This window comes from Pseudoalteromonas rubra (assembly GCF_005886805.2).
Classification (GTDB): domain Bacteria; phylum Pseudomonadota; class Gammaproteobacteria; order Enterobacterales; family Alteromonadaceae; genus Pseudoalteromonas; species Pseudoalteromonas rubra_D.
In genome coordinates, this window is sequence record NZ_CP045429.1 from 3,110,735 (window position 1) to 3,168,405 (window position 57,671).

Annotated in this window: 54 protein-coding genes (1 of these 54 cut by a window edge); 22 read left to right on the top strand and 32 right to left on the bottom strand. The window is 47.7% G+C overall.

The window, feature by feature from the left end; genetic code table 11:
• The first annotated feature begins 123 nt into the window (after positions 1 to 123).
• Complete coding sequence (locus tag CWC22_RS13575; RefSeq protein WP_125560080.1) at positions 124 to 453, top strand: stress response translation initiation inhibitor YciH; 330 nt, start codon at positions 124 to 126, stop codon at positions 451 to 453.
• 50 nt (positions 454 to 503) lie between these two features.
• On the opposite strand, the gene CWC22_RS13580 is transcribed toward CWC22_RS13575, so the two are convergent.
• A complete protein-coding gene (locus CWC22_RS13580; RefSeq protein WP_138537589.1) occupies positions 504 to 3,497 on the bottom strand; it encodes an EAL domain-containing protein in 2,994 nt (997 codons plus the stop codon).
• Positions 3,498 to 3,812: 315 nt separating this feature from the next.
• On the opposite strand from CWC22_RS13580, the gene CWC22_RS13585 reads away from it, so the two are divergent.
• Entirely contained in the window at positions 3,813 to 4,967 is a 1,155-nt protein-coding gene (locus tag CWC22_RS13585) for a chorismate mutase (RefSeq protein WP_125560076.1), read from the top strand.
• Positions 4,968 to 5,229: 262 nt separating this feature from the next.
• Here the strand turns inward: CWC22_RS13585 and tyrA are convergent, their stop codons facing one another.
• From tyrA to CWC22_RS13615, 6 genes are all read right to left on the bottom strand, one after another.
• The gene (gene tyrA / locus CWC22_RS13590) at positions 5,230 to 6,363 is read right to left on the bottom strand and encodes a bifunctional chorismate mutase/prephenate dehydrogenase (protein WP_138537591.1); all 1,134 of its coding nucleotides are present in this window, start codon (positions 6,361 to 6,363) and stop codon (positions 5,230 to 5,232) included.
• Positions 6,364 to 6,524: 161 nt separating this feature from the next.
• Positions 6,525 to 6,884 (bottom strand): 50S ribosomal protein L19, encoded by a 360-nt coding sequence (gene rplS / locus CWC22_RS13595; protein ID WP_125560072.1) that lies wholly within the window; start codon positions 6,882 to 6,884, stop codon positions 6,525 to 6,527.
• 33 nt (positions 6,885 to 6,917) lie between these two features.
• Entirely contained in the window at positions 6,918 to 7,682 is a 765-nt protein-coding gene (gene trmD, locus CWC22_RS13600) for a tRNA (guanosine(37)-N1)-methyltransferase TrmD (RefSeq protein WP_010382409.1), read from the bottom strand.
• Positions 7,682 to 8,215, bottom strand: coding sequence for a ribosome maturation factor RimM (gene rimM / locus CWC22_RS13605; RefSeq protein ID WP_046006658.1), 534 nt, complete (start codon positions 8,213 to 8,215; stop codon positions 7,682 to 7,684). The genes trmD and rimM overlap by 1 nt, the downstream gene beginning before the upstream one ends.
• Before the next feature lie 17 nt (positions 8,216 to 8,232).
• A complete protein-coding gene (gene rpsP / locus CWC22_RS13610; protein ID WP_010382415.1) occupies positions 8,233 to 8,481 on the bottom strand; it encodes a 30S ribosomal protein S16 in 249 nt (82 codons plus the stop codon).
• 282 nt (positions 8,482 to 8,763) lie between these two features.
• Entirely contained in the window at positions 8,764 to 10,854 is a 2,091-nt protein-coding gene (locus CWC22_RS13615; RefSeq protein ID WP_138537593.1) for a TonB-dependent hemoglobin/transferrin/lactoferrin family receptor, read from the bottom strand.
• A gap of 240 nt (positions 10,855 to 11,094) precedes the next feature.
• Here CWC22_RS13615 and CWC22_RS13620 point away from each other — a divergent pair, with 240 nt between their 5' ends.
• The 4 genes from CWC22_RS13620 to CWC22_RS13635 are packed head-to-tail and all read left to right on the top strand — an operon-like array spanning position 11,095 to position 14,479.
• Positions 11,095 to 11,913, top strand: a complete 819-nt coding sequence (locus tag CWC22_RS13620; protein WP_138537595.1) for a heme/hemin ABC transporter substrate-binding protein — start codon at positions 11,095 to 11,097, stop codon at positions 11,911 to 11,913.
• Positions 11,910 to 12,956, top strand: coding sequence for a FecCD family ABC transporter permease (locus CWC22_RS13625; protein ID WP_138537597.1), 1,047 nt, complete (start codon positions 11,910 to 11,912; stop codon positions 12,954 to 12,956). Before CWC22_RS13620 ends, CWC22_RS13625 begins: the two co-directional genes overlap by 4 nt.
• Positions 12,949 to 13,746, top strand: a complete 798-nt coding sequence (locus tag CWC22_RS13630) for a heme ABC transporter ATP-binding protein (protein WP_138537599.1) — start codon at positions 12,949 to 12,951, stop codon at positions 13,744 to 13,746. Before CWC22_RS13625 ends, CWC22_RS13630 begins: the two co-directional genes overlap by 8 nt.
• Entirely contained in the window at positions 13,739 to 14,479 is a 741-nt protein-coding gene (locus tag CWC22_RS13635) for a HugZ family protein (RefSeq protein ID WP_138537601.1), read from the top strand. Before CWC22_RS13630 ends, CWC22_RS13635 begins: the two co-directional genes overlap by 8 nt.
• Before the next feature lie 223 nt (positions 14,480 to 14,702).
• On the opposite strand, the gene ffh is transcribed toward CWC22_RS13635, so the two are convergent.
• Positions 14,703 to 16,082, bottom strand: coding sequence for a signal recognition particle protein (gene ffh / locus CWC22_RS13640; RefSeq protein WP_138537603.1), 1,380 nt, complete (start codon positions 16,080 to 16,082; stop codon positions 14,703 to 14,705).
• 162 nt (positions 16,083 to 16,244) lie between these two features.
• On the opposite strand from ffh, the gene CWC22_RS13645 reads away from it, so the two are divergent.
• Both CWC22_RS13645 and CWC22_RS13650 read left to right on the top strand, forming a co-directional pair.
• A complete protein-coding gene (locus CWC22_RS13645) occupies positions 16,245 to 17,051 on the top strand; it encodes a cytochrome C assembly family protein (RefSeq protein WP_010382431.1) in 807 nt (268 codons plus the stop codon).
• Between the two features lie 93 nt (positions 17,052 to 17,144).
• Complete coding sequence (locus tag CWC22_RS13650) at positions 17,145 to 18,428, top strand: HlyC/CorC family transporter (protein ID WP_125560056.1); 1,284 nt, start codon at positions 17,145 to 17,147, stop codon at positions 18,426 to 18,428.
• Between the two features lie 62 nt (positions 18,429 to 18,490).
• Here the strand turns inward: CWC22_RS13650 and CWC22_RS13655 are convergent, their stop codons facing one another.
• The 6 genes from CWC22_RS13655 to rluD form a co-directional block, all read right to left on the bottom strand.
• The gene (locus CWC22_RS13655) at positions 18,491 to 19,099 is read right to left on the bottom strand and encodes a hypothetical protein (RefSeq protein ID WP_010382435.1); all 609 of its coding nucleotides are present in this window, start codon (positions 19,097 to 19,099) and stop codon (positions 18,491 to 18,493) included.
• A gap of 116 nt (positions 19,100 to 19,215) precedes the next feature.
• Positions 19,216 to 20,793 carry a glutamate--cysteine ligase gene (gshA, locus tag CWC22_RS13660; RefSeq protein WP_138537605.1) on the bottom strand — a complete coding sequence of 526 codons (1,578 nt, stop codon included), beginning with the start codon at positions 20,791 to 20,793 and terminating at the stop codon, positions 19,216 to 19,218.
• Positions 20,794 to 20,864: 71 nt separating this feature from the next.
• Entirely contained in the window at positions 20,865 to 21,800 is a 936-nt protein-coding gene (locus tag CWC22_RS13665) for an NADP-dependent oxidoreductase (RefSeq protein ID WP_138537606.1), read from the bottom strand.
• Positions 21,801 to 21,919: 119 nt separating this feature from the next.
• Positions 21,920 to 24,493, bottom strand: a complete 2,574-nt coding sequence (gene clpB, locus CWC22_RS13670) for an ATP-dependent chaperone ClpB (protein WP_138537607.1) — start codon at positions 24,491 to 24,493, stop codon at positions 21,920 to 21,922.
• Between the two features lie 253 nt (positions 24,494 to 24,746).
• Positions 24,747 to 25,472, bottom strand: coding sequence for a peptidoglycan editing factor PgeF (gene pgeF / locus CWC22_RS13675; protein WP_138537608.1), 726 nt, complete (start codon positions 25,470 to 25,472; stop codon positions 24,747 to 24,749).
• A 1-nt stretch (position 25,473) separates the two neighbouring features.
• A complete protein-coding gene (gene rluD, locus CWC22_RS13680) occupies positions 25,474 to 26,451 on the bottom strand; it encodes a 23S rRNA pseudouridine(1911/1915/1917) synthase RluD (protein ID WP_138537609.1) in 978 nt (325 codons plus the stop codon).
• Between the two features lie 121 nt (positions 26,452 to 26,572).
• Here rluD and CWC22_RS13685 point away from each other — a divergent pair, with 121 nt between their 5' ends.
• Positions 26,573 to 27,334 carry an outer membrane protein assembly factor BamD gene (locus CWC22_RS13685; RefSeq protein ID WP_010382449.1) on the top strand — a complete coding sequence of 254 codons (762 nt, stop codon included), beginning with the start codon at positions 26,573 to 26,575 and terminating at the stop codon, positions 27,332 to 27,334.
• Positions 27,335 to 27,416: 82 nt separating this feature from the next.
• Here CWC22_RS13685 and glnB read toward each other — a convergent pair whose 3' ends face one another.
• Positions 27,417 to 27,755: a nitrogen regulatory protein P-II gene (gene glnB / locus CWC22_RS13690; RefSeq protein WP_010382451.1), complete on the bottom strand. Its 339-nt coding sequence runs from the start codon at positions 27,753 to 27,755 to the stop codon at positions 27,417 to 27,419.
• Positions 27,756 to 27,890: 135 nt separating this feature from the next.
• Here glnB and CWC22_RS13695 point away from each other — a divergent pair, with 135 nt between their 5' ends.
• Complete coding sequence (locus CWC22_RS13695) at positions 27,891 to 28,430, top strand: GspH/FimT family pseudopilin (RefSeq protein WP_125560046.1); 540 nt, start codon at positions 27,891 to 27,893, stop codon at positions 28,428 to 28,430.
• Positions 28,431 to 28,605: 175 nt separating this feature from the next.
• A complete protein-coding gene (locus CWC22_RS13700; protein ID WP_171045027.1) occupies positions 28,606 to 29,121 on the top strand; it encodes a GspH/FimT family pseudopilin in 516 nt (171 codons plus the stop codon).
• A 64-nt stretch (positions 29,122 to 29,185) separates the two neighbouring features.
• On the opposite strand, the gene CWC22_RS13705 is transcribed toward CWC22_RS13700, so the two are convergent.
• The 13 genes from CWC22_RS13705 to murJ form a co-directional block, all read right to left on the bottom strand.
• Positions 29,186 to 29,608, bottom strand: coding sequence for a type IV pilin protein (locus CWC22_RS13705; RefSeq protein WP_138537610.1), 423 nt, complete (start codon positions 29,606 to 29,608; stop codon positions 29,186 to 29,188).
• Positions 29,595 to 32,771, bottom strand: coding sequence for a pilus assembly protein (locus CWC22_RS13710; RefSeq protein ID WP_138537611.1), 3,177 nt, complete (start codon positions 32,769 to 32,771; stop codon positions 29,595 to 29,597). Before CWC22_RS13710 ends, CWC22_RS13705 begins: the two co-directional genes overlap by 14 nt.
• Positions 32,771 to 33,265 carry a pilus assembly protein PilX gene (locus CWC22_RS13715; protein ID WP_125560040.1) on the bottom strand — a complete coding sequence of 165 codons (495 nt, stop codon included), beginning with the start codon at positions 33,263 to 33,265 and terminating at the stop codon, positions 32,771 to 32,773. The genes CWC22_RS13710 and CWC22_RS13715 overlap by 1 nt, the downstream gene beginning before the upstream one ends.
• Positions 33,259 to 34,236 carry a PilW family protein gene (locus CWC22_RS13720; protein ID WP_171045028.1) on the bottom strand — a complete coding sequence of 326 codons (978 nt, stop codon included), beginning with the start codon at positions 34,234 to 34,236 and terminating at the stop codon, positions 33,259 to 33,261. The genes CWC22_RS13715 and CWC22_RS13720 overlap by 7 nt, the downstream gene beginning before the upstream one ends.
• 1 nt (position 34,237) lies before the next feature.
• Complete coding sequence (gene pilV, locus CWC22_RS13725; RefSeq protein WP_138537612.1) at positions 34,238 to 34,804, bottom strand: type IV pilus modification protein PilV; 567 nt, start codon at positions 34,802 to 34,804, stop codon at positions 34,238 to 34,240.
• 95 nt (positions 34,805 to 34,899) lie between these two features.
• Positions 34,900 to 35,574: a LytR/AlgR family response regulator transcription factor gene (locus tag CWC22_RS13730; protein WP_125560034.1), complete on the bottom strand. Its 675-nt coding sequence runs from the start codon at positions 35,572 to 35,574 to the stop codon at positions 34,900 to 34,902.
• A complete protein-coding gene (locus CWC22_RS13735) occupies positions 35,552 to 36,595 on the bottom strand; it encodes a sensor histidine kinase (RefSeq protein ID WP_138537613.1) in 1,044 nt (347 codons plus the stop codon). The genes CWC22_RS13730 and CWC22_RS13735 overlap by 23 nt, the downstream gene beginning before the upstream one ends.
• A 12-nt stretch (positions 36,596 to 36,607) precedes the next feature.
• On the bottom strand, positions 36,608 to 37,537 hold the full coding sequence (gene ispH, locus CWC22_RS13740) for a 4-hydroxy-3-methylbut-2-enyl diphosphate reductase (RefSeq protein WP_125560029.1): 930 nt from the start codon (positions 37,535 to 37,537) through the stop codon (positions 36,608 to 36,610).
• Entirely contained in the window at positions 37,537 to 37,977 is a 441-nt protein-coding gene (gene fkpB, locus CWC22_RS13745) for an FKBP-type peptidyl-prolyl cis-trans isomerase (RefSeq protein ID WP_010382474.1), read from the bottom strand. The genes ispH and fkpB overlap by 1 nt, the downstream gene beginning before the upstream one ends.
• Positions 37,974 to 38,480, bottom strand: coding sequence for a signal peptidase II (gene lspA, locus CWC22_RS13750; RefSeq protein ID WP_125560027.1), 507 nt, complete (start codon positions 38,478 to 38,480; stop codon positions 37,974 to 37,976). Before lspA ends, fkpB begins: the two co-directional genes overlap by 4 nt.
• A gap of 14 nt (positions 38,481 to 38,494) precedes the next feature.
• Complete coding sequence (gene ileS, locus CWC22_RS13755; protein WP_138537614.1) at positions 38,495 to 41,323, bottom strand: isoleucine--tRNA ligase; 2,829 nt, start codon at positions 41,321 to 41,323, stop codon at positions 38,495 to 38,497.
• 31 nt (positions 41,324 to 41,354) lie between these two features.
• Positions 41,355 to 42,275: a bifunctional riboflavin kinase/FAD synthetase gene (gene ribF, locus CWC22_RS13760; protein ID WP_125560023.1), complete on the bottom strand. Its 921-nt coding sequence runs from the start codon at positions 42,273 to 42,275 to the stop codon at positions 41,355 to 41,357.
• Positions 42,276 to 42,351: 76 nt separating this feature from the next.
• Positions 42,352 to 43,938, bottom strand: a complete 1,587-nt coding sequence (gene murJ / locus CWC22_RS13765; protein ID WP_268253637.1) for a murein biosynthesis integral membrane protein MurJ — start codon at positions 43,936 to 43,938, stop codon at positions 42,352 to 42,354.
• 456 nt (positions 43,939 to 44,394) lie between these two features.
• Between murJ and rpsT the strand changes: the two genes are divergently transcribed.
• Positions 44,395 to 44,655 carry a 30S ribosomal protein S20 gene (rpsT, locus tag CWC22_RS13770; protein ID WP_010382487.1) on the top strand — a complete coding sequence of 87 codons (261 nt, stop codon included), beginning with the start codon at positions 44,395 to 44,397 and terminating at the stop codon, positions 44,653 to 44,655.
• Between the two features lie 160 nt (positions 44,656 to 44,815).
• Here rpsT and CWC22_RS13775 read toward each other — a convergent pair whose 3' ends face one another.
• Complete coding sequence (locus CWC22_RS13775) at positions 44,816 to 45,199, bottom strand: response regulator (protein WP_049864014.1); 384 nt, start codon at positions 45,197 to 45,199, stop codon at positions 44,816 to 44,818.
• An 89-nt stretch (positions 45,200 to 45,288) separates the two neighbouring features.
• On the opposite strand from CWC22_RS13775, the gene CWC22_RS13780 reads away from it, so the two are divergent.
• The 3 genes from CWC22_RS13780 (at position 45,289) to smrA (ending at position 46,806) form a co-directional block, all read left to right on the top strand.
• A complete protein-coding gene (locus CWC22_RS13780) occupies positions 45,289 to 45,756 on the top strand; it encodes a hypothetical protein (RefSeq protein ID WP_125560021.1) in 468 nt (155 codons plus the stop codon).
• A gap of 102 nt (positions 45,757 to 45,858) precedes the next feature.
• Positions 45,859 to 46,098 carry a hypothetical protein gene (locus tag CWC22_RS13785; RefSeq protein WP_010382493.1) on the top strand — a complete coding sequence of 80 codons (240 nt, stop codon included), beginning with the start codon at positions 45,859 to 45,861 and terminating at the stop codon, positions 46,096 to 46,098.
• 126 nt (positions 46,099 to 46,224) lie between these two features.
• Positions 46,225 to 46,806, top strand: a complete 582-nt coding sequence (smrA, locus tag CWC22_RS13790) for a DNA endonuclease SmrA (RefSeq protein WP_125560019.1) — start codon at positions 46,225 to 46,227, stop codon at positions 46,804 to 46,806.
• Between the two features lie 25 nt (positions 46,807 to 46,831).
• On the opposite strand, the gene CWC22_RS13795 is transcribed toward smrA, so the two are convergent.
• Entirely contained in the window at positions 46,832 to 46,987 is a 156-nt protein-coding gene (locus CWC22_RS13795) for a hypothetical protein (RefSeq protein WP_164517523.1), read from the bottom strand.
• Between the two features lie 216 nt (positions 46,988 to 47,203).
• Positions 47,204 to 48,124, bottom strand: coding sequence for a 2-hydroxyacid dehydrogenase (locus CWC22_RS13800; protein ID WP_125560017.1), 921 nt, complete (start codon positions 48,122 to 48,124; stop codon positions 47,204 to 47,206).
• Positions 48,125 to 48,288: 164 nt separating this feature from the next.
• On the opposite strand from CWC22_RS13800, the gene CWC22_RS13805 reads away from it, so the two are divergent.
• The 6 genes from CWC22_RS13805 (at position 48,289) to CWC22_RS13830 (ending at position 55,566) form a co-directional block, all read left to right on the top strand.
• Complete coding sequence (locus CWC22_RS13805; protein WP_125560015.1) at positions 48,289 to 50,010, top strand: GNAT family N-acyltransferase; 1,722 nt, start codon at positions 48,289 to 48,291, stop codon at positions 50,008 to 50,010.
• 61 nt (positions 50,011 to 50,071) lie between these two features.
• Entirely contained in the window at positions 50,072 to 50,557 is a 486-nt protein-coding gene (locus CWC22_RS13810; protein WP_010382502.1) for a TlpA family protein disulfide reductase, read from the top strand.
• A 139-nt stretch (positions 50,558 to 50,696) separates the two neighbouring features.
• On the top strand, positions 50,697 to 52,766 hold the full coding sequence (locus CWC22_RS13815) for a TonB-dependent receptor plug domain-containing protein (protein ID WP_138537615.1): 2,070 nt from the start codon (positions 50,697 to 50,699) through the stop codon (positions 52,764 to 52,766).
• A gap of 97 nt (positions 52,767 to 52,863) precedes the next feature.
• Positions 52,864 to 53,142 carry a peptidylprolyl isomerase gene (locus tag CWC22_RS13820; protein ID WP_010382504.1) on the top strand — a complete coding sequence of 93 codons (279 nt, stop codon included), beginning with the start codon at positions 52,864 to 52,866 and terminating at the stop codon, positions 53,140 to 53,142.
• Between the two features lie 102 nt (positions 53,143 to 53,244).
• Positions 53,245 to 53,508: a GrxA family glutaredoxin gene (locus CWC22_RS13825; protein ID WP_049866370.1), complete on the top strand. Its 264-nt coding sequence runs from the start codon at positions 53,245 to 53,247 to the stop codon at positions 53,506 to 53,508.
• 222 nt (positions 53,509 to 53,730) lie between these two features.
• Positions 53,731 to 55,566, top strand: coding sequence for a DEAD/DEAH box helicase (locus tag CWC22_RS13830; protein ID WP_138537616.1), 1,836 nt, complete (start codon positions 53,731 to 53,733; stop codon positions 55,564 to 55,566).
• 85 nt (positions 55,567 to 55,651) lie between these two features.
• Here the strand turns inward: CWC22_RS13830 and CWC22_RS13835 are convergent, their stop codons facing one another.
• Positions 55,652 to 56,479 carry a M90 family metallopeptidase gene (locus CWC22_RS13835; RefSeq protein WP_138537617.1) on the bottom strand — a complete coding sequence of 276 codons (828 nt, stop codon included), beginning with the start codon at positions 56,477 to 56,479 and terminating at the stop codon, positions 55,652 to 55,654.
• Positions 56,480 to 56,593: 114 nt separating this feature from the next.
• Between CWC22_RS13835 and CWC22_RS13840 the strand changes: the two genes are divergently transcribed.
• Positions 56,594 to 57,671, top strand: partial view of a helicase-related protein gene (locus tag CWC22_RS13840; RefSeq protein WP_138537618.1) — the start only. The gene runs 1,253 nt beyond the window's last position; 1,078 of the gene's 2,331 nt are visible here — the first part of the coding sequence; its start codon is at positions 56,594 to 56,596; its stop codon lies off the right edge, out of view.

A 57,671-nucleotide genomic window follows, 5' to 3' on the forward strand; every position in this document is an offset into this window, starting at 1 on the left:
ATTTTGGTATCCATGATGTTGTTTTAAATATAAACCGATAAGTGAAATTAGCCAAAAAATTATCTCGCTTCATACTGCTTTTTGATACCATAAGGGTATTAAGATTGATACAGGAGAGGCAAAATGTCAGAAAGTCGTTTGGTGTACTCCACCGAGTCTGGCCGGATCAAACATACCGAAAGCCAGCAAGAACCAGAAGTGAAATTATTTAAAGACGGCGCGGTGCGAATAGAGCGACAGACAAAAGGCCGCAAAGGAAAAGGCGTAATGCTGGTTGTGGGTATCGACCCTGCCGAACACGACCTGAAAAAATTAGCAAAAACCCTGAAAAGTAAAATGGGCCAGGGCGGTGCACTCAAAGACAACATCATTGAGATCCAGGGAGATGACCGCGACAAGCTTAAAACCTTGTTAGAAGCGCAGGGCTTTAAGGTTAAAATAGCCGGCGGCTAACCTCGGTGCAGTGCGAAGTCCGCCCCGAGCTGACTTCGCAGACCAATCTTCTAGTGCGCCTGTTTACCCTGACCAATATCCGGATGCTGACTTTGCATTAAGATTTCATGTTCGGTCAAAGGTGCGCTGTAGTAATAACCTTGCACGATAAAACAATTGTTTCTTTGTAAAAAAGCCACTTGCTCCTGAGTTTCTACCCCTTCTGCAATCACTTTCATGCTGAGCTTTTGCGCCATCGCGATGATAGCCGCAGTGATTTCCATATCATTAGAGTCCTCAGGGATGTCCTTAACAAAGGACCGATCTACTTTGAGTACGTCAACCGGAAAGCGTTTTAAATAACTCAGTGAAGAGTAGCCAGTGCCAAAATCGTCAATGGACAAAGACACACCGAGTTTTTTCATTTCCAGGAGCTGCTCGATTGCCGCTTCAACGTCTCCCATTAGCATACTCTCCGTGAGCTCCAGGTGCAGCATCTGAGGTGACAGGCCAGTCTCTTTTAATGTCATTGCAATGTTATCAATCAGCTCAGCATCTTTAAACTGACGAGCTGACAGGTTGATTGAAATATCTGCGGTGCGGCCACTGCGGCGTAACCTGGCCGAAAACTGGCAGGCCTCACGCAATACCCAAGCGCCAAGCTCTACTATCATACCGGTTGCCTCGGCGATGGGTATAAACTTTGTCGGTGCAATGAACCCTTTTTCAGGATGATACCAGCGCACCAGTGCTTCGTAGCCGACCACTTGCTCTGTAATGCTGTCAATCTGGGGTTGGTAGCGCAAACTGAACTGTCCTTCCTTAATGGCCTGACGCAGCTCGTTTTCGATATACAAACGTTCGTTGGCCGCCGCATCCAACTCCTGCGAGTAAAAATGGAATGTATTTCGCCCTTTCGCTTTGGCCTCATACATCGCCAAATCTGCGTGTTTCAGCAACTGCTCTTCTTCTTTGCTATCAAAAGGAGCCAATGTTATGCCAATACTGGCACTGACAATCACTTCATTATTGCCAAGCCGAATTGGTTTCGCCAATGTTCGCTGAATGGTATGTGCTACGTCCATCGCATTTTCGCGACTCTCAATCCCGCTGAGCAGAACAGCAAACTCATCACCACCCAGGCGTGCAATCGTGTCTTCTGCACGCAACCTCTGTTTTAGCCTGTCCGCCACTTCAACCAGTAACCGGTCTCCAGCATCATGACCCAGCGTATCATTAATGCGCTTAAATTCGTCGAGATCAAAATAAAACAGTGCAAAGGCATAATGCCCGCGCTCAGCCAGTGCCATCGACTTACGCAGCTGCATACGGAAAAAAGTACGATTTGCCAGACCAGTCAGGGTATCAAAATAGGCCAGCTCTTCCATTTTCCGCTGGCTCTCTTTAACAAAGGAAATATCCTGAGCCGACGCCACATAGCTGGAAATACGTCCATTCTCTTCTCTGATTGGGGAAATACTCAGACTCACCCAGATCTGTTCATCAGAAACGCCTTGCAGCAGTGTATCACCACGCCAGTAGTTACGACTGCGAAGGTCAAAGTCTATGTCATCGACAATAATCGCCATCTCTTTCGAAACAATGCCGAGCAAAGGCGCACCAATGAAATGCGCTTCATTAAAGCCAGTCATCTCCAGCATTTTGGGATTGACATATTCAATCTTGAATCTGTCATTAGTAATTAACACCCCTGTGCCCGAGAACTCTACGGCCTTACCAAGTCGGTTCGCTTGCTTTTGTGCGGACTCTCTCTCCGACACACGAGTATTAAGCCCATGGATCAATTTACGGGTTTCACCGCTCATATCATTGATTGAGGCGTTTAGCATCCCCAGCTCATCATTAGCATCTGGCAATTCTGGGTGATTAAGCTGACCTTTGCCAAACGACACCAGAGTATCCACAGATTGATTAATGCGCCTGAGGATCAAATGATAGATCACCTGATGCAACAACAGAGAAACAAACAGCCCATAGATGATAAACAAACCAGAGAACTTCCACTTCAGATCATGCAATGCAAACAAAGCTGAGTCCCGTTTCTTGTAATAACCGATATACCAATCCAGCTCGGTCAGGTGAACAACGTTCGCTAAATAAGACTCCTGCTGATACCCAAATTCACTTTGCAGACTAGGTAAGTTAACGCGCAACGTATTTTCTATCATTTCCTGAAAAGCAGCAGGTAAAGCAGCTTTGTCTGCCAGTCGATTATTATGTGCAATGATGCCCATATTGGGTGCAGATAACACCCGCCCCTGCTTATCAAACACAATGTATGCAGACTCTTCAGTGACTTTCGGGAGTCGCCTCAGTAATACATCGAGCTCCAAGTCACTCCCCGTAAACCCTCGATAAACGTCGTCAACATACAATGGCACTAGCACACTCACGACCCACTTACTCCAGACTTCGTCATAATGGCTCCCAGACCAAAGTGCCTGACGAGTGGGGTTAAGCTCTTCGCGCAACAGTGGCAACGCATGAATACTGAAATGACTGTTTCCTTTGCCGTCTACTAGCAGAGAATTTGGTGGTGAAATCCGCACAAAGTCATCAGTGGTATGAAGATAAAAGTTGAAAAAGTCTTGCAATAGCAAAGGTGACAAAGAGTTCCAGACGAACTCTGATTCGGTAAGTAATGCCTGAGTCTTTTCGTTCAAGTTTTTGGCTGGTAAGTAGGCCGCAGAAATACCGTTAGCCGCAATACTATTGATGCGCTCATCGTGTCGATTTATTTGCACCTGCTGTTCTGATGAAGTTTGTCCGGCTTGCTCTGAAAACAAGGATCTGCTGACCACCATATTGGCTTGCTGAGCCAGCTTTTTCTTTAGTGTCAGAAACTCAGAGAAGTGCATCAGGGTTTGTTCACTTTGCACTCTCAACTCATGAAATTCTTCATAAACAAGCTGCTTTTCTTCGGTTTTCAACATTAGAGCAGCAGCAATTGCCCCGGCAATCAAACAAACAGCGGCAGTTAACACCGGAAGTTTGACACTGAGCGAGTTAAAACCAAAGCGAGACACAGGTCGTCGATAGCCCACGATAAACCTTTTAGCTAGTTATAGTTTTTTCATGATAAGTGCGCAGAATATACCAGATCATGAGTACCCTCGCCAAACACTTTGCCAGATATGTCTCAATTCGGGCTTGTATAATTAAAATGATCTGTGCTAATAATAGCGTTAATTAAATTAAGCACCAAAATTTAGACAGATTTATGACTTTAACAACACGCAACTATTTTTTCTTTTTTAGCTTCTTTAGGTGAAGAGGCTTAACTGTTTGCGTGTAAAGTTCAGATAGCTAAGCCTCCCACACTGGGAGGCTTTTTTTTGGCAAAATGGGAGTGAGGACCTATGACACAAGATACTTTGGATGCTCTGCGTAAAGACATCAACGAAATTGACTCTGAGCTGCTTATTCTGCTGGCAAAACGCCGCAGACTAAGCCATAGCGTATTGGAATATAAGATAACCAATAACAAACCGATCCGCGACGAAGCCCGTGAGCTTGCGCTACTTGAAAAGCTCATCAACTATGGTAAATCTCTTGGTCTGGACCCTTTTTATATTAATAATGTTTTTCAGGTTATCCTGGAAGATTCAGTATTAAACCAGCAAGCGATGCTACAAAAGAGCCTGAACCCAGAGTCGTTGAGCGATACACATAAAGTAGCTTATCTCGGCGGACAAGGATCATACAGCCAGCTTGCCTGTCATAAATATTTTAGCCGTCGTCCAGGTACCCTGATCGAACTGGGATGCCAGACATTTTTAGATATCACTCAGTCTGTAGAAAAAGGTCAGGCTGATTACGGTATTTTACCCATTGAAAACACTAGCTCTGGCAGTATCAATGAGGTCTTTGATTTGCTCCAGCACGCTCAGGTTTCCATTATTGGTGAGGTGACGCACAGTGTGGAACATTGTTTACTGGCGCAAGAAGGCACAACGCTCAAAGACATCAACAAGATCTTTGCTCATCACCAACCCTTCGCGCAATGTAGTCGCTTCCTGGAAGGGCTTGGCGACCTGACACAAGAAGCGTGCGATTCCACGTCCAGTGCGCTAAAACTGGCAGCCGATACACCGAATAGTGCAGCCATTGGCTCAGCACAGGCCGGGAAAGGATTTGGCTTGGAAGTGCTCAAAACAGGCCTCGCGAACCAGGCTGAAAATCATAGCCGTTTTATTGTCGTTGCACGCCAGCCACTGCAAGTATCGACACAGATCCCGACCAAAACCAGCCTGATCATGGCAACCAAACAAAAAGTCGGCTCGCTAGCCGATGCCCTGATGGTTTTCAAAGAGCACAACATTAATATGACTAAACTGGAATCACGTCCGGTACCAGGTAACCCCTGGGAGGAAGTCTTTTACGTTGACCTGCAGGCCAATGTCGCCGATAAACTGGTTCAAAGTGCTCTGGAGTCGCTAAAAGAGCATACTCAGTTCGTGCGCATTCTCGGCTGCTATCAAAGCGAATCTTTGCAGGCTGTTGAAGTTGTATAATACCAATTTGCTTAATTAAGTATGCTATTTTGAGGCGAGAAAAAAGGGGCGATAACATCGCTCCCGCGTCCTGCTATCGCTGAGGCACCTACGTCCATTATAGGCAAGGCGAAAATTTGCGAACTCATACCTTAGTAAAGGTTCTAAATGAGACATTTTTAACGCTGTTAGCGCCCTATTTGCTCCTTTAAATAGACCTGGTATTAAGTGAAATAAGTATAGGTATTCAGAGCGAGGTCTGCCTCGCTCTGATATGAGGCAATTATGAAATGACCTTGGCGTCGTTGGCCTTATTGAGCAAACCACGGCTTTGGCGCAAAAAGGTTTGGGCACTGTCCGAGAAATAACCCTTCGCTTCTTCAAAAGCGGCCATTAAGGCGGCTTTGTCCCCAGCCTGCAACCTGGTTAGGGTTTGCTCAAACGTATCCTGATAGCTCGCAAGCAACCCTTCGACCTCATCAAATTGGGCCAGCATAATATCGGTATAGAGTTCCCCTGATTGCGCGAACAAGCGCCCGACCATCATGAGTTCTAACTGGTAAATTGGTGATGAGCAGCTTCTCAGTTCTTCCAGGGTATGGCATTGCCGGGCCAAAAACTGACCATATACAAAAGTAGTCAGGTGGCGCATAACCTGAATAATCTGCATTGCCTGATCGTGTTTTTTAGCAGCCATATTGGCCAAATGACAGCCCCAGATCTGTAATTGTTCAAGCAGTCCCTGGTAAACTTCATTCCCACGCCCGTCGCACACCACAACAGTTTGTTTAACCCAGTGTGAAATATCTGGTCCAAACATCGGGTGTAATCCGACCACAGGTCCGGGATGCTTTTTCATCATTGCCTGTAGCGGGGCTTGTTTAACCGATGTAATGTCAGCGAGTATACACTCATCAGGCAGTGCTGGCAGGTCCTGGATCACTTGCTCCAAGGCATTGATGGGGACACTCAACAATACCAATCTAGCGTCTGCAAGGATGCTTGCTTGATCGGCCTGCTGTGCCTTATCAAGCACCCGTACTTCGTACCCAGAGCGTTGCAACTGGCGAGCAAAAAGTTGGCCCATAGCACCTGCGCCACCAACAATCACCACAGGGGATAATTGCGGCGCTGCACATGCCAATTCACTTTGCTGATTTTCATAAGCCTCACGCATCATACGGCGCAAAATGTCTTCAACCAGATCCGGGTTTACCCCTTTGCGCTCAGCCTGTGCTCGCCGTGCCTCAATCAGGCTTGCTTCCCGTTGCGGTACATGCAGTGGTGCCCCGGAGGCTTGTTTAATTTTCCCTACCTGTTCAGTGAGCTCACGCCGCTGCGCGAGCAGGTCAACTAACGCGCTGTCACACGCGTCAATTTTTTCCCTGAGCAAGGATAGTTCAGATGTTTGACTCATTCCCATACCGTAAACTATTATTTACTTCAGTAAACTAAAAGATACAGCCAGTCTAACAGGAAGCAGGATGATTAGAAAGCAGATTGGAATTATAGGATACAAAAACCAAAACGGGCCACTCAAAGAGTGGCCCGTTTTTAAGCATTGGTAAATGCGACGTATTAGTTAAGTTTTTCTTTAATACGTGCAGACTTACCAGAACGCTCACGCAGATAGTAAAGTTTCGCGCGGCGAACTGCACCACGACGCTTCACTGCAATGCTGCTGACAAGAGGGCTGTGCGTTTGGAATACACGCTCTACACCTTCACCGTTCGAGATTTTACGAACTGTGAATGCAGAGTGAAGACCACGATTACGCTTAGCGATTACAACACCTTCAAAGGCCTGTAGACGCTCTTTGTCACCTTCTTTAACGCGTACCTGAACAACAACTGTGTCACCAGCGCCGAACGCAGGTACGTCTTTTTTAAGCTGCTCTTCTTCAAGCGCTTTAATAATATTTTGGTTTACTTTTGCCATTTTATTTCTCACATTCCTAGGAGTAACTGTCTTCTAGCCACAAGCTTCATGTTCTTGCTGAAATTCAGCAAGCAAACGTACTTGCTCCTCAGTCAGAGCTAGGTTACGCAACAAGTCTGGACGGCGTAACCAAGTTCTACCCAGTGACTGCTTTAAGCGCCACTCGGCTATCGCTTGGTGGTTTCCACTGAGTAATACAGCAGGCACCTGTTTTCCATCCAACGTTTCTGGCCGAGTATAGTGTGGACAATCTAATAAGCCGTCTGAAAACGAATCTTGTTCTGCAGACTGGTTGTGTCCCAGCACACCTGGCACCAATCGCGCAACTGCGTCGATCAATGTCATGGCAGGCAGTTCACCCCCACTTAATATAAAATCCCCGATGGACCATTCTTCGTCGACATACGACTCGATGATCCGCTCGTCTATACCTTCGTAGCGACCAGCGACTAAAATCAACTTTTCGGATTGAGCCAGCTCGGCCGCACCTTGTTGATCTAACTTCCGCCCTTGTGGAGACATATAAATTACTTTAGCGCCCTCCCCCGCCGCCTGTTTGGCGTCAAGGATCGCTTGCTTGAGAGGCTCGACCATCATCAACATCCCCGGACCACCACCATAAGGTCGATCATCAACGGTTCTGTGTTTATCTAGCGCATAGTCTCTCGGGTTCCAGCAGTGAAAGTCGATCAAACCGTTTTTTACGGCCCGACCGGTTACACCTTGCTGAGTTACCGCGTCAAACATTTCAGGAAAGAGTGAGATCACCCCAACCCATAGTTTTTGCTGTTCACTCATTAAAATGCCGGATCCCAGTCTACAGTAATTTCTCGTTCTTCGTGCTTAACCTCAATCACAACAGAATCTGTCAGGAATGGGATTAAGCGCTCAGACTGACCAAATGCATCTTTTTTGTTTGCTTTCACAACCAAAACGTCATTTGACCCTGTCTCCATCAAGTCATCAACATGACCCAGGTTATACCCTTTTGTCGTAACGACTGTCATACCGATGAGATCTCGCCAATAAAACTCCCCTTCTGGTAATTCGGGAAGCTGCTCTACATCTACCGAGATTTCTGCATTGGTCAATGCCATTGCTTCGTCTCTGTCGTTGATGTTCGCAAACTTAGCGATAAAGCCCTTGCTGTGTCGACGCCAGTCGCTCACTTCAAGGGTTTGCCATTTACCTTGTTGACCTATCAACCATGGGCTGAAATCGAAGATCCCTTGGGGATCATCAGTAAATGAATGCACCTTAAGCCAACCTTTGATGCCATAAGGAGCACCAAGTTTACCAACAACGATTGTCGAGGTTTTTTCTTGACTCATGGTTACACTTACGCCTATTAAGCCGCTTTACGAGCGTCTTTAACCAGTTTAGCTACGCGATCAGAAAGACCAGCGCCTTGACCTACCCAGTGATCAACACGGGCAAGGTCTAGACGAAGTTTTTCTTCTTGACCAGCAGCGATTGGGTTAAAGAAACCTACTTTCTCGATGAAACGACCGTCACGCGAGAAACGGCTATCCGCAACCACGATTTGATAGAATGGACGCTTTTTAGCGCCGCCACGTTGCAAACGAATAGTTACCATACCGTCCTCTACATAGATTGACTGTTTTCATTAATAAGATTTGCTTCCCACTTTGGGAAGCTGGGGAATTGTACGTCTTTTTTCACGCATTGCAAGTGTGAAATCCATTTTATTACCAAATGATGAAGACGCAGTGCAATTGGCTGGAACTAATGCGTTGGTGAGGATGTATTTATAGCGCTAACCTCACTACTTAAACCAGCATGAGACTGCAAGCCCGACATATAGAAGGGTTTTAAACACAAAGACCCTTCTATATAGTGTTAAGATGTCAGAAGCGTATCAGAAGGTCACTTTCACTTTAGCCGCCAGATATCGCCCTGGCATGGTGTACTGAGACAAGTCCGTGTCCAAGGCACTGCCCGCGACACGCTCGTACTGCACATATTCTTTGTCCAGCAAGTTAAACACGCCCATATTCACTTTCCAGTTGTGCCATTGATAATCAGCGAACACGTCAACGGTAGCCCAGCCAGCCGTTTTAATTTTAGTATCGGAAGGCACTTTGTCCATGTTACTGGCAGCGCGCAGCGCGGTGGTCACCGACCAGTTGTCAGAGTCATAACGCGCTTTCACAAATCCATTAAGGGGACTCAAAGACTCTATATACTCATCGGTTTGTGCGTTTTTCCCATGCAGATAAGTCAGGCCACTGTCTAAGGCAATCTGCTCATCCAGCCACAGAGTCATATTCGCTTCTATCCCTTTGATTTTAACTTCCTCAATATTTTGATACTGGAATACCTGCTTACTGACATTTGGAATAAAGGTGGGCTCAGTGCGGATCAGCTGATTGGCAATAAAATCATCGAAAGTCGAGTGAAATACAGCCACTGAAAACTGGCTGTTATCAAAGTGCCCTCTTAGGCCGAGCTCCAGGCTATCACTATATTCTGGATCCAGGTCTGAATTAGGCATGATTTGATAAAATGGCTCAACGCCGTGACTCTGATAAGCCTGGTCATGTGGTGGGATCTTAAACCCTCTCGCATATTGACCGACCAGATTCAGATTCTCAGTGATGCTGTACACAGCCCCAAGCTTAGGTGAAAACGCAGTTTCATTGATTTTTTCAAAGGCGCCTTCTGTGTATAGCGCATTGTCTTTTGGCGTCATCCGGTAGCTATCGAGACGCAGCCCGGCATTCACCGTCAGCTTATCGGGGATCACCGCCACATTGTCCTGCACAAATATCCCCAGCAGCGTAGTATCTGCACCTGGAAAAGCTTTTTGCGCTTCGCGATCTTTCACCAGGTCACCTTGCAGCGTGCGCCGTGATTTATAACGAGGGCGCTGCGTTTCATAACGATCAACATCGAAGCCATACACCAGCTGATGCTGCACATTGCTCAGGTTAAGCTGCTTGTCGAGTACCAGGCGGGTGCCAATAATGGTTTGCTCAAACCGGTAGTCATTATTATCCACATACGGTCCGGCGCGATCTGCACCTGTGCGAACTTGATCACTTGTTTGTTCATAATCACTAAGGTAAACCTGCGCTTCAAGATTATCGAACAGCTTAGTTGCTGCACTGCTTTTATACAGCGCCGACACCGCCAGACTATCATTAATCTCAGCCGTTTCATTGCGCTGTACTGCCAGCACCTGATCGGTTTTCTGTTTATAGTAGTCCAGCGTGATCAATAAACTGGACTGTGTATCCAACGCGAGCTCACCTTTGAGCACCGCAGCAGTCGCAGTGTAGTCGGAGTTCGGAAGAGATTCGTCATAGTTATGTGTCTGCTCGCCCTCACGGCGGGTTAGTTGGGCTGATATCGCATGTTCACCCAAACGTGTTGCGAATACACCATTGAGACTCTGCTCGTCACTGGCACCATGAAAGCCAGCGCTCAGGTGCGCATAACGGGTGCTGCCTGCCAGGTAGTCAGTGGGCGACTTAGTGGATATGACGACAATGCCACCCAGTGCGTCGGAGCCATATAATGAAGAGGCAGCCCCTTTGGCGATTTCAATTTGTCTGACACCTTCTACATCCAGATAGCCACGCCCAATCAACAGCCCCTGCCCCCCTTGGTATGCATCATTGAGACGACGGCCATCTTTAATATACACGACCCGGTTACCGCCAATCCCACGTACAGTAATCGCCTGCGCATTGCCCGCACTGCCTTGCGTGCTCATGCCTGTCTGGTAGCGAAGCGCTGTTGCCAGGTCAATACTGGCTTCCTGTTCCATGGCCTGCTCTGTCACCACGCTGACACTGCCTGTCACATCCGATAGCTTTTGCGCGATCCGCGAACCACTAACGACAATAACCTCAGCGGACTTTTCAAATTCATCGGCCTTTGCATCGGTTGTACCAAGAAGCGCCGCCACTATACCAAGCGCAATACTGCTGTGCTTTAGAGTCATAGAAACCTCATTCAGAGAATTGATCAGAACTATTTTGCTGTGCACTATAATGTCCCTATAACCCAATTGCAAATGATAATGGTTTTCATTTTTATATTTATATAGATTTAATTTGATTCATTCAGTAGAATCAACCCCTCGTGGGGGAGCGACCTCTTTATCAGTGCTCGCCCTGGCATTAAGAAAGTGTGACTTAGGCGTTACTTTCGCTTAATACCATTGAACTTAACGGGATAAATAATGCGTAAACTTGTATTCTTAATCTTAATACTGACAATCAGTCAGCCACTGCTTGCTACGCAACGGATCGTCGTCGCTGGCGGTTCATTGACAGACATCGTATTTGCTCTGGGTGCCGGAGAAAATGTCGTAGCTGTTGACACCTCCAGCACGTCACCAGTTGATGCAACTAAATTACCTAAAGTTGGTTATTACCGGGATCTGGCCGCTGAGGGCGTGCTGTCACAGCACCCCGGACTGATCCTGGCATTGGAAGGCAGTGGCCGACCCGAAGTATTAACACAGTTACGCAGCACCGGGGTACAGCTGAACCTGTATGACAAACCGAAAACTATCAGCGAACTGTTCAACCTGATAGGTCAGCTTGGCCGAGATCTGAACCGCCAAAGTCAGGCACAACGGCTGATCACCGGCCTCAAAAAAACCTTACCAGTCAAAGCACCAGCCACATCACTCAGTGCCCTGTTTATCCTGTCTGCCGGCGATCGGGGTGTGACCGTGGCAGGCCCAGAAACAGTACCCGACCTCTTATTTGGCTATACAGGGATACGTAACCTGGCAACAGCACCCGGATATAAGCCCTTTAATCGCGAAGCGATGCTGGTCAGCGCCCCTGATTTTCTGGTTGCACCCAGTCATGTTGTCTACAGCCTCGGTGGACCCGAACAATTTTGTCAGCAAAGTGCGCTGGCCTTGTTACCGGCCGCACAGCAATGCAAACTGCTGGTCATGGACTCACTGATGTCGATGGGAATGACGACTCGCCTGCCTGAGGCGATTGCACAACTTGCGACATATCGTGAAAACTCAGCGCTATGAGTCAGACTTTTGCGATTTTAACTGCGCGTCATCACGCTGTCTGGCTGTGGTTATGCGGCGCCACACTCATTGCACTGGCCTGGCTGTCTCTCAGTAGTGGACCGGTTGGCTGGGACTGGCGCATCCCGCTGGCGGTCTTCCTCCCTGACTCGGCGATACAAGGGATCAGTGAATTACACATGACCGTCGTTACCCAAATCCGTCTGCCAAGGTTACTGCTGGCGTTGCTGGTAGGATGTGTCCTGGCCTGTAGTGGTGCAGCCAGTCAGGCGTTATGCCGCAATCCCCTGGCAGATCCGAGTTTGATGGGAGTCACCGGCGGTGCGGCTGTTGCAGCCATAGCAGTCATTGCACTGTCACCCAAGGTTGCTTTTATCGACGAAACAATGGTCGCACCGGCTGCCTTTCTGGGCGCCCTGGCTATCACTTCTTTGTTGTATCGTATAGCCAGTCATAATGGTCAGATCCAGATCACAGTATTACTGCTTGCCGGGGTGGCAATCAATGCCGTGGCCATGGCCCTGATAGGATTGTTCAGTTTTTTTGCCGATGACACGTCTTTGCGCCTGATGACATACTGGCAGATGGGTGCTCTGGCGGGAGCAAGCTGGTCTGCCATGCAATATGGTGCTCCCCTCATCCTTATTTGCGTCGTGATGCTATTCATGCGACGCAAGCAGATCAATGCCCTGATGCTGGGAGAACGGGATGCAAGGCACCTGGGTGTTAATGTCCGTCGGTTAAAAAACGAGGTGATTTTTCTGGTTGCGCTGGGCGTTGGTGGCGCCGTTGCCATGTCCGGCATGATTGGCTTTATTGGTTTGCTGGTACCTCACCTGGCACGCCTGCTGGTCGGCCCAGATCTGCGGCGTATGCTGCCTTTGAGCATGTTACTGGGCTGCGTAGTATTACTCATCGCAGACTGGCTGGCACGCCTGGTTGTTGCACCTTCAGAGCTGCCGATTGGTGTGATCACCGCCTTGTTTGGCAGTCCGTTTTTTGTCTATTTACTGATACAACAAAAGCGAGGTAGCCATGCTTGAATGTCGTAATCTGACTGTCACCCGTGCTGGCAAACTGGTACTAACAGACTTGTCGCTAACACTTGAAGCTGGCCAGTTCATCGTGCTATTGGGTGAGAATGGTGCCGGAAAATCGACTTTGCTCAGTGCAATTTGTGATGATATCCCCTACCAGGGTGCGATCTTATGGCATGGCGAACCACTCAACAAACGCGACGCATTCACACTGGCCACAGAACGCGCCGTGTTATTGCAGCATAACCGGGTCAATTTTGCTTTTAATACCACCGAGCTTATCGCCATGGGCCGCTACCCTTATCAAGAAAGCACAGCTGAACAGGCTCGAGTCGTTGATGAACTCATCACACAACTGGCACTAGAAGAGCTCGCCGGACGCGACGTTACCCAATTGTCCGGTGGCGAATTTCAACGTACCCAATTTGCCCGCTGTCTGGCGCAACTGAATGCACATGACCCGGCCACCCGTAACAAGCTGATGCTGCTGGATGAGCCCACTTCCGCACTCGATTTACACCATCAACACCGGGTGCTGAGTACCGCCCAACGCTTTGCCCAGCAGGGCAATACCGTGATTGCGGTATTGCATGATTTAAACCTGGCTTCGTTGTATGCTGACCGGATACTCTTGTTAGATCAAGGCCAGATCCGCAGTGACGGCACACCACAAGACGTACTCAGGCTGGATGTATTACAACCCATTTACCAAACAGGCATGCAGATTAACCTGCATCCCGGATATAATATACCTATGATATTCTCAGAACCGCTAACAGGAGCTCCCAATGCGTGAACAAGCTGTTTTTGAAGCGCGCCAGCTACTCAGACATTCTACCGTCTGTGTCATGTCGACACTCTCTAAAAATCTGGCGGGCTACCCGTTTGGCTCGGTCACACCGTTTATGAGTGACGATGAGGGTCGGCTGGTTTTTTACATCGCAGGCATTGCACAGCACTCGCGCAACCTGACGGAAGACAGCAGAGTTTGCGCGACAATTTTTGATGCTGCACAAAGTGGCGATCAAAATGAACATGCCCGTGTCACTATTGTCGGCGACGCCGCCCCGGTACCGGATGAGGAAGCAGCCGATCTACTACTGCGCTATGAGCGTCACTTTCCTGAAGCCATCAGCTACCGGCAAGCACATGACTTCAAATTATGGCGTATGGAAATTAAACGCGTGCGCTATATCGCAGGCTTTGGGCAGATTTTCTGGTTAGAAGCAGACGAATGGACACAGCCAGCTGCGAATTGGGATCTGGCTAGTGAAGCACATATGGTCAAGCATATGAATGACGACCATCAGGATGCCAATCAGTTGATCCTCAAGTTGGTGCATAATGTTAATGCCGCAGAGGTGACTATGACGACGATCCTCAATGAAGGCTGCTATTTCAGAGCCAATGACAAGCCTTATTACGTCCCCTTCGAAGCACGCTGTGAAGACGCTACGGCGGTGCGTAAAGCGCTGGTGCGCCTTACCAAAGCCGCCCGCGCACAATTTGATGAAGCCTTAGAAAGCTAATACCAATTTGCTTAATTAAGTGGTCTATTTTGAGGCGAGAAAATAGGGTCGATAACAAGGCAAAAATTTTGCTATTTAGTTGTTCTAAATGAAAAATTTTTAACGCTGTTAGCGTCCTATTTGCTTCTTCAAATAGACCAAGTATTAAGTGAAATTGGTATAAGCATTAAAAAAGGACAGAGTGATTTGAATCAGTCTGTCCTTTTCTCAGTTTGAGTCTGAATTAAAACTTCGGACCGCCGCCACCGAACATGCCTGGTGGCATCATGCCTTTCATATTCTTCATCATTTTCATCATGCCGCCCTTACCCTTCATCTTTTTCATCATTTTCTGCATCTGGGTAAACTGCTTAAGCAACTTGTTGATATCCTGAACCTGAGTACCTGAACCAGCCGCAATCCGCTTCTTACGTGAACCTTTGATGACTTCCGGGCGTGCACGCTCATGTGGTGTCATAGAATTAATAATCGCTTCCATCTGATTAAAGGTCTTGTCATTCACCTGACCCTTCACGGCGTCTGGTAAGTTAGACATACCAGGTAGTTTATCCAGCATCGACATCATACCACCCATGTTTTTCATCTGGCGCAGTTGCTCAGCAAAATCTTCGAGCGTGAAGCCATCGCCTTTAAAGACTTTCTCAGCAACTTTAGCTGCTTTGTCTTTATCAACCTTAGATTCAACTTCTTCAATCAAAGACAGCACATCGCCCATGCCTAGAATACGTGACGCAACACGATCCGGGTGGAATGGCTCCAGCGCATCCGTACGTTCACCCACACCAATGAACTTAATGGGTTTGCCAGTGATATGACGAATCGACAAAGCCGCACCGCCGCGCGCATCACCATCTGTCTTAGTCAGGATCACACCTGTCAGTGGCAAAGCTTCGTCGAATGCCTTTGCTGTATTTGCGGCATCCTGACCCGTCATGGAGTCCACGACAAACAGGGTTTCGATAGGAGAGATAGCTGCGTGAAGATCTTTGATCTCACCCATCATCTCATTGTCGACGTGCAAACGACCAGCGGTATCCACCAGCACCACGTCAATGAATTTTTTCTTTGCATGTGAAATAGCGTTGGTCGCGATGTCCACCGGCTTTTGTGAAATATCACTGGGGAAAAATTCAACCTCTACTTCCTGGGCCAGCGTTTCAAGCTGCTTGATTGCCGCAGGGCGGTATACGTCAGCACTGACTACCAGTACAGATTTTTTCTTGCGCTCTTTTAAAAACTTAGCCAGTTTACCCACACTGGTTGTTTTACCCGCACCCTGCAGGCCAGCCATCATGACGACTGCAGGCGGCTGCGCAGCCAGGTTAAGCTCCTCGTTGGCCTCACCCATGGCTTTTTCGAGTTCTTCACGAACGATCTTGATGAAAACCTGGCCTGGGCTAAGGCTCTTAGTCACTTCAACACCAACCGCACGTTCTTTAACCTGCTTCACAAAGTCTCTGACCACAGGCAAAGCTACGTCCGCTTCAAGCAGTGCCATACGCACTTCACGGAGCGTTTCTTTAATATTATCTTCGGTTAGTCGGCCACGGCCGCTGATGTTTTTAAGCGTTTTTCCTAAGCGTTCTTGGAGGTTCTCAAACATTTATCGCTTCCAGTATGTCGTAATTGCCCAGCATTATACTGATATGCGCGTCACTAATACAGTATTCAAGTCAGTTAAGAAACTTTTTCCCTGCCCCTATGCAAGAACCCGAGCTTAAAATACAATAGCCTACAAAAGGAGCATGTAAGTAGAAAGCCATTCATGTTGATCATCAGTTTATCGTTGTTTGCCAGTCTGTTTTATGTACTTGCCACAGGGCATGTATTGTCGCGCCTATTTCATAAAGAAGGCCCTAGCCAAAAGCTGACCATTATCTTCAGCACAGTGGCGATCCTCAGCCACATGCTGGTACTGGTAAACTCCGTGTTTACGCAGGATGGACAAGACCTCAGTACCATCAATGTTGCTCTGCTCACCTGCTGGGTCATTGTGGTATCAGTAACGACTGTCTCCTTAAAGTTCCCAGCCACTTTATTACTGCCCGTTGTCTATGGGTTCGCGGCGATACTCCTCGTTGCCAGTTTGTTTGTGCCCCACCACATTGTAATGAAGTCACTGGAAGTCGACATTGGCTTGGTGGTTCATATTTCTCTGTCACTTCTGGCATATTGTGTACTCATCATCGCCACGCTATACGCTGTGCAGTTTTATTTCATTGACCGTCGCCTGAAAGAAAAGGATTTGGCTATCATGCACAGCCACCTGCCACCATTAATGCAGGTTGAATCGCAACTTTATCAGCTGCTTACTGTTGGTACTGCACTGTTAACCCTGGCGCTGTTATCTGGCTTTGTGTTCCTTGAAGGCATGTTTGCTAAAGAGTTTTTACACAAAACCGTACTGTCACTCATCGCCTGGTGTATGTTCAGTGCTGTCACCATTGGCCATCATCAGTTTGGCTGGCGGGGTAAATCGGTGGTGTTCGCAGTATTAGGCGCCTCCGGTATCGTTACGTTGGCCTATTTCGGCAGCCGATTTGTTCAAGAAGTGATCTTAGGTAAGTTTTAATCTAAGTTTTAACTTAAGTTCATGCTTTTTGACTTGACTCTGAATTCTGGCTAACGCTTAATACTCCTTCGTAAGCAAAAAAGGGATCCTCTGTTGGACGACATATCAACCAGCGCCTTGTTTATTATTCTTGGCGTGCTTGTTCTGCTCTCGGGTTATTTTTCCAGTTCGGAAACCGGGATCATGTCTATTAACCGCTACCGACTGCGCCATTTGGTAAAAGAAAAACACAAGTCGGCACAGCGCGTAGACGAACTTCTGAAGCGCCCAGACCGCTTAATTGGTCTGATCCTGATCGGTAATAACCTTGTTAACATCGCTGCTTCTGCGGTTGCCACTGTATTGGGTATGCGCCTGCTGGGCGACGCTGGTATTGTTGTTGCCACCTTTGCATTGACTCTGGTTATCTTGATCTTCGCTGAAGTCACGCCTAAAACGCTGGCAGCGCTATACCCAGAGAAAATCGCATTCCCAAGCTCTGTGATTCTGAAAATTCTGCTAAAAATACTCTTCCCTGTGGTTGTTACAGTGAACTGGATCACCAATGGTATGTTAAAGCTCATTGGCGTATCGCCGGAACAAATAGAAGAACATAGTCTGAGTAAAGAAGAACTCAAAACAGTATTAAATGAGTCCGGTGCCATGTTGCCAACCAATCACCAGGACATGATGACTTCTATTCTGGACTTAGATCACGTTACGGTTGAAGACATTATGATCCCACGCAGTGAGATCAATGCCATCGACATCAATGACGACTGGAAAGACATTTCTAAACAGCTGACCAATGCGCAACACACTCGGGTGCTGCTATATCGGGACCAAATTGATGATGCTGTTGGCTTTATTCACTCACGTGATGCATTACGCTTGTTGACCAAAGAGCAGTTTGATAAACCGTCGCTGTTGCGTGCTGTACGAGAAATCTACTACATCCCGGAAAGTACCTCACTGAATACTCAACTTTTGAAGTTTCAGCAAAATAAAGAGCGTATCGGTCTGGTGGTTGACGAGTACGGTGACATTCAGGGCCTGGTGACACTGGAAGACATCCTCGAAGAGGTTGTGGGTGACTTTACCACAACTAAAACACCTGCCCCAAGTGACGAAGTCGATGTACAGAACGATGGCTCGGTCGTGGTTGACGGTGGTGCCAATGTGCGTGACCTCAATAAAGAAATGCACTGGCATTTGCCAACAGAGGGGCCTAAAACACTCAGCGGTCTGATTGTTGAACACCTTGAAGATATTCCTCAGACTCAGCTTGGTCTGAAGATAGCAGGCTACCCAATGGAAGTGGTCGAAATTAAGGAAAACATGATCAAGGTGGTCAAGGTTTATCCCCAAAAGAAAAGTAAATCTGTCATCGCTGAATAATAAAAAAAGCCGCAATAGCGGCTTTTTTTATGTCCTATTTTTGATTACTAGGAAAACGCATGTTAAGAAAACAAACGTTCAAACCAGTTCTTATCTAAGTCTGCTTCGCAGCGCTTGAGCTGAGCGCCATACCGCGAAGCCCGATGCTTCACTTTATTCGCCACTTGCATCAGCCACTTTTTCTTTTTGTAAGTGCCACGACGATAACCGCCCCACCCTTCATGATAGTTGAGATACTGTGCATAAGCGTCCCACTTGGAAACGCCATTAATTTTATGCGTTTTATAAACAAACCAGCCCATGAAGTCGATGGCGTCCTCAAAGTCGTCGCGATCTGCACCTGAGTTGCCGGTTTCACGAATATAGTCGCTCCAGGTGAGTGTTTTTGCTTGAGAATAGCCATAAGCACTGCTGGCACGACCGATGGGGATCACCCATAGAAAGTATTCCATTGGCGGTGCAGCATCATGTCTGAAGGAGCTTTCCTGATACATCATGCTCATCAACACATGTTTGGGCGATCCCCACTTTTCTTGTGCGTCTTTTGCATCAAAATACCAGTCGTCTTTTTCCTCAAAAATCTTACAAATATCATTCGGCTGCTTCGGAGGTGCCGTCGCACAGCCGGTTAGTGCAGCCAACAAAGGTAATAAAATTATTTTTTTTCTCATTTTTTTATGAACTCGTTGAACTTTTCTAAATTGTGCCGGTCTTACTCTCTGAATGCAGCAGTTTAGCATTGTTTCATCCCTGAAATTTATTTACGCAGCCTCTCGGCTGCGTTTTTTTATGCCCTAGAAAAATAATCCCGCAAAAACGCATTAAACGACACGCTATCGGCGGTAACTACGTCTTGTTCATCTAAAAATGACTGCGTACTCATGGTATCCAGCTTCTCAGCCCCAAAAGTCTGATAGTCATCCGCTGCATGGCTATGCTTGTATCGCTTTGCCAGCGACAACGCAAGTTCACCGCTGTCCTGATCCTGCTCAACCAGACTCGCAATAATACGGCCTGAGAACGTCAGCTCTGGCTGGGCTACCCAGGTATGCAACTTAGCAATCACCGGGGCATAGCGCTGTGAACCATGCGCTTCATCCATTAAAGCGGCCACTGCGCTCAATTGTGCAAAAATATCCTCACCCCATTGCTGTAGCGAGCATGCTTCACCATTTCGCTGTAACATGACCTGCGGATTTCGCCCTTCATTAATCACTTGTTGTAAGTTTGCGTCACAAGTTTGCTGCTCGTCCCAGCTCAACTCAGGAGAATCTTGAAGTAAACAGTAACTGAGGAAGACATCCAGGAATAGGATCTGGTCAAGGTCTATGCCCGTTTCGCTGAATGGATTCACATCCAGCGCTCGGATCTCAACGTATTCGATCCCCCCGCGGCTTAATGCCTGAGTTGGCGTTTCACCGGAGCGGCCGTTACGTTTTGGTCGGATAGGTGAGTAGAATTCGTTCTCAATCTGCAGAATATTCTTATTAAGCTGTTTAGGCGTTTCATGCTGATAATCCGGGATATGATCATATAAATCTGAGCGACAACGGATCGCTTTTTGCAGACCGGTAATATACTCGTCCAGACTATTATAAGTAACACGCAGCGAGGACTGCGCACTGTTGGTGTAGCCCAAATCGCCGAGCCTCAGCGCCGTGCCGTGTTCCAGATACAATGTACCTTGTCCCAACTCCTTGAAAGGCAATTGGCTGTTTTTCCCTTGCAAAAACGAGCTGCATAAAGCTGGTGACGCGCCAAATAAATAGCTAATAAGCCATAACTCACGCTTAAAATTACGGATCAGGCCGAGGTATTGGGCCGATATGAAATCCTGCAAAGAACCTGAATCACCTTCTAACTGTTGCAAACTCTGCCATAAGCTATCCGGAAAGGAAATATTGAAATGCACACCCGCAATGGCCTGCATCATACTTCCGTAACGATTTTTAAGACCTTCCCGGTATAGAGTTTTCATTCGGCCAATATTAGACTGGCCAAACTGAGCCAATACGATGTCGTCTTCTTGTTTGATGTAGCATGGCATGCTCATTGGCCATAACAGTTCATCGCCCATATGGCTTAGGGTATACTTTTGCAGATCTTTTAACTGAGCGAGTGTTTCTTCGGGAGATTCACTCACCGGCGTTATGAATTCTAATAAAGACTCGGAAAAATCAGTTGTGATTGCACCATGGGTCAAAGCATGACCAGCGCCCTTTGGGTGGGGTGTCTTTGCTATCTCTCCGGATGACTTAATTCTCAGCGCTTCCCGTTCAATCCCGCGCTTAATACCACGCAAAGACTTCAGATGTGCCGGTGTCGCAAGCGCTTTTAACTTGCCTTGTAAATTTAATTTGTTCAAAAACTAATACCTCGAAGCCCGGTGCTCAGTAATACACAATGCTACTGTCAATTGGGGCAAATTACGAATACTCAAGCGGTGATGATCACTTTGCCACAATGAATACCCTGTTCCACGTACTCATGTGCCTGCTGAATGTCGTGTAATTCAAAACTCTGATCAACCACCACCTTTATCTGGCCAGCTTGTTCTGCATCATACAACCGGGTCAGTTGCGCCTGATCTGCTTCAACCAGTATTCCGCGCCCTGAAACCTGTTGCGCCCGGGCAGTTTCTAGTACCTGATCTTTGGTGACTGTTGGCACAGTGACTAATTCAGAGCCCACCTGCAGGTTTTTAGTCATACGCTGGCCAAACTCTCCCCCTACCAGATCTATCAGGATCCCTTTTCGGGGCTGTGCCAAATAATCCGTAGGCGTGATAGCATGTATATCCAACGCTGCAAACAGCGCATGCTCAATACGACGGCTCACCGCAATAGCCTCGAAGCCGCGCAACTTGGCGACTTGCAACACAAGATGACCAACACCGCCTGTTGCAGCATTGACATACACAGGCCGGCCGTCAGGTTCGAATTCGGCCAGAGCCTGCCATGCAGTCAGCCCTGCCAAACACAGACCGGCCAAACTCGCATCCGCTTTCTGATTAACCTTAATTAACTCGCTGGCTTTGGCATAAGTATAGGTTGCATAACAACCAGGGTGTGCGGCGAAGCCAACCATACCTATTACCCGATCACCGGGGTGCAAGTCGGTCACATCGTCGCCAACCTGCACAACTTCACCCAGCACATCGTAGCCTAAGGGTAAGAAGGCGTCGGCGGGTTTTCCGGCTGCTACATAGCCCAGACCACTGCGTGTTTTGATATCGATAGGATTAACAGACGTTGAAATAACTTTGATTAGCACCTGCTGATTATCAGGTGATGTCAGCGGCAGCTCCTGAGCGCACAGTTCAGTGCTGCCACCAAATTGAAAGATGCCATACTGGCGAAAGTACTTTTCCATGGAAAATGCAGGTTTAGGTGCTGGTAAGATACTCTAACATATAGCAGGAAAAGCCCCAACCTCAGCACGTTGAAATTAGGAAACAGACGGGCAGCTCGGCGCTGCCCGTTGCATGATCCTTAACGCGTAAATACAATGTCGTCCGCATTTACATCCACTTTAATCACGTCGCCAGCGTCAAAGTCCCCTTGTAATAACTGCTGTGCCAGCGGGTTCTCAATATAGTGCTGCACTGCCCGTTTGAGGGGGCGCGCACCGTATACAGGGTCAAAGCCACTGGCTGCTATTTTATCCAGTGCGGCATCGGTCAGTTCAAAACCAAACCCTTTTTCATGCAAACGTTGACGCAATTTCGCCAGCTGAATATCTGCAATTTGCTTGATATGTTCATTAATCAACGGGTGGAACACCACAGTTTCATCAATCCGGTTTATAAACTCAGGCCTGAACTGAGTAACCAGTACATCCATAACACGCTGTTTCAGCGTTGCATAATCATTGCTGCCAGCCTGCTCCTGGATCACATCAGAGCCCAGATTAGAGGTCATAATAATCACAGCATTTTTAAAATCAACGGTGCGGCCCTGACCATCCGTCAAACGCCCATCGTCCAGCACCTGAAGCAAAATGTTAAAGACATCCGGGTGCGCCTTCTCCACTTCATCAAGCAATATCACAGAGTAAGGTCGACGGCGAACCGCTTCGGTCAGATAACCGCCCTCTTCATATCCGACATATCCTGGGGGTGCCCCCACCAGCCGTGCGACTGAGTGTTTTTCCATGAACTCTGACATATCAATGCGCACCATGGCATCTTCGGTATCAAACATAAAGCCTGCCAGCGCTTTGGTCAGCTCAGTCTTACCTACCCCGGTTGGGCCCAGGAATAAGAATGACCCAATCGGTCGATTCGGATCGGCCAAACCCGCACGAGAGCGGCGAATGGCATTGGCCACTGCGCTCACGGCTTCATCCTGACCAATGACCTTTTTATGTAGTTCATCTTCCATCTGCAATAACTTATCACGCTCTCCCTGAAGCATCTTAGCCACCGGAATGCCAGTCCAGCGCGATAAAATTTCTGCAATTTCATCTTCTCCGACTTGGTTTTTCAGCAGGCTCATTTCCTGCATTTCTGCCTGAGATGCCAGGTCAAGTTTACGCTCTAATTCAGGAATACGACCATACTGGAGCTCTGACATACGTTGTAAATCACCGGCACGACGTGCGACCTCCAGATCAAGCCTTGCTTGCTCAAGTTCGGCTTTAATCACCTGCGTGCCCTGCAACGACGCTTTTTCCGCATTCCAGACTTCATCCAGCTCACGGTACTCCGTTTCGAGCTGCTGGATCAGTGCCTGCATTTCACTTCGTCGCTTCTGACTGGCTTCGTCTTTTTCTTTCGCCAGCGCATTGTCTTCTAATTTTAACTGGATAATACGACGCTCCAGCTTATCCAATTGCTCTGGCTTAGAATCAATCTGCAAGCGAATTGACGAGCCAGCTTCATCAATCAAGTCAATCGCTTTATCTGGCAGTTGTCTGTCACTGATGTAACGATGCGACAACTGCGCAGCGGCCACAATCGCAGGATCGGTAATATCCACAGAGTGGTGCAGTTCATAACGTTCTTTTAAGCCACGTAAAATAGCAATGGTGTCTTCCACGCTGGGCTCTGCGACAAACACTTTCTGGAAACGTCGCTCCAACGCGGCGTCTTTTTCAATATACTGACGATACTCATCCAGCGTTGTAGCACCGACACAGTGCAACTCACCTCGTGCCAGTGCGGGTTTAAGCATATTGCCCGCATCCATGGCACCATCCGTTTTTCCTGCCCCCACCATGGTGTGAATTTCATCGATAAACAGGATCACCCGGCCTTCTTCTTTGCCCAGCTCATTGAGGACCGACTTAAGGCGCTCTTCAAACTCACCGCGATACTTAGCGCCGGCAACCAGTGCCCCCAGGTCCAGGGACAATACACGCTTGTCTTTGAGTCCCTCAGGCACCTCACCATTGATAATACGTTGGGCCAGACCTTCAACGATCGCGGTTTTACCGACACCTGGCTCCCCGATCAACACAGGGTTATTTTTGGTGCGGCGCTGTAATACCTGTACCGTGCGGCGGATCTCATCATCACGACCAATCACCGGGTCAAGCTTACCCTGCTCGGCACGCTCAGTGAGATCTATGGTGTACTTTTCCAAGGCCTGACGAGTATCTTCCGCATTGGGGTCATCGACTTTCTGCCCACCCCGAATGGCCTTGATGGCCTTTTCGACTTTTTCCTGGGTGATGTTCAGTGAACGAAAAATCTCACCCAGTGGCCCTTTGTCTTCACATGCAGCAAACACAAACAACTCACTGGAGATGTACTTGTCCTTGCGCTTTTGAGCATATTTATCACATAGATTAATTAATGAGATAAGGTTATTCGACAGCTGTACGTCGCCACCGACCCCCTCTACCTTGAACAATTTCTCAATAGCCTGAGAGAGTTTAGTGTTGAGCTCATCAGCGCTCACGCCGGCCTGTGCAAACAGCGCCCGGACACTGGAACCCGTTTGTTGCAACAAGGCGTACATTAAGTGTACAGGTTCAATAAACTGATGGTCACGACCTAATGCGAGAGACTGCGCATCAGACAGCGCCGCTTGAAATTTACTGGTAAATCTATCAATTCGCATACACGAAATAACCTTATAAATAACTTAGTTATCTATAAAATGGGTATCAGAGGGAGTTTGATCAAGGTGCAGATGACAAAAGAGCGGGATTTATACCAATTTGCTTAAATAAGTGTTCTATTTTGAGGCGAGAAAATATGTTCGATAACTAGGCAAGAATTTTGATATTTAGTTGTTCTAAATGAGAAATTTTTAACACAGTTAGCGTCATACTTGGTCCGTCAAATTAAACAGGTATTAAGTGAAATTGGTATTACTTGCGCCAAATCAAACTGGCCATGCGACCACACTGACCATCGCGGCGATATGAAAAGAACTGTTGAGGGTTGGACACTGTACATTGCGCATGCACAGATACGGATTGCACGCCAAGCTGCGTTAATTGCTGTGTTGCCAGAGTATAAATATCAGCCAGATAGCGACCATTTGCTTGTGCTTTAAAGGCACTCAAATGCGCCTGCTGTCGGGCAACAAACTGCTCTCGCACTTCTTCGCCCACTTCAAAAGCCCGAGGGCCAATTGCCGGACCTAACCAGGCATGTATTCGGGACCTAGGTGCGCTGAAGAGTGCTATTGTCTCGCCAAGAATATCCGCCGCCAAAGGGCGCCAGCCGCAATGGACCGCGGCGACCTCCTGGCCATCGTCGCTGGCCAGCAGCACAGGCAGACAGTCGGCAGTCATAATTGCCAAAGCAATTTGACCAGAGCGGGTAAAGATTGCATCTGCCTGCGGCGTATGAGTGATATCGTATTGATCATCTGCCAGGATCACGGTATTGCCATGTACCTGCTCAAGCCATACGATAGGCACCGGCACCTGAGCCTGCAACTGTGCTCTGTTGTGTGCAACAGCGTGTGGATCGTCTCCAACATGACAAGCCAGATTGAAACCATCAAAAGGGGCCGCCGAAACGCCCCCCTGACGCGTTGTCGACAAGGCGCCGACAACCTCTTTCAATGGCCAATCCGGGCGCAGCATATTAGTAATCTATCTGTGGATTAAGCTTACAGTCTTCACGTAATGCAGCAGTCAGTTGCTGCATATCTTCCGGGATAGGTGCTTCCCAGGTCATGATTTCGCCGCTCACCGGGTGCGCTATGCGCAGCTTGACGGCGTGCAGTGCCTGGCGCTTAAAGCCACGCAAGGTGTCGAGGAATTCCGGAGACGCATTGCGTGGTGGGCAAGGACGACCGCCGTAAAGCTGATCACCAATCAGCGGGTGCTTAAGATACGCCATGTGAACACGGATCTGGTGCGTACGACCCGTTTCAAGGCGTAAACGCAAGCGGGTGTGTGCACGGAACTTTTCGGCAACGCGATAATGGGTTATCGCGGGTTTACCCATTTCATGGATTGCCATGTGCGTACGCTTTGTCGCGTGACGACCAATAGGCTTCTCTATCATCCCACCGGCAGTCATGGTGCCGTTACAGATGGCTTCATATTCACGGGTAAAGTTTTCACGTGCCTGCAGGTTTTTCACTAAGTGGGTTTGCGCCACTATAGTTTTGGCCACCACCATTAATCCTGTGGTGTCTTTATCAAGACGGTGGACAATACCCGCACGCGGCACATTGATGATCTCTGGGTGGTGATGTAACAACGCATTCAGTACAGTACCATTTGGGTTACCCGCACCGGGGTGCACCACCAGGCCCATCGGCTTATTAATAACCAGGATGTCATCATCTTCATAAACGATGTCCAACGCGATGTCCTGCGCTTCGTATTCCCGCTCTGCCTCAATTTGTGTTTCCACCGCAACGACTTCACCGCCCAGCAACTTTTCCTTAGGGATCGCCAGTACGTCACCATTGACGGTGACTTTTTCATCAAGGATCCAGGTTTTTATTCGAGAACGTGAAAAATCGGGGAACAATTGCGCCAAAATCTGGTCTAGACGTTTACCGCCCAGTTCCACTGGCACATCGGCTTGTAGAGAAATTTGCTCAGACATGTGTAACTTTACCTAAAATACCAGTGCAAGCCATGCTCGACTGGGTTAGAATCGCATAAATGCATAGTTTACTCGGTTTTGCCGACTTGGCCTAGCCTGATAACGAAGGTAGTAAAATAAAATGATAAAGACGTTGGGAAAACGCGCTTTTGCAATCGTACTGAGCGCATCTGTATTAGGATTAGCCGCTTGCTCATCCGCCCCAGAACAGGAAGAAATAGAACGCGTACCAAATAAATCTGTGCAGGCATTGTACGAAGACGCCAAGCAAACACTCGACTCAGGCCTGTACGCACGTGCCATCGAGCTCTTAAGCGCAATTAACTCCCGTTACCCATTTGGGCCATACTCTCATCAAGTACAAATGGACCTGGTCTATGCTTTTTATCAAACCGGCAACACTGAGCAGGCACTCGCGACAGTTGACCGCTTTTTGCGCCTGAACCCCAATCATAAAAACCTCGATTACATGTATTACATGCGAGGATTAATTAACATTAAAGCAGATGAGAACGGCTTTCAGGAATATTTCGGTATCGATCGCGCAGACCGCGACCCGAACCGTACCCGCGTTGCTTTTCAAGACTTATCAACTCTGGTCAAAAACTACCCGCAAAGCGCCTATGTGCCTGAAGCCAAAAAACGCCTGGCATGGTTGCTCAACAAAATGGCCCGTTATGAGCTAAAAGTAGCCAACTATTATTTTGAGCGAGAAGCCTACCTGGCAGCAGCCAATCGAGGAAAATATGTGGTTGAGCACTTCTCACAGAGCAGTTATCTGGTCCCAGCGCTTGAAATGATGGAAAAGAGTTACGCCATGTTGGGCCTTGATGAACTTAGCGACAACGCGCGCAAAGCGAAAGAGTTAAATCAACAGCGCTAAAACACCTGCACTGAATACAACAACGCCGGATTGCACCAAGCATCCGGCGTTTTCTATTCTGCCAATAATAAGCATCAGGAGACTAGATTGCTTCTTCGTCTTCTTCTCCGGTGCGAATACGGACAACCCGCTCAACTTCAGTGACAAAGATCTTACCGTCACCAATCTTACCGGTTTGCGCCGTTTTCAAAATAACGTCGATAGCCCGATCTACGTCTTCTTCAGCAAGCACAATATCCAGCTTCACCTTTGGCAAAAAGTCGACCATATACTCTGCGCCACGATACAGCTCAGTGTGCCCTTTTTGGCGGCCAAACCCCTTGACTTCACACACGGTCATGCCGGTAATACCTATGTCGGACAGCGCCTCGCGAACGTCATCCAGCTTAAATGGTTTAATGATGGCTTCTATCTTTTTCATGGTTGATTGTTATCCCTTTGGTAATGCGTCGATTTTAGACAATCCCACAAAACAAGGCAAACAAAGCGATTGAATAAATAAACAAAAAGACGCACTATATTGGGTAGTAGTTATTCTTGTCTTTGGCTGTATACCATGAAAAAAAATACTGGCTTTACACTGTTTGAGTTAGTTATCACTATTGCTATTTTAGGTGTACTGGCAACGCTGGCCTTTTCATTCAGCGGCAGCCTGACTACCTCAACCCGCGCAGAGTCCTATCTGAGAGAATTAAAACGCACAGTGACCTTTGCCCGAGCGCAAGCAACGGCGACAGATGAGATCATCATCCTGTGTCCGGCCACCGCAACCTTGGTTGAGACTAACAGTAGTTTTGTTTGTCAGGACAATTGGCAAGCTAACCGCGTTACCGTTTTTCTCGATAGAAACAATAACGGCACCTACAATACAGGCACCGATGACTTACTACGTGTTATGGAGCAGGTTCCCAGTAATGATGGCCTGACATTCCCGGCGTCCAGCTTGCGTTTCGATTCGAGTGGTCGCACCGCCATGCTCCAGGCAAGCAGCTTTATTTATTGCCCAGCTGCCACGGACTTTCCTAATCAGCAGCTTGAGGTAAGTGTCGTTGGTTCAGCACTGTATCGCGGTGACACAACCCTCACTTGCAACTAAACTATTTGTAACTCGAACGCTCACCACTATGCCTATTAAACAGTGAGTTGCGCCCTTTAACGAACCCGTCACCAGATAACGGGACTGATAAGCGACGTGATATTTATTCATAAGCCTTGCGGTTCAAGCCGCGAAGACTAGGCTGACACTATGGCTGATGCACGGATGCATGCTCATGACATTATGGAATATACGCGGATTTACCCTATTTGAACTACTCATTTGTATTGCGCTTTTTGGCGTGCTTTTACTACTCGCAGCCCCGGCTGTACACTCTATTACCGAATTGGACAGAGCTAAGCAAGCGCTAATAACGCTAGACAGGCATCTGACTTTAACACGACTGCACGCAGTGACTCACCAGTTGCCTGTCACCATTTGCCCCTTGGTTAATAACCGATGTACGCACCTTTGGCATCAGGAGTTAACAGTATTCACAGACCGACATGAACGCGCGGCTTTTGACAAAAAAGACGTGAAACTGATGGTGCTCTCAGGGATCCGTGGCACTGACACCCTCGATTATCCGAGGTCGGCCATCACATTTAAGCACACAGGCACATTAAAAGGGTTTGGCAATGGTACCTTTGTGTATTGCACACAAAGGCTCTCAGGTGCGCCTATTGGACTCGCGCTATCAGTCAGTGTGGTAGGCAGAAGCCGACTCAGAGAGACCAATAAATGTATTTAAATGCACAAGACTACCAGCGCTCATTCACAGCTGTTGTGCTAGCGCCCACCTTGACATGCTGGGTCTAACGACCCCAACACCGATCGGCAGTGAACGTGCCTGTACTGCCACGAACATTAAGATTATTTATCGTGAGCGTTGTGCATTCAGGGTCATTTGCAAGCGGCCCTCCGGTTGCAGACGCCCTGATCACAAAAGTGTTAAGGTCATTGCCCAGTACAATTTCCAGCGAAAAGTAATCGTTTTCAGTTGTTGTGGGTAATCCCAGTGCAGCCAGAGAACTGGCATACTGGCGATTATCGACAAAATACTGCTCTTGCTTATTGGCAGCGTCGAGCAAAGTTGCCGCAGCCTCCGCCCTGGCCGCTCGCCTTACATACTCTGAATAACTGGGGTATGCGATGCTTGCCAGGATCCCCAAAATAGCGATGGTGATCATCATCTCAATCAGGGTAAACCCCAGTACAGTGCGACTAATTCTTTTCATCATGCTCTTCTTTTTTGTATATGTACAATAATCGCGTTTGCATTTTGATTTCTACTTCATTCTCTGCTTGTACGCCCCCGGTAGAGCCATCCGCTTTTTCGTATGGCGCTGCAGCAGATGGCTCTTTTAATGTCACTTTACCATCAACCACGTCCGAACCAGAACCGCCGCCAGAGCCACCTCCAGAGCCACCTCCAGAGCCACCACCAGAGCCTCCATCAACAACAACGACTGGGCTGATCAACTGAGCTTTAATCGTGGTACTGCCGTCTTCATTGGCATGTTCACTGTAATGTACTCTGGGTGTATCCGGCACTTCAGCGGTGGTTTGATAGCTGCGCTGATCTAGCATCTGCATGCCATAGTTTAAATGCAAAACATACAATCTACCTTTACCCGCGGTAATCGAACATTCATTCACCTCAACACTGGCCGGTGTAAAAGTCGTGTAATAAGCCACGCCTGCAACGACCGTAGCAGCTGCCATAGACTTTTCTCCGTCGCCCAGTTTCAACTTCCAACCCTTGGCGGAGCCAAGTTCAACCTCTTTTTCGACAAAGCGATCAAAATCGTTTAGACGAGAATAAAATGGATCACTCGTCACATTCAGTAAGTCTGAGGACCGAATTACAGCCGGTGCCGTTTCATTATCAAAGGAGCGGGTTTTAGTATTTTCATCCCGAACCATATACAGAAAATCCTGCACTGAAGTTGACGTAGGCTTAGCCCGGTTACCACTGCCAATTAACAGGCCCTCGTAAGGAATATCCCGGCGTATGGTGATAGTCTGCCCGTTCACTGTTTCGGTTGATACCTTAGAAAAATAGGTACGCGCCACAACGGGACGATAGAAAAAGCGTCGTTTGTTGTTATCAGTGCCACCGCTCAGATTGGCCAACTGAAAATGCGTCCAAGGGTTATCTCTGTCGTTTGGATTGGTACCAGGCAGGTCAAATCGCCACACACCGCCTCCGGTATCCGTGGCATAAATACGATCCGTATACCCGTCATAGTCAGAGTCAACCGTGCTCAGATCAGAGGCAATACTGTGTTTGCCCTTAAAGCCATTCTCTGCTGTTAAACTCCAAAACGGCTTTCCGGTTTCAATGTCAACAATGTAAATGCCGCGGCCTATGCTGTCATTTGAAAACAAAGCATTGTCTTTATTGGTGTCATAACCGGCACCAAATATCATGACTGGCATATCAGGTTTAGCTTTGATGAAAGTGATCTGAGGCTTAGACCAGCTTTGTGCCAATTGTGCATAGGGTGCCACACCACCGCGGATAGGGCCGCCCCATAGCAGTCGGGGGCTGTCCGGGGAGGTAATATCAAACCCATAATATTCGTTACCCCCACGACGTAAGCCTACTATCAGCCAAACACGCTCACCGCTACCGACCTTGCCATTATCGTCTTTATCCCAAAAATAAACGGTAATGGGGCCATCGACCCCATAGAGCTTAGTGTCGTCCTGTCTGTCCATTTGCGGTTTGAGGACATCCAGCAAAGACCCAGGCACAAAAGCCCAGCTTTCATTCACTGTCTCCCCGTTGTCCTTAAACATGTGCAAAAAGCCAGCATTGGTTCCCACAATCACGCGCAGGTCGCCATTGCCATAATCTATGGTTACCGGCTTGGAATGCAACGGATCGCCAAAAATGGTTTCGCGTCTATCCTGTCTCGAGTTATTGCTATTTTCATCATTAACGTCAATACCTCTGGCCCAGCTAATCACATTAGGCACAACACCTGCATTGTCCACGGAAAATAAGGTACTGAGTTTCGACAAATCCCCGCCCGCAGCGATTAGTGCAGTAGCATAGTCAAACGACATTAAGGTGCCTTTGCCATAGTCTGAGTAGATTTTGCGGGTTGTCTGTCTGGAGAGCTGATAATTAACACCGCCCTCGCCGACCTTAGAACCGTCTTTAGAGCCTGGCTGAGACCAGTACGTCGTCACATTGTCAGCGATGGTGCCCTCTTCATTGATAGCATGACTACTGCTGCCCATGCCATGTATCACCGAACCTTTTACTTTGAGCTTTTTCAGATTGCCACGCCAACGGGTATGGGTTTCCGGGTAAAACATGGTGTAATAGATTGAATCACCACTGCGGCTTAGATCTGAACTGCTGGTAGACACCGACGGCGAAGAAAAACTATCGCTTTTCTCGCGGATATTGGTGATTGTGGCTTTCAACGCCTCTGACAACTGAGAAGCCGTGTTTGCATGCTTGTATTCACCCCCACCATCCAGTGCAGTTTTCTCCAGTAAGGCTTTACCCGCATTCGACATCCCGGTGCCAAACCCGATGGTGTAGGTACGGGCAAAATCTTGTTCCTGAGGTGTGTTAGGGTACAGATCGACCTGAGTTTCAGGCGTGCCTCTCATCACTTTAGCCAGTGAGTTCAGATAGTTATTAGATACTCTGCTCGGCGCAGAGCCAAATGTGGACACATATTTGTTGTAGATATCAGTGTTACGTGCCGAGTCACTCGTGGGGTCCCCATCCGTCATTAAGATAATATTGGTGGAGGTATCACAGCGTTTAGGGGCAAGTGGGTCCGGCTTAAACGGCGAAATATATACCCCATTGCTTTCAATGCTGCGGTCCCGATCACTCTTATTCTGACCATATAGAACTTTTTTCCCTGTCAAATAGAGGTATGCTTCCCATAAAGTCTCTGAAAGCGGTGTATTACCACTGGCGGGCAGGTTGGCAATTTTACTTTTCAAAGTCGTTTTATCTGCCCCAAGGCCATTCAATACATATCCGCCTGAGCTTGAATAAAGCCGCATCAGGCCAATATCAAAGTCGTCGTTATCCTCAACTAGCTTGGTAATGGCATCCTGTGCAACCTTTAAACGGCTATCACCACAGTTTGATTCCCGATACCAACCATTACGTACCTTATAACAGCGTTTGCTGGTTTGTGATGAATCAAAGCAGTTGATACTGCGAAACCGACCACTACGATACTCGTAGCATCGCTTGCCATCTTTAACATCCCACGCCATACTGCCCGAGGTATCAAAGATCACCAGTACCCGGGATTTTTCTGAATTCGAAATATCGTGCTTTACAAATAACTCTATGTCTTCTGCCTGTGTGCTGAATACCAGTAAACCACTCAGGACCAGTATGATTCTATACCACATTATTGATTCCCCAGGTTACCAATGACTTCCTGCGCAACGCCAATCACCACAGTCACCTGATGTCGGGATTGATCGCCATACTGAACACTGCTTTCCACTTCGGTAATGACACAGCTGAGGCCCTCGGTAAAATTAAAAACGCGTGGACATTCTAGTAATAACTGACCACTGTTGAGGTTTGCCTGCATACTCTCTAGTTCAAGCTCTTCGTCTATGTGGATGCTCCTTCGCACCATTTGACCATCGTCGTTTGTGAACTCACCATTACGTGACTGAAACACGCTTTCATTTACACGTGCTTTCTCCTGAGAGATGATCCGCTGCACTTCGCCCATCAGTAAGGCCTCCGCGGCTTCTCGTTCCTGGGCTGCGTTTGTCACTTTAATATCTATGGTACTGCTGCTCATTAGTGTCACGGCAACGCTCATTACTGCCACAATCAGTACCATAGAAACGATCAACACCATGCCGCGCTGTTTGTGTGCCATTACCATGTCGAGATCCCCATGTTGTACAGCTGGATGGTGGTCGAAAACACCGTACGCCGATAGTTATCATTAAAGGTCAGAGTACGCCTGTCCGGATCGTTACCAAGCGTATAGGTTTGACTTTTTAACTCCAGACCCGCATCGGCTTCCAATACCCGAACCAGTGCAATGATCTGCACTGTTAATATCCCACCTGAGCGTTCCCAATCACCGGCCGTCATATCCTGAGTACTGCGATAAGTATCTACACGACTATCACCATTGGTATCTAACCCAAACAGATAGCGAATATCTTCAACCCCCTCTATCACGGCCTCAGTCGTCATGCCACCACCCACAGTTAAACGCCGGCGCATTAAAATTGGAGTGGTAATGGTTTGGCTATTAATCCGAATAGGTTGCTCTTCGATATAATAAGCATGGTGACTGTATGGCCACAAAGTCGAGTTATTAGTTGGCCGCCCGCCATAGCTATTCCCTGCCACAAATGTGCCCTGTTCCTGTTGGGCGATAAAGTAGTAACGATTACTTTCTACGTCGTTATCGTCTGTAATTTGTCGCCCTTCAAGAAACTTAAGTTGCAATACTTCGGTGTTGTTTTTGGCACCTGAGATGCAACTCAAAGCGGCACCACTGGTCTTTTCGGCGTAAATAGAACGAAAGTTGGTTTGCACCGCATTCGGGAAACTACCATTATTCAGACCACCAAAGCAGTCATTGCTTGGATTTGCTGGGCTCACTGAATTGGCTGTCGTCAGGCCCTTGTCATAAAATGTGCCCCAGAACCCTACCTGCTCCAAGTCACGTCGCAGTAAAGTCAGGGTTAAGCGCCCGACTTCCTGAAGTTCGCCGATGGCCATGGTATCTCGGGTGGTGACTTTCATGCTAACATAAGCAGTGATGACGCCGCCGAGCAAAAGCGCACCAATAAACATGGAGATCAGTAACTCGACTAGGGTGAAACCGGACCGTATCATCTCAATCCCTCACCAAAATATAGCTATTAATGCTCACTACTCGGCGATAATCATTATTATCACCACAATTGATGGCCTGATTAGTCGCATTCATTTCAAATGCCTGGCGGCCAGCCCAAGCCACACTCACAGTTACATTGAACCCTCGGCCCTGAGAACCCGCAACTACCGCGGTGGTGATGCACACTGTTGTGTCATCGAGCGAGCCGGTATTTTCTTTAGCCTGGATTGCCATGATCCATTGCTCCAGATCCATTGCTGCAATTTCAGCATTCGAACATATGCTGCTGAAACAGCGATTATTACCGTTCACGGTTGCTGTGCTACTAAACACTTGTTGGTACTGATTACCAAGATTGAGGGTATCGTTACTGCGGATGCGCTGCATAATATCACCAGCCAGGGCGACTGCTGCAGCGCGTTGCATCGAATCAAAACTGGCTTGCTTCGCTTTCGCTTGCAGTGCCACAGCCCCAAGCAGACCAAAGCTCAGCACCATAAACGCGATAAGCGATTCTAAAAGAGTAAAGCCGCGATTTGTGTTAATACACACAGTGTTTGCCATCATTTTTCAAAGTCAGTTTGCTCCACTACATAGTATAATGAATCACTTCGTCATGAACCTGATCGTGGGCTCAACGGTCAATCAGTCGGGTTTAATGGTCAGAATAGCGATTTAAAGTTGGCGGCAGCACGTCGGCTCACAGTAATGGGCTCAGCAAAGCCATCCAGCCTGACTCTGTGACCACCATCAACAGATTCCAGGCTCAGCACAGCCTGTTTTTTTACCAGGGTGTTTCTGTGCACCTGCACAAAATGCCGCGGATAAGTGGCCAACAGCTTCTTTAAAGGAATGTCGATGAGCGCTTCACCGTCCTTGAAATAAATGTGTGTGTAGCGCTCGTCACTCCTGGCAACTAAAATATCAGATACGGCGACCCAACGCGTGTCATGACCAACCTGGTATTGCAAGCGCTGCATTTGTTCACCGTAAATATGTTCCAGTAAAGCAGCCAAACGCTCTTTGTCTATAGGCTTAACCAAATAGCCCTCAGCCAGCAAATCAAATGCCTGCAAAGCGTGTTCGGCAAAGGCTGTCACAAAAACGATTTTACAGTCTGGCATTTGCTGTCTGAGTACACCAGCAACCTCGAGCCCATCAATACCAGGCATCGCGATATCCAGAAACACCAATTCTGGCGCGGTGCGTTCGCATAACTCTATTGCCTGCGTGCCATCTGCGGCCTCCGCCACGCAATCAAAATGTTCAAACTCCGACATCAAGCGCCGTAATCGCCGTCTGGCGATCGGCTCATCATCCAAAATCAGATAATTCATAAGCTCCGGTGTCAGGTAAAAGGATGGTTGCTACGAATTTATCATTATCTTGTGCAATCCTCAAACTAGCCCGACGTTGATAATACAGAGAAAGCCGTTTATCTATGTTTTTAGTTGCAATCCCATTGCCATTGGAATGATGGGTAGAATGAGGCAATGGATTGGTGACACGTAATGAAAACGTATCGCGAACCTGCTCAATTTGGATAGTAATGACGCCACCCTCAACGCGTTTCTCAATGCCGTGCAACACAGCATTTTCGACCAGTGGCTGGAGCGTCAATGTCGGGATCGGCACAGCCAATAAAGCATCGTCAATTATCCACTGTACCTGCAGCCTTTGCTCAAAGCGAAAGCGCTCCAGGCTGAGATAGTCTTTCGTTAGAGCCACTTCATCCGCAATGGTGTGCCACTTTTTTTCTGCCAGTGATACGCGCATCAGGCGTGCCAACAATAATGCTGCTTTTTCTGCGTCCTCAGCATTCTCGTGCGTCAACTCGGCAAGGGTGTTTAGAGTATTGTGCAAAAAGTGCGGCCTGATCCTGGCATGTAACGCGTCAATTTCTGCTCGAGCGGCCAATTCAAGTGCATTCACATTATCAATATAGATAGACATAAAATACAACAGGATTACCACCACAAAGCAGCAAATTGCGCTATGGCTAAACACCGGTCCCCAGTCTACAGCAACGTGAGAAGTTAAAGGGGTAAACTGGATCCCAATACTCAGCCCTATACAGACACTGATGAAAACCACAAAGACGATGCTCAGCTCAAGCACCCCATTGTGCTGTGGTTTAGACACATTTAAAACACTAATAAGTGAAATGATGGCCAAAGACAATAAGGCATTACTGTGGGTGAATAAACTCACCAAGCCCAGGGTCAGCCAGAAATCATCATAATCGGCGAGTGTATAAATAAAAGAAAGGGACTGCGAGGCGATCAGCATAGCCAACACACCTCGCTCAGATACCATGGCTTTTAACAGTCCCAGGCCAATCGCCTCTGACTTATCCATGGTCTGGGAATATTACCTAAGCTCTACAGGAACAGCGAAAACCACGTTTTCTTCCTGCCCAGGGTTTTCCACGACGGTTTGTCCACCCAGCGCTTTAAGGCGAGCAATCACTTGCTGTACCAACACTTCAGGTGCAGATGCGCCAGCGGTAACACCAACTTTGCCAACCCCTTCAAACCAACTTGCTTCCAGACACTGATCGTCGTCAATCAAAAAGGCCCGGGTGCCCATTTTGTCTGCCAGCTCACGTAATCGATTGGAGTTGGAGCTGTTCTTCGCTCCGACCACAAGTAGCAAGTCGACCTTGTTAGCCAAATCTCTCACTGCATCCTGACGATTTTGTGTGGCATAGCAAATATCATCTTTGCGGGGACCATGGATCTGTGGAAATTTCTCACGCAGTGCTTCAATCACATCTGAGGTATCATCCACTGACAAGGTCGTCTGACTGCAGTAAAACAGGTTACTGGGATCTTTCACCTCAAGCGTTGCAACGTCTTCTGGAGTTTCAACCAGGTAAATCCCGCCCGCCGAGTTATTGTATTGACCCATAGTGCCTTCTACTTCCGGGTGCCCATGATGACCGATGAGGATACATTCAGTGCCTTTTCGGCTTGCACGTGTGACTTCCATATGTACTTTTGTGACCAGAGGACATGTTGCATCAAATACTTTCAGTTCACGACGTTTGGCTTCCTGTCGCACCTGCTGTGACACGCCATGCGCACTAAAGATCACAATACTGTCATCAGGCACCTGGTCCAGCTCTTCCACAAATACCGCCCCACGAGCGCGCAATCCGTCAACCACATACTTGTTGTGTACAACTTCATGACGAACATAAATCGGTTTTTCAAAGATATCGAGTGCACGCTCAACAATACTAATAGCGCGATCAACCCCGGCACAAAAGCCACGCGGATTGGCGAGTAAGATCTCCATTAGTTTTTTACCTCTAAAATATCGACTTCAAAGGTCACCTTTTGCCCGGCCAGTGGGTGGTTAAAGTCGACTGTCACTGAATCACCGGCAACTTCACGTACCAGGCCAGGAAGCTCAGTGCCATCAGGCTGAGTAAACGCAATAATACTGCCTACTTCCGCAGGCGTATCAGCACCAAACTTACTGCGGTCAACATAATAGATATTATCCGGGTTTGGCATCCCAAAGGCATCTTGTGGCTCAAGCTCGAACGATTTGCTGTCGCCCGCTTGCAGTCCTAATAAGCACTTCTCAAAGTTCTCCGTCAGGCTGCCATCGCCCATAAAGAGCTTTGCAGGCTTATCATGCACTTTCGTTGAGTCCGCTGCAGATCCGTCAGCCAGTTTTATCGAAAAATGAAATAAAACTTCAGATTGTGGGCCTATTAGCTGCTCGCTCATGCCTTTTTCTCCTGCGTATCCGCGTTGTCACCAAAAATGGCGTCAAATAACAATAAACCAGCACCGCCAACAATGGCCATATCTGCCACATTAAATGCCGGGTAATGCCAGTCTTGATAATAAAAGTGTAAAAAGTCAACCACATAGCCTAAAGTAACCCGGTCATACAGGTTACCTAAAGCACCAGACAAAACGAGCGCGTATGCACTACACAATAACCAGTTATTGGCAGGTAACTTCTTCAACCAATACACGAGCAAGCCACTGATGGCCACGGCAATTGCACTCAAGAACCAACGTTGCCAACCGCCCGCCTCACTTAAAAAGCTGAACGCTGCGCCATAGTTGTGCATATAGGTAAAATTAAAAAATGGCAGCAACTCAATAGACTCATAGAGTCGCATATTTTCGACTACCAGTGCTTTCGTGCCGAAGTCTACTGCAAAAAGCAGTAGACTCAGCCACAACCACACCAGACCACTACGCTCGGTCGATTTGGTCATGTAATACTCCTAGGTTAAGCAAACTGACGCTGTTCACCAGCGCCGTCAACATTGGTCACACAACGGCCACACAACTCAGGATGCGCATCGTGCTGACCTACATCCTCACAATGGTGCCAACAACGGTCACACTTAGGTGCCTGTGTTGCCGTCACTGAGATAAACAAACCGTCAATCTCCGTTGAAACTGCGCCTTCTGGCTTAGCATTCACCACTTCCACCTGAGCTTTAGACGTTAGCAACACAAATCGCAATTCGTCTTGCAGGGTTTGCAGTTTCTCAGCCAGGTCACCCCCAGTGTAAAGTGTTACTTCCGCCTGTAAGGTCGCGCCGATGATCTCTTCTTTACGCGCACTTTCCAGCACCTTGTTCACTTCATCGCGAACGGCCAATAGCTCTTGCCAGAAATCATTACTCAGTTGACCTTCGCTCACCTGTGTCAGGCCATCGTACCAGACATCAGTAAAGACAAACTCGCCACGCTCACCTGGCAATACTTCCCAGATTTCCTGAGCAGTAAAGCTCATGATAGGCGCCATCCAGCGTGTCATGGCTTCCGCAATATGATATAGCGCACTTTGACAAGAACGACGCGCATGGCTGTCACTCTTAGCGGTGTACTGACGGTCTTTAATCACGTCAAGATAGAAAGAACCGAGTTCTCCGGTACAGAAATTCATGAGTTTCTGTGTTACAACCAGCATTTGATAGTTATCGTACGCCTCTACTATCTCCTGCTGTAATTGCGCTGCACGGCTAACAATCCAGCGGTCCAGCTCAATCATATCTTCAACAGCCACCAAGTCCGTTGCAGGGTTAAAACCGCTCAGGTTCGACAGCAGGTAACGACTGGTGTTACGGATACGACGATAACGGTCTGCGGCACGCTTGAAAATCTGATCTGAAACTGTCATTTCAGCCGTGTAATCAGTTGAAGCGACCCACAGACGAAGAATATCTGCACCCAGCTTATTCATGATGTCCTGAGGTGAAATCACGTTACCCAGCGACTTTGACATTTTGTGGCCTTTCTCGTCCACAGTGAAGCCATGTGTCAGAACCTGACGGTAAGGTGCATGGCCGTTGATGGCCACGGAAGTCATCATCGACGACATGAACCAACCACGGTGCTGATCCGATCCTTCCAGATAAAGATCAGCTGGACCACTCAGCTCTTCGCGCGCATCTACAACACAGGCATGAGTTACGCCTGAATCGAACCACACGTCCAGCGTATCCTGTACTTTGACATACTGTTGCGCATCAGCCTCGTTAAGCAAAGTTGCAGGCTCAAGGTCATACCAGGCTTGAATGCCTTTTTGTTCAACCAGCTTAGCGACTTCTTCAATCAAGGTCTCGGTGTGCGGGTGCAGTGCACCTGTATCTTTGTCAACAAACAAAGCGATTGGTACACCCCAAGTACGCTGACGAGAGATACACCAGTCCGGGCGTCCTTCAACCATGTTTGCAATACGGTTTTCACCCCACTCAGGGATCCACTGAGTTTTGCTAATTTCTGCCATAGAATCCTGGCGCAAGTTCGCCTGATCCATGCTAACGAACCATTGTGGTGTCGCACGGAAGATAATCGGCGTTTTGTGACGCCAGCAGTGTGGGTAACTGTGAGTCATAGCATGATGATGAACCAAAGCACCTTTTTCTTTTAAATGCTCAATAATGGCATCATTTGCTTTAAACACATGCTGACCGGCGAACACTGGCGTATCTGGCAGGAATACACCATTTGCCCCCACCGGATTTGCCACTTCCAGATCATAAGCCTGACCTGCTGCAAAATCCTCTGGGCCATGGCCAGGTGCGGTGTGAACAATACCAGTACCTGAATCAGTTGTTACGTGCTCACCCAGGATGACTGGTACGTCAAAGTCATAGAAAGGATGCGCAACACGCAGGTTTTCAAGCACCGCGCCTTTGGCATAGCCCAGCACGTGATAACGATTAAACCCAAACCGGTCCATCGCATCTTTAACTAGCTCTGAGCCCAAAACCATACGTTGCTCTTGGCCTTCATCTTCGATTTGTACCAACGCGTACTCAAGTCCACCATGAACAGCCACTGCGCGGTTGGCAGGCAGGGTCCAAGGAGTCGTTGTCCAGATCACAGTGCTGACAGCACCGCTACCCTGATGTTCGTCATCCAATGCAAAGGCGCTTACTAACGCCTGTTCATCGACAAAATCGAACTTAACATCAATCGCAGGAGATTGTTTGTCCTGATACTCTACTTCCGCTTCCGCCAAAGCCGAGCCACAGTCTGTACACCAATGAACAGGCTTAGCCCCTTTGTGCAGATGACCATTTTTAATGATGCGACCTAACACACGTAGTGCATTAGCTTCGAAATCAAAGTTCATTGTCAGGTAAGGGCGATCCCAGTCACCCAAAACGCCCAGACGTTTAAAGTCTGTCTTTTGTCCGTCTACTTGTTTACGCGCGTAGTCACGACACTTTTCACGAAACTCAGCAACAGATACTTTTTTACCTGGCTTACCAACTTTTTTCTCAACTTGTAGCTCAATCGGTAGCCCGTGACAGTCCCAGCCCGGCACGTATGGTGCGTCGAAGTCGGAAAGTGTCTTTGACTTAATAATAATATCTTTAAGAATTTTATTTACAGAGTGACCTAAGTGAATATTACCATTGGCGTAAGGAGGGCCATCATGCAAAATAAATGGCTTTTTGCCTTTTTTGGCATTGCGGATCTGACCATACAGGTCTTGCTCGTACCATTTTTTAAGCATTTTGGGCTCGCGTTGTGCCAAATTGCCACGCATTGGAAACTCAGTTTCCGGTAGATTTAACGTATGCTTGTAGTCGCTCATTTACTTTACTTTCCGTATCGGCTACTTAAAATTATTGAAAAAAGTGTTTTGCAGCAATGACGTCCTGAGCAATTTGCTCAGTTAACTGCTGCAATGACTCAAATTTTTGTTCATCACGGAGCTTATGGAGCAGCTCCACTTTTATGAATTGACCATAAATTTCCTGGTCAAAGTTGAAAATATGTACCTCTAGTAAGGCTCGCTTACCATTCAAGGTGGGCTTTGTACCAACGTTGGCAACACCACAGTAAACAATGTCATGCACCCTGACACGCACTGCAAACACGCCCTGAACAGGGCTAACCTGGCGTTTAAGCGCTACATTGGCGGTTTTAAACCCCAACTCACGGCCTTTTTTCCAGCCATGGATCACCCGCCCTGAAATCGCATAAGTGTGGCCTAGCATTTCATGGGCCAGCCCAACATCGCCTTCAGCCAGTGCAGCACGGATCAGAGTGCTACTGACCCGGCTATTCCTTTGTCTGAAGCTCTGCGTGTCCGTCACTTTCATGTTCAACTCACGACCCAGTCGCTGCAACATCGAAAAGTCCCCGACCCGGCCTTTGCCAAAGCGGAAGTCATCACCAACGGTCAGGGCTCTGACACCCAATTTTGCGCTCAGCACTTCACGGACAAACTCTTCGGCCTGAAAGTTAGCAAATCGCGCATTAAAACTGACACAAATCACACGTTCAATACCAATGTCCGCCAATAATGCGAGCTTATCTCTCAATCGGGTCAACCGCGCTGGCGCTTGCTGTTTGGCAAAAAACTCTTGTGGTTGTGGCTCAAACAGCATAACCGTACTTGGCAGGTTATGTACCCGAGCATCTTCCACCAGGCCTTTTAGCACTTCGGTGTGCCCCAAATGTACGCCATCAAAGTTTCCTATCGTCAACACACAGCCATAGTGGTGGGGTCGAATATTATGGATCCCTCTGATCAATTGCATACAACTAACACCTGTGATTACTAAAGCAGTATAAAAGCCCGATTATACCCAAGTTCCCGGCAAATGCGAATAATGCCTACGCAGTGCTTGCAGGAACGGCAGAACTATCCCTAATCGTACTCAGTCGAACCCCTGTAAGGTACATAACAACGAAGTAAGTCAGTATTGCGGCCATCAATTGTAGACCCAATATACCGATTTGCTCCATGAATGCTCGCCCCTGCCATGGCAACACTTTATCCAGCCACAATAAGACACCCGACATCACGACACTTGCGAGCAGACATTTAGCAGCAAATGTCAGGGTGAAGCCCGATACTCGATATACCCCAGCCTGATTGAGATATCGATATAACAACGCGGCATTACAGGTGGCTGATAATGCCGTTGCCAGTGCTAAGCCGAGATAACCAATAAAAGGCGCAAGCATCAGGTTAAACAGCATGTTGAGTGACATCGCAATGATACCGATTTTTACGGGAGTTTTCGTATCTTGGCGGGCAAAAAAACCGGGGGCCAGAACTTTAATTAACATGAAACTGACCAGACCAACCGAATAGGCCGTAACGGCGCCGCTTACAGCACCAATGTTGTCCTGCTCGCTCTCAACAAACGCGCCATGACCAAACAAAACAGAGATAATGATCGGACTGATGAGTATCAATCCGGCCATCGCAGGGATCCCCAGAAACAGCACGAATCGAACACCCCAGTCCAGTGTTTGCTGAAATTCCTGAATACTATCTTTTGCATGGAGCTTAGACAATGCAGGTAAAATCACAGTAGCAATACCAATGCCGAACAATCCAAGTGGAAACTCAATTAGCCTGTCAGCAAAATATAACCAGGCGATAGACCCGGTTGCCAATGCCGCAGCAATAATAGTATCAAGCAGCAGATTGATCTGACTGACAGATACCCCAAACATAGCCGGGAGCATCAGTTTACGAACTTTTACTACCTCAGGTGCATGCCAGGCAAATGTGGGCCTTGACAACATGCCGAGGCGGGCCAGAAAGGGCAGTTGAAATAAAAATTGCACCAGCCCGCCCAGAAACACACCGATGGCCAAAGCATATGCACCCTGCTCAAACTGGTCGTGGAGCAAAAGTGCACTGCCAATGATAGAGATATTCAATAACACAGGTGTGAATGCCGCCACAGAGAAGCGGTTATACACATTCAGTACTGCGCCACTCAGTGCAACCAAAGAGATAAAGAACAGATATGGAAAAGTCAGCTTTAACAAGGCACTGGCCAGCACAAACTTTTCTGCATTTTCCCCCCCCTGCCACCAGTCAATAAACCAACTTGTCCCGAACAGCCCGGCTATGACAGGTGAACCGATGACGCCAATCAAAGTCACCAGCATGAGAATGGTACCCAAGGTCCCTGCGGCTTGTGCAACAAATAGCCGAACCTTGTCATCTCCATGTTGCTCTTTTATCTCAGCGAGTACTGGCACAAATGCCTGAGCAAAAGCACCCTCGGCAAAAAGGCGACGCATAAAGTTCGGGATGCGATTTGCAAATAAAAACACATCTGCGGCAAGCCCTGCCCCGAGCAAGTTTGCCACTACCGCGTCTCTGACCAGCCCCATCACACGGGATATCATGGTCATCGCACTCACTATCATGCCCGATTTAAATAACCCCTTCGCCACTCGATTTCCTCATAGTCTTATTTGCGCGGAATTATGCCATAAGCCAGTCCAGATAAATACTCACACACCAGTTAGACATAGCTAAGTAAACGCCACTCAGATGGGCATAGATATACATCTAACAAGTTCCCCTCAACGCGAGCCCGCCATAAAGGAACAACACAAACACTCTAGTAGAGTGGTGGGGGATTTGCTACAATGTCGGCAGTGTGCCAAGCGGTGTGCCCAGATAGGTGCTAACTTGGTATAAGATCTGAGATTGTGATTATCCCAATCGTTTCAGACTCGCTATCGTGCAACCCAACTAGCCGCTTATGGCTGCGAGGGGCTAGGGACAAGCACGATATGCAAACAAATTGACCAGCCGAGGGGAATTTTTATTGACTTTAAAGAATAAAAAGGGCATATTCCTCGGCCTTTAAACTAAGCTTATTTTAAGATTGTTAGGAGCATACCTTGGCTAACATCAAGTCTGCAAAAAAACGCGCTATCACTAGCGAAAAACGTCGTCAGCACAACGCAAGCCGTCGTTCAATGATGCGTACTTACTTCAAAAAAGTAATCGCTGCAATTGAAGCTGGTGACAAAGAAGCTGCACAGCAAGCTTTCGCTGTCGCTACACCTATCCTGGACCGTTACGCAACTAAAGGTCTTATCCACAAAAACAAAGCTGCTCGTCATAAGAGCCGCCTAGCTGCTAAAATCAAAGCACTATAATTGTGGATTTGGATATGAAAAAGCCGACGTAAGTCGGTTTTTTTATGCCTGAGAGTTAGCCCTGAAGTGGGCAAAACACATAGCAGTCGCCGGACTGCCAAAACTACCCACGGCGGTACCACAGGGTGAATAATACACGCCACCCTGATTTCAGCATAAGTTAGGCTAACTCGAGTTTGGGATAGAACTTTTTCAACATTGCGGCTATTTTCTTGGGTGAAAATGGTTTAACCACAAACCCCTTGGCTCCCCGTTCAATCGCATCCTTAACGTTATCAACCGTTGAGTGTGCCGACACCATAACCACATTAATATCCGGGTTAATTTCAGCCAGCTCAGCGATCAGCTCTTTGCCATCTCCATCAGGAAGTTCGATATCCAAAAACACGATATCGAAGTGCTGCTCTTCGCATGCAGCAATACACTGTTTCGCCGTTGACGCTTCTTTTACGTTATCGATGCCCAAGTGCATCAGAGTCTGATGCAAGAAACTGCGAACAGTGCCTACGTCATCAACAATTAATATAGAGATTTGTTGTTCCATATCCTTTCCCGTGGGCTAGTCAATTGAAATGCGCTATTATTAGCATAGAACTATTATAGAGTCCTGCAAACAAAAGGCTATAGCAAAGCATGGCACAAAGACCAAAAAAACAGGCATTGCTCAATCAGGTAGATGCCAGGTCCAAGAACAAACGACCGACACAAAAAAAACGCTTATCACCTCAACAACAAAGAGCATTACAACAACAGCAACTTCAACAACAAGCACAACTTGCCGCTGCACAACAAGAAGAAGCCAAACCAAACAAAACGCGCTGGATTATCGCCGCCGTGGTCTTACTCCTCATTATTGTTTTCCCCAAGCCTAAACTTATCACCTATGAAAAGCTCGGACTGGTCGCGCAAAGTGTCTATTGGCCCGGTTTACCAGGGATAGACCCTATTTTGTTTGACTCGAACCTGCACATCCGGCCGGCCTTAGAACGAAACACGCTTTACTTGTGCCAGGATGAGCGCGACCCGGATTCTTGTCAGAAATACCAAATCATCGAACAGCAAGGTTTTATCTCTGCCGTAATGAAGCTAATTTTTGATTAGAAAAACTAATCCGAAAAATATAAAAATACTCGTTTGAAGAGACTGAGGTTGGGGCGCATAATGGCGCCCCTTTATTGAACAACCTGGAGTACTTTGACGATCATGCCGAACGAATTTGACTGGCTACTTAATTTATTACTGCTAGTGCTAGGATTTGGTGCCTTTTTTATTAACCATAAAACCTTGCTGCGTGGCGCGGCATTGGCGACCTGTAGCATCCTGTTTATTTTGTTCAGCCTCGATCTGATGAACACGTCGGTGATCTCAAACCTGGGTTTGATTCTGATTAATTCATTTTATCTGTTTAAGCTCTTTACCCACGAGCAGTATAATACGCCTTAGTGTAGGCAGTCCTGCCGCATCATTTTGACGGCAGGACGTAAACTGAGCAACGAGGCTTAAAGATATTTTCTAATTTCTGAGCCTGCGCTACAATCTGGCCACACCCATTGGTTTTGGAGACGCAGTATGGCCATGACAGATGAAGAACTTTTTCTCGCCTCAATGGGGGACGTCGTCCCCTTAGCACAAGACAAAAAAGCGGAGCTCAGGCGTCAACAAAACGAGCCTACACTGGCGCAGCTAGCACGTCGGGAAGCCGCTGAGCAGGAACAAGACTTCGATCCTAATTTTCTCTCCACTGAGTATGTAGACTTGCTTGATCCCCATGACCTGCTTAGTTACAAAAAAGATGGGGTGCAACAAGGTGTATTCAAAAATCTCAGGTTGGGTAAGTATCAAATTGACGCAACTCTGGATCTACACGGCAAACCTTTTCGTGAAGCCAGGAAATCGCTCTTTGATTTCATCATCGACTGCCACCAACGCAGCATTCGAGTTCTGTTGATACGACACGGGATAGGTCTGAAAAGTAAACCCTTTCCGGCCATTCTGAAAAGCTATTGTAATAAATGGCTACAGGAAATGCCGCAAATACTCGCCTTTCATTCTGCGCTGAGTTGCCATGGGGGAAATGGTGCGACTTATGTGCTCCTGAAAAAGAGCGAAGAGAAAAAAGTAGAGAACCGAGAAAAGCATGCAAAACGATGATAGCAGCCAGCACTGCTATCTTTTGCTAGCTTTCAGAAGTCGTGATTACTGTTTCTTCATTATTCTGGTGGGTCGCCTGAGGGGAATCAGCATTGGCCTGATTAAACCACGCCATGACACCCAATATAATAACTGTAAATAAAACAACGGAGAGCTTAACGCCACCTTGATTACCATTCATGAAAAGCGACTCTTTATTATTATTTTTTCATAACTTACTGAATGTAATCAGATGTCACAAGATGTTTTTTTATACAGTATTCTGTATCACGTCAGTCCAGCATTCAATGACCCGGAAAATGAAGCGCGTCATGCTCCGGGTTACACAATAATTGATGTCATACTATTGGCCTCACAGAGCACTTAGTTGCTCTTGTGAGTAGTAACAATATGTGGATCAATAACCCAGACTAATATCCACACAATGTGATAAAGGCCTGCCCATTTGCATCGCTTGCATGTTAGAAACTATCTGGGCCATGGCCGTTTTCAGACTGGTCAACGCGGCCACATGAGGTGTCATTGTGATTTTCGAATGATGCCAAAACGCATGTTCTGGTTCGACCGGCTCTGATGCAAAAACATCCAGCGTAGCCGCTGCAATTTGCTCAGTATCCAGCGCATGGAGCAGATCGGTTTCATTGAGGTGCGCGCCTCTGGCAACGTTAATCAGTACGCCATGCGTTGGCATCGCCTCAAACAGCGTTTTATTTAAAATACCGTGTGTTTGCGCCGTCAGAGGCAGCAAGCAGATAAGGTAATCACACTGAGAGGCAAATCGAGTTAGCTGCGCCTGCCCGCAAAACGTAGTAATACCCGGTATCTTTTTTTCACTCCGTGACCAGCCCAGTACCTCAAAGCCATTTTGGCTCAGCTTAGTAGCGGCCACTTGACCAAGCTGTCCAAGTCCCAGTATACCCACACGACTCCCGCTACAGGCACGCTTAGGACGCCAGAGTTGGTGGTGTTGTTGTTGATAATATTGTCTCAATCGCAGCTTGTGAGCGAGCACATGTCCCAGCACATATTCTGCCATATCATCCGCAAGCGCAGGGTCTACTATTCGACACACCTGAACCCCTGATGGCAATGCAGCTAGCGGTATTCCATCTACACCCGCGCCAAATGACTGCACCACTTTTAAATTAGGCAGCTTTTGCCATAAAGACTCAGGCGCATTCCAGGCCAACACAAATTCAATCTCAGCCAAATCTCCCGATTGTGGCCACTCTCTGATATCAGTATCTGGCAGGCTTTCTCGTAATCCTGCTAACAGTTTACTGTTGTCTCTGCCCGTTACACAGACTAATAGTGCCATGTGCTCCCCCTTGTTCTATTTTTGCCTTGCGCCACTGTATCAAAATTCTCGCCTACACGTGTACTTACGCGACGGCCATCAAACTGACATACAGTTGCAACTTGTTTGTCACAGAGAGTTTTTAATCTTGACGAAAAGCGGTTATAGAACTTGAGAATGAATATATGATCAGTGTTGACAAGGTCATTGAAGCAAACCTGCCTCAATTAGAGAACTCACCTAAGGTAAAAGGCCTGGTAAAAAAAGGCCTGGGTTACCTCCTCCATGAACAAGAATTTGTGGCATTTGCTGATACCTACCCACACCTGCAAGGGCTTGAATTTGTCGAGCAGGTGCTGGAAGAGTTAGATTTCGATGCGCGTTTTAAACCCAAACAAATAGAACATATTCCCAGCGAAGGCAGCGTTGTGATAGTCGCCAATCATCCAATCGGATCATTAGATGCGCTTGCGCTGATTAAGGTACTGGCTCAGGTACGCCCTGACCTGAAAGTCGTTGCCAACCGAATGTTAATGTCCCTCACGCCGATGCACTCGTTACTGTTGCCGGTAGACAACTTGTCTGGCGCGAGTCGCAAACAAGAGCTGGCCAACATTCATCATCACCTCAAACAAGAGGGCGCATTATTGATCTTTCCTGCTGGAGAAGTATCCCGACTTGGGCCAACCGGTATCAAAGATTGTAAGTGGAATTCAGGCTTTTTGCGCATGGCCAAAAAAGCAAACTGCCCTATTCTGCCTATTTTCATTAAAGCGAAGAACAGTCCACTGTTTTACGGTACATCAATGATTTACAAGCCCTTGGCCAGCCTGTTGCTGGTCAAGGAGATGTTCAAGCAACGTCAAAAATCTCTCGAATTTGAAATTGGCGCAAGCATCCCACCGGCTTCATACTTGCTGGAAAACCTCAAAGATAAAGAGATAGTCGCGCTGATCCGCAAACAGCTGTACCGGCTGGCTTCGAAAAAGTCTTTACCTCTGAAAACCCAGTCTCCCATTGCCGTGCCTGAATGCAAAAAAGAGCTGAAACAAGCGATTGAAACGTGTGAGCGACTCGGTGAAACCCAGGATGGCATGCAAATCTACCTTTATCAATATCAGGGGAGTTCGCCCATTTTTCGCGAACTGGGGCGACTCAGAGAAATAGCCTTTCGTGCTGTGGGAGAAGGCAGTGGTAAGCGCCGCGATATCGACAAATACGATATGTATTACCAACATTTAGTGTTGTGGGATGCGAAACAACTTGAGCTGGTCGGTGCTTACCGACTGGCCAGTGCGCAAACCGTCATCAACGCACAGGGCGCGGAAGGCTTATACACTACCAGTTTGTTTAATTATTCTGAGCACATGCAACCTTACTTCGAGCATGGTCTTGAATTGGGACGCAGTTTCGTCCAACCAAAATACTGGGGGCGCAAGAGCCTGGATTACCTCTGGTACGGGATTGGCGCTTTTGTAAAACGCTACCCACAGCATCGCTATCTTTTTGGCGCGGTTAGTTTATCCAATGCATTGCCAGACAAGGCTAAAGCCATGCTGATTTACCACTATCAGCATTACTTCTCCAACCTGGCATCTCTGGCAACCCCTAAAAACGAATTTAAATTTACACCTTCGCAGCAACAAGACTTTGCTCAGCTATTTTGTGGCAATGACACTAAAGAGGACTTTGCAGAGCTCAAGCATATCATGGCCAATATGGGCGCCCAGGTTCCGACTTTGTTTAAACAATATACCGAGTTGTGCGAACCTGATGGGGTGAACTTCCTGAGCTTCAGCATAGATCCAGACTTCAACAACTGTATAGATGGTCTGGTGCTGGTTGATCTGACCCGGATCAAGCCACAAAAAGCTAAACGATATCTGGGAGAGAATATCTACGACTGATTGTGTTGTTGCTGTTTTTTTATTTATACTCGCGCTCGGAGATTAAAATTTGCGAGCGCGCATGATAAAAACAATTCTACAACTCATTATTTTTGCCATTGTTTTTTTGGCTATCACTGCCTACCAGGAACTGGGCATGCTGGCTGACGATGGCAAAGCCCCTGCTCCTTATTTCTCTTTACCTCTACTCGAACAACCCACACAGCGAGTCACCATCAAGTCTCTGCAAGGGCAGCAATCTGTAGTGTACTTTTTCGCCCCCTGGTGCAGTATTTGCCGCTACAGTATGCCTAACCTCAATAAATTACATGAGCAAGGCAAAGTCAACGCCGTCGCCATTGCTCTGGATTTTGACAATCCAGATGCGGTCAGCAGCTTTGTTGAAGATTTATCACTGAGCATGCCTGTACTGCTCGGCAACAGTCATACCGCTTCAGATTATAAGGTTAAGGCTTACCCCACCTATTATGTGTTATCTGATGACCTGAAAGTAGTCGAACGCTCTGTCGGTTACTCCAGTGAGCTGGGAATACGTGCCAGACTTTAACATCCTCAAACTACGAAGCTAAGTGTAAGAAAATGTAGGGGTAATCGACAATTTCTTACCCTTAGGTAAAACAAAGGTACGATTTATTCTCATACACTAGTCCCATTCATATTCAGCTTAGATTCAATAAGGGACTACCATGACGCGCTCGTCATTCAACAAAACGTTTGCACTGTCGCCTATCATGCTTTGCATCGCACTGCAGGCACAAGCAAACACCAGCACAGACATGGAACACATCGAAGTGCATTATAAACGCAGCTCAATTACCTCTGAGATCACAGAAGACACAGAAAAACTAATCGAAATGCCTGGTGCCATGGGTGACCCGCTGCGGGCGGTGTATGCACTACCGGGTGTGGTTGCTGCTGGCGGCTCAATGAGCGAACCGGCCGTACGCGGCTCAAGCCCCAGTGATAACATATTCGAAGTGGACTTTATGCCTGCGGGTTATATTTTCCATGATTTTGGCAGCTCAATATTTAACCGCCATATCATTCAGAATTTCCAGCTCTACTCTGCGGGCTACGGCAGCAGCTACAGTAATGCAACGGGCGCAGTCTTTGACGTAACGCTTCGCAATCCCAAGTATCAGCCAATCACCACTACGCTGGACCTGACCATGTTCAACGCTGGCGTGTTTGTGGAAGGCCAGCTCAGCGACAGTACGGCTTTCTATGTATCGGGGCGAAAAAGTACCCTCCCCCTGTTCTTCGAAGAGGGAGATGAGCTCAAAGATGAAGATGGCGAGCCAACCGGTATCACCATTAATGATGCCCCGGATGACCATGATTATCAGGGTAAATTCCTGTGGGACATCAATGCCAACAATACGCTAACTTTTAACTTTACGGGTGCGGAAGACTCCGCAGCGGCGGGACTCAGTGAGCGCTCCGAAGTGGCGCAGAAAACACCTGAATATCAGGGTGATGCGCGCTTTGTTAGGGAATTTAACAGTCAAAATATATTGTGGGACTACTATAATGACAAGCTGCATCTGCGTGTAGGTATAGGAGCGCTCAACCATTCAGGTCGAATTGAGTATGGTCGTCGAGCGACTGTTACTGCTGGTTATTTTGAAGAAGAATCGGAAAAACAGTACACCTACAAAGCTCGTCTGAACTATCGTATTAATCCGGCCCACCAACTGGTTGTGGATGCAGCCTATTTTGATAACGAAACAGAATATAGCTACGACACTTTCCAATACTTGTGCACTGAACTGGACCCCGATTGCGATCTTAAAAAAGGTGAGCGGATCAACGGCAAGCGCACCATAGATATCGACAGTGGCTTTGTTGGCCTGGCGCATATCTGGCAACTGAGTGATGACTGGCAGAGCGAGCTGGGCGTGCAGAGCCAACACAACAAATACACGGATGAAACCTTCACGTCGCCTCGTCTGGCGGTGAGCTACTTTGTGACTGAAAACAGTATCATTTCGGCCAAGGCAGGACGCTACAATCGTATGCAAAATGTAGAATATATCCTGCCGGAAATAGGTAACCCTAAACTAAAATCTCAGGTTGCAGATCACTTCACTCTTGGCTTTAGTCAGGAGCTGGACAACGAATGGAGCTGGTCAGTCGAAGGCTATTACAAAACCATGGACGACCTTCCTCTGGCCATAGATGACGGACCTAATACGGAAGATTTGTATAACAATGACGTTGAAGGTCGCGCCTACGGTGTGGATCTGCTGATCAACAAGAATAAGACCGATAACTGGTATGGCTGGGTGGCTTTAAGCTATGCCAAGAGTGAGCGCACCGACCTCAGCCGCAATATCACCCGGGATTATTACGCTGATACGCCTTTGGTGTTTAATGCAGTATTCCACTACGAAATCAATGAAAAATGGCAAGGTGGCTTTAACTTTACAGCACGCAGTGGTCAGGCCTACACCCCGATTGTCGGGGTCAGAGAAAACCCCGACCACGATGGTCGTTTCTTACCTGTGTATGGTGAACCTTTCTCAGAACGGTTCAAGGTCTACCACCGCCTGGATATTCGTTTCGAGCGAAAAACTAAGATATTTGGTAACGATGGCAAACTAATTTTCGAGCTAATGAACACCTATGGCCAGGATAATACAGCCTCCATAGATCTCGATTACGACAAAGTCAAATCCGTAGACGATCTGTATATAGACGAAAAGAATGATAATTTTTCCTTTCGACCTTCGGTAGGATTCAGCGTTACATTCTAACATTCCCCTGAAAAGGCCGGACGCAGACAAATGAGACTTGCGTTTTCGGCCTTCTCCTTGCATGATCTGCGCCTTTGATTGTCCGGAGATCCTGTCCATGCCAAAAGCCTGCGCTTACCACATTTTAGTTAAAACCGAAAAAGAGTGCCTGGCTATTAAAGCCAAACTAGCCAAAGGCGGCGATTTTAACAAGCTGGCCAAACAGCACTCATTATGTCCATCGAAAAAGCGTGGCGGTGATTTAGGTGAGTTCAATAAAGGCGACATGGTGAAAGCATTCGATGACGTAGTCTTTAAAAAGCCATTGTATGAAGTGCATGGCCCAGTCAAAACCAAATTTGGTTACCACCTAATTAAAACCGTGTATCGTTCCTGAGGCATCATCGGTTTTCTCAATCACTGTCATCGGTTTTTGGCAGTTTCATTTTGTACGCAGGCCGATATACTGATCATCAAACAAAATGATTTGGAGAAACCGATGTTTACTGTAATTTTTGGCCGTGAAGGCTGCCCATACTGTGTCCGTGCTAAAGACCTGGCCGAACGCCTGACGAATGAGCGTGACGATTTTAAATTTCGCTATATTGACATCATTAAAGAAGGTGTGAGCAAGGCCGATCTGGAAAAGTCCGCTGGCAAGCCTTGCCCGACGGTACCACAAATTTTTGTTGACCAAAGCCATATTGGCGGATTTACCGAGTTTGAAGCCTATGCCAAAGAAAACCTGGGTCTGTATCAGTAACACAGCCCCCTCTATCTGTGCCTGAATCACCTTTAAACCGCCATTCAGGCATGATTTCCTTCTAAAAATAGCCACTTATCAGCCAATCTAATGAGCAAAAAAATAAATAAGTTTATTTTTTGACCAATATCAAACACCTACAAAATTAGTGCCAATTTATGCAAGCAATTGTTTTTTCTTTGCTGTACAATGCCGCCTCTTTTAACTTGTTGAGGCGCATTAATGTCAGAACCAGTCACGTTTGAATCTTTAGATCTTTCTCCTGCAATTTTGAAGGCAGTCGAAGAGCTGGGATATCAATCACCTTCTGAGATCCAGGCTCAATGTATACCGTTATTGCTAGAAAGAAAGGACGTGCTGGGACTAGCGCAGACGGGTACGGGCAAAACGGCGGCGTTCGCGTTGCCGCTATTAAACAATGTTGACGCATCCGTTAAGCAACCACAGATATTAGTATTGACTCCAACACGCGAACTGGCTTTACAGGTCGCGGAAGCCTTCAACCAATACGCTAAATACACCAAAGGTGTTGAAGTATTGGCTCTGTATGGCGGACAAAGCTATGGCGTGCAGCTAAGCGCACTACGCCGTGGCGCACAAATCATTGTGGCAACACCGGGTCGTTTGATTGACCATATTAACCGTAAGACCATTGATTTGTCGGATCTGAAAGCCTTAGTGCTGGACGAAGCTGATGAAATGCTACGCATGGGCTTTATCGATGATGTTGAAAGCATCATGGAAAAAACACCGGTAGAGAAGCAAACCTGTTTGTTCTCTGCAACTATGCCAAAGCAGATCCAATCTATTTGTTCTAAGTATTTAGATAACGCAGAACAAGTAAAAATCACACCACGTAACTCGACTGTTGACACTATTGAGCAAGTTTACTGGCGTGCAACAACGCATAAAAACAAAGCCATCGTACGTTTCTTAGAAGCGGAAGATTACGATGCGTCTATCGTGTTTGTGCGTACTCGTAACGATACTGTTCAGCTAGCTGAGCTACTTGAGCGCGAAGGGTTCTCTGCGGCACCACTTAATGGTGACATGAACCAGCAAGCCCGTGAGCGCACGGTAGAGCGTCTGAAAAGCGGTCTGTTAGACATCGTTATCGCAACTGACGTTGCGGCACGTGGTCTGGACGTTGATCGACTGAGCCTGGTTATCAACTATGATATCCCGCAAGACAGCGAAGCCTATGTTCACCGCATCGGCCGTACAGGTCGTGCTGGTCGTAAAGGTAAAGCTATCCTGTTTGTTAAAGGTAATGAGCGTTATCTGCTACGTAACATCATGCGCCACACTCGCTCAGACATCGAGCAAGTGGAACTACCTAACGCGAAAGTTGTTGAGCAAAAGCGCATTGAAGCACTACAAGGCAAGCTAAGCCTGGCGCTTGATCACAAAGACATTGAGTTCTTCAGTGAAGTGGCACAAGGCATGGCTGAAAAGCTAGAGCTAACTCAAACAGAATTGTCCGCTGCACTACTGTGTCTGGCACAGCAGCAATCTCCACTGAAAGTGCAAGAGATCCAGGTACAACGCGAACGTCGTGAGCGCGATGGTAATCGTGACGGTAACCGCGAACGTCGTGGTGAGCGTGGCGAACGTAAAGGCAATGCACGTCGCAACACCGGTCCTATGGATACCTATCGTATCGAAGTAGGTCGTGAGCACGGCGTACAGGTCAAGAACATCGTTGGTGCGATTGCAAACGAAGCAGATATCTCAAGCAAGTTTATCGGTGAAATCCGTTTGTTTGATGAGCACAGCACAGTGCAGCTGCCTCAGGATATGCCAGCAGATACTCTGTCTCACTTCCAGAGCGTTTACATTTGTCAGCGCCCAATGAAGATGAGCAAGAGCACACACCCGGCCGATCAGGGCAATGGTGGTGAGCGTCGCGGTGGTGAACGTCGTTCAGGCGGTCGTGATGAGCGTCGCTTTGAAGGCCGCAACGAAGGTCGTGGCGATCGCAAGCGCAGCTTCAAAGACCCGCGTGGTGACAAGCGTGATAACAGACGCAAAGAGCGTGGTGAGATCAGCTTTTCATAATCTGATTTAGATGAAAAACCGCTTCAGCTGAAGCGGTTTTTTTATGCCTGAGCCTTGATACACCTCAACCAGATGACGCGCACCATTACTTGATCCAATCGCGCGGATCAAAGCGGTAGTAGTCACTCAGCAAATAGAATAACTCCGGATTTTCCTGCTTTAGTTGTAAAGGCTTTTCAATAAACGTTTCAGTTATCACCGCAAAGAACTCCGCTTCATTGGTTGCCCCATATTCGTGTACGACATGTGGCATGTGGTAAGCCAATTGCGTTTTTAACTGCTGATACGCCCGCGATAATACCTCTCCCCACTTTTTGTAACTCATCCCTTTTGGTAACCGGGGTGTGCCATTCGTCTGGCCTGTCTGTTGATCGAGCTGATGCGCAAATTCATGAAACACCAGATTATGACCATCTTCAGGTAAGCGGTTACCCTCAAGCACATCATGCCAGCTCAAGACCAGCGTGCCACCAGGCCAGGACTCGCCCTGACGCACCACAGTATGAAAGCTCACCAGCCCCGCACTGTCACGATTATTCTGTCCGGCATAATAACTGCTGGGGTACAACAAGATCTCTTTCACATTGGGATACAGCGGCCAGCGTTGATTAAGTACCAGCAGGCAGGCATCAGCCGCGATGATCAGTGCCATAGCCCGATTGGTTTTCAATCCATCTCGACCAAGCAGCCGCTTTTCTCCTAAAAACCACACGATGTGCCGCTCCAGCCGAGCCCGATCATGATCGGTCATATTGCGATAAATTGGCATATATCGCAGCAGCACCTGCCTGTCCAGCTCATTCAAAGTTTGCGTGCTATATTTACGCTGCCAGTAAGCGCGCTTGATATCGTCGAGTCGCCAGTAAATGATACAAAATACCACCAGAGCGACGAGTAAACTGATTTCTGTCATTGATTATTACGCGTTGATATTTTATTCAGAGATGCGCACCACGGGCAGTCTTTTCAAGCGAGATTTGTTAAAATCCTCGACACTTTAAAAAATATCTAACAGTATCAAGTCCGTATGTCCTTGCCCATCGAACAGATTAAAGCCCAATTTTGTGACCATTTAACCGCTGGCAACGTAATTGTTGCCGCCGCCACTGGCTCGGGGAAATCAACGCAGCTCCCCGTCTGGGCCACCCGGCAAGGTCGGGTCCTGATGATCCAACCACGTCGCATAGCCTGCACTTCACTGGCTGAGTATGTCGCCCGGCAACAAGGTTGCAAGCTCGGTGAACAAGTCGGGTATGCCATTCGTTTCGAAGGCGTGTTTAGTGATAACTCGCAAATCGTATTTGTCACACCTGGGGTGGCGTTACGCTGGTACTTTGAAAATAAGTTGACCGACTTTGACACTATCATGCTGGACGAATTCCATGAGCGACGCTGGGATATGGACCTGTTACTTGCCTTGTTGAAACAGCAAGCTGCGCATCATCTGATAGTCACCTCTGCCACTTTGTCAACACAGCGACTGGTGCGTTACCTGGATGCTCCCTTACTGACTTCCACAGGCAAGATGTTCGACGTTGAAGAGCGCTTTCTTGCCAAAGATATGCGCGCTATGCCAAGTAAAGACGACCTGAGTGAAAGAGTTAAGGCTGCATGTGACTATGCCCTGCAATATACCAATGGCGACATCCTGGTGTTCCTCCCTGGTAAAGGAGAAATCGTACAGTGTGCTGCGCAGTGTAAATCACTTGATGCGCTGATAGTCCCGTTATTCAGTGGCTGTGCACCAGATGATCAGCACCGAGCTTTACAACAGCAACCACAGCAACGAATCATTCTGGCCACTAATGTGGCAGAAACCTCACTGACCATACCCAATATCACCTGCGTGATCGATTCAGGTCTGGAGCGACGCACCCACTTAAGAAATGGTAAAACAGTACTGGGCCTGGATACAATCGGCAGAGATTCTGCAAAACAACGTCTGGGCAGGGCCGGACGCACCCAGAAAGGGCTCTGTCTGCGCCTGTATGGGCAATATGCGCCGTTGATAGATACTACCCCGCCAGAAATACACAGAGAGGCCCTCACTGAGCTGGTATTGGCTGCTGGCTGTGCCACTGATGGCATAGACACTCTCAACTTTA

What these genes read in the sequence shown, in the direction of transcription:
- CWC22_RS13575 (WP_125560080.1), top strand. Translation starts at nt 124, where the DNA reads ATGTCAGAAAGTCGTTTGGTGTACTCCACCGAGTCTGGCCGGATCAAA.
- CWC22_RS13585 (WP_125560076.1), top strand. Translation starts at nt 3,813, where the DNA reads ATGACACAAGATACTTTGGATGCTCTGCGTAAAGACATCAACGAAATT.
- tyrA (WP_138537591.1), bottom strand. Translation starts at nt 6,363, where the DNA reads ATGAGTCAAACATCTGAACTATCCTTGCTCAGGGAAAAAATTGACGCG.
- rplS (WP_125560072.1), bottom strand. Translation starts at nt 6,884, where the DNA reads ATGGCAAAAGTAAACCAAAATATTATTAAAGCGCTTGAAGAAGAGCAG.
- trmD (WP_010382409.1), bottom strand. Translation starts at nt 7,682, where the DNA reads ATGAGTGAACAGCAAAAACTATGGGTTGGGGTGATCTCACTCTTTCCT.
- rimM (WP_046006658.1), bottom strand. Translation starts at nt 8,215, where the DNA reads ATGAGTCAAGAAAAAACCTCGACAATCGTTGTTGGTAAACTTGGTGCT.
- rpsP (WP_010382415.1), bottom strand. Translation starts at nt 8,481, where the DNA reads ATGGTAACTATTCGTTTGCAACGTGGCGGCGCTAAAAAGCGTCCATTC.
- CWC22_RS13615 (WP_138537593.1), bottom strand. Translation starts at nt 10,854, where the DNA reads ATGACTCTAAAGCACAGCAGTATTGCGCTTGGTATAGTGGCGGCGCTT.
- CWC22_RS13620 (WP_138537595.1), top strand. Translation starts at nt 11,095, where the DNA reads ATGCGTAAACTTGTATTCTTAATCTTAATACTGACAATCAGTCAGCCA.
- CWC22_RS13625 (WP_138537597.1), top strand. Translation starts at nt 11,910, where the DNA reads ATGAGTCAGACTTTTGCGATTTTAACTGCGCGTCATCACGCTGTCTGG.
- CWC22_RS13630 (WP_138537599.1), top strand. Translation starts at nt 12,949, where the DNA reads ATGCTTGAATGTCGTAATCTGACTGTCACCCGTGCTGGCAAACTGGTA.
- CWC22_RS13635 (WP_138537601.1), top strand. Translation starts at nt 13,739, where the DNA reads ATGCGTGAACAAGCTGTTTTTGAAGCGCGCCAGCTACTCAGACATTCT.
- ffh (WP_138537603.1), bottom strand. Translation starts at nt 16,082, where the DNA reads ATGTTTGAGAACCTCCAAGAACGCTTAGGAAAAACGCTTAAAAACATC.
- CWC22_RS13645 (WP_010382431.1), top strand. Translation starts at nt 16,245, where the DNA reads ATGTTGATCATCAGTTTATCGTTGTTTGCCAGTCTGTTTTATGTACTT.
- CWC22_RS13655 (WP_010382435.1), bottom strand. Translation starts at nt 19,099, where the DNA reads ATGAGAAAAAAAATAATTTTATTACCTTTGTTGGCTGCACTAACCGGC.
- CWC22_RS13665 (WP_138537606.1), bottom strand. Translation starts at nt 21,800, where the DNA reads ATGGAAAAGTACTTTCGCCAGTATGGCATCTTTCAATTTGGTGGCAGC.
- clpB (WP_138537607.1), bottom strand. Translation starts at nt 24,493, where the DNA reads ATGCGAATTGATAGATTTACCAGTAAATTTCAAGCGGCGCTGTCTGAT.
- pgeF (WP_138537608.1), bottom strand. Translation starts at nt 25,472, where the DNA reads ATGCTGCGCCCGGATTGGCCATTGAAAGAGGTTGTCGGCGCCTTGTCG.
- rluD (WP_138537609.1), bottom strand. Translation starts at nt 26,451, where the DNA reads ATGTCTGAGCAAATTTCTCTACAAGCCGATGTGCCAGTGGAACTGGGC.
- CWC22_RS13685 (WP_010382449.1), top strand. Translation starts at nt 26,573, where the DNA reads ATGATAAAGACGTTGGGAAAACGCGCTTTTGCAATCGTACTGAGCGCA.
- glnB (WP_010382451.1), bottom strand. Translation starts at nt 27,755, where the DNA reads ATGAAAAAGATAGAAGCCATCATTAAACCATTTAAGCTGGATGACGTT.
- CWC22_RS13695 (WP_125560046.1), top strand. Translation starts at nt 27,891, where the DNA reads ATGAAAAAAAATACTGGCTTTACACTGTTTGAGTTAGTTATCACTATT.
- CWC22_RS13700 (WP_171045027.1), top strand. Translation starts at nt 28,606, where the DNA reads ATGACATTATGGAATATACGCGGATTTACCCTATTTGAACTACTCATT.
- CWC22_RS13705 (WP_138537610.1), bottom strand. Translation starts at nt 29,608, where the DNA reads ATGAAAAGAATTAGTCGCACTGTACTGGGGTTTACCCTGATTGAGATG.
- CWC22_RS13710 (WP_138537611.1), bottom strand. Translation starts at nt 32,771, where the DNA reads ATGTGGTATAGAATCATACTGGTCCTGAGTGGTTTACTGGTATTCAGC.
- CWC22_RS13715 (WP_125560040.1), bottom strand. Translation starts at nt 33,265, where the DNA reads ATGGTAATGGCACACAAACAGCGCGGCATGGTGTTGATCGTTTCTATG.
- CWC22_RS13720 (WP_171045028.1), bottom strand. Translation starts at nt 34,236, where the DNA reads ATGATACGGTCCGGTTTCACCCTAGTCGAGTTACTGATCTCCATGTTT.
- pilV (WP_138537612.1), bottom strand. Translation starts at nt 34,804, where the DNA reads ATGATGGCAAACACTGTGTGTATTAACACAAATCGCGGCTTTACTCTT.
- CWC22_RS13730 (WP_125560034.1), bottom strand. Translation starts at nt 35,574, where the DNA reads ATGAATTATCTGATTTTGGATGATGAGCCGATCGCCAGACGGCGATTA.
- CWC22_RS13735 (WP_138537613.1), bottom strand. Translation starts at nt 36,595, where the DNA reads ATGGATAAGTCAGAGGCGATTGGCCTGGGACTGTTAAAAGCCATGGTA.
- ispH (WP_125560029.1), bottom strand. Translation starts at nt 37,537, where the DNA reads ATGGAGATCTTACTCGCCAATCCGCGTGGCTTTTGTGCCGGGGTTGAT.
- fkpB (WP_010382474.1), bottom strand. Translation starts at nt 37,977, where the DNA reads ATGAGCGAGCAGCTAATAGGCCCACAATCTGAAGTTTTATTTCATTTT.
- lspA (WP_125560027.1), bottom strand. Translation starts at nt 38,480, where the DNA reads ATGACCAAATCGACCGAGCGTAGTGGTCTGGTGTGGTTGTGGCTGAGT.
- ileS (WP_138537614.1), bottom strand. Translation starts at nt 41,323, where the DNA reads ATGAGCGACTACAAGCATACGTTAAATCTACCGGAAACTGAGTTTCCA.
- ribF (WP_125560023.1), bottom strand. Translation starts at nt 42,275, where the DNA reads ATGCAATTGATCAGAGGGATCCATAATATTCGACCCCACCACTATGGC.
- CWC22_RS13775 (WP_049864014.1), bottom strand. Translation starts at nt 45,199, where the DNA reads ATGGAACAACAAATCTCTATATTAATTGTTGATGACGTAGGCACTGTT.
- CWC22_RS13780 (WP_125560021.1), top strand. Translation starts at nt 45,289, where the DNA reads ATGGCACAAAGACCAAAAAAACAGGCATTGCTCAATCAGGTAGATGCC.
- CWC22_RS13785 (WP_010382493.1), top strand. Translation starts at nt 45,859, where the DNA reads ATGCCGAACGAATTTGACTGGCTACTTAATTTATTACTGCTAGTGCTA.
- smrA (WP_125560019.1), top strand. Translation starts at nt 46,225, where the DNA reads ATGGCCATGACAGATGAAGAACTTTTTCTCGCCTCAATGGGGGACGTC.
- CWC22_RS13795 (WP_164517523.1), bottom strand. Translation starts at nt 46,987, where the DNA reads ATGAATGGTAATCAAGGTGGCGTTAAGCTCTCCGTTGTTTTATTTACA.
- CWC22_RS13800 (WP_125560017.1), bottom strand. Translation starts at nt 48,124, where the DNA reads ATGGCACTATTAGTCTGTGTAACGGGCAGAGACAACAGTAAACTGTTA.
- CWC22_RS13805 (WP_125560015.1), top strand. Translation starts at nt 48,289, where the DNA reads ATGATCAGTGTTGACAAGGTCATTGAAGCAAACCTGCCTCAATTAGAG.
- CWC22_RS13810 (WP_010382502.1), top strand. Translation starts at nt 50,072, where the DNA reads ATGATAAAAACAATTCTACAACTCATTATTTTTGCCATTGTTTTTTTG.
- CWC22_RS13815 (WP_138537615.1), top strand. Translation starts at nt 50,697, where the DNA reads ATGACGCGCTCGTCATTCAACAAAACGTTTGCACTGTCGCCTATCATG.
- CWC22_RS13820 (WP_010382504.1), top strand. Translation starts at nt 52,864, where the DNA reads ATGCCAAAAGCCTGCGCTTACCACATTTTAGTTAAAACCGAAAAAGAG.
- CWC22_RS13825 (WP_049866370.1), top strand. Translation starts at nt 53,245, where the DNA reads ATGTTTACTGTAATTTTTGGCCGTGAAGGCTGCCCATACTGTGTCCGT.
- CWC22_RS13830 (WP_138537616.1), top strand. Translation starts at nt 53,731, where the DNA reads ATGTCAGAACCAGTCACGTTTGAATCTTTAGATCTTTCTCCTGCAATT.
- CWC22_RS13835 (WP_138537617.1), bottom strand. Translation starts at nt 56,479, where the DNA reads ATGACAGAAATCAGTTTACTCGTCGCTCTGGTGGTATTTTGTATCATT.